This window comes from Rahnella inusitata (assembly GCF_003263515.1).
Classification (GTDB): domain Bacteria; phylum Pseudomonadota; class Gammaproteobacteria; order Enterobacterales; family Enterobacteriaceae; genus Rahnella; species Rahnella inusitata.
In genome coordinates, this window is the sequence record NZ_JYDE01000006.1 from 114708 (window position 1) to 172378 (window position 57671).

Here is a 57671-nt window from a genome sequence, read left to right on the forward strand (position 1 = left end):
ATTATTCAGAAGCAACTGGCGCTGGAGGATTCCGCCCGTTCCCATGCGGTGATGATGGATGCGTTCTGGTTAAACGGCCAGCCACGTTAATTGACTGATAAGCCTGGGCTCGTTGCCCGGGCTTTTTTTTGCAAGGAATCTGATTTCATGTTGCCACTTTCTCCTGTTTTGCAAAGCCACGCCCAAAGTTTGCTTGAGCAATGGCGTGAACATCCTGAACCGCTGCCGCTTCCCGACGAGGATCAGCTGGCGGTGCTGGCGAGCAGTCAGTTTGTAACGGACAGCCTGCTGGCATTTCCGCAGTGGTGGCATGAAATCGTAGAAAATCCGCCACAGGCGCAGGAATGGCAATTTTACCGCCAGTGGCTCGAAGCTGCGCTGGAAAGCGTGACCGATGAGAACGGGCTCATGAAGGCGCTGCGCCTGTTCCGACGCCGTACGCTGACTCGCATTGCGTGGTCACAGTCGGCGCAAACCAGCGAAGCCCAGGATACGTTACAGCAGCTGAGCGAACTGGCGGAATTGCTGATCGTCAGCGCCCGTGACTGGCTGTATGAGGCCTGCTGCCGCGAGTTCGGTACGCCGGTCAATGAAGCCGGTGAACCGCAACGCATGTTGATCCTCGGAATGGGTAAACTTGGCGGCGGCGAACTGAATTTCTCCTCTGATATCGACCTGATTTTTGCTTATCCGGAAAACGGCCAGACCCGGGGGGGCCGCCGTGAACTGGAGAATTCACAGTTTTTCCTGCGTCTGGGGCAAAGGTTGATCAAAGCGCTGGATCAGCCGACGCTGGACGGCTTTGTATACCGCGTCGATATGCGGCTGCGGCCTTTCGGCGACAGCGGTCCGCTGGTCATGAGTTTCCCGGCGCTGGAAGATTATTATCAGGAGCAGGGGCGCGACTGGGAACGCTACGCGATGGTGAAAGCGCGGCTGATGGGCGGCGCGGAAGACATCAGCAGTCAGGAACTGCGCAAGATGCTGAAGCCTTTTGTGTTCCGCCGTTACATCGATTTCAGCGTGATCCAGTCCCTGCGCAATATGAAAGGGATGATCGCCCGTGAAGTCCGCCGCCGGGGACTGAAAGACAATATCAAGCTGGGGGCGGGCGGGATCCGCGAAATTGAATTTATCGTGCAGGTTTTCCAGTTGATCCGCGGCGGGCGCGAGCCTGCGCTGCAACAACGCGCTTTGCTGCCGACCTTGCAGGCGCTGGAAAAACTCGGGCTGCTGCCTGTCGAACAAGTGATGCAACTGCGCGCCAGCTATCTGTTCCTGCGTCGTCTTGAAAATCTGCTGCAGGCCATCGGTGACGAACAGACGCAAACCCTGCCTGCGGACCCGCTGAATCAGGCGCGTCTGGCGTGGGGGATGAATTTCAATGACTGGCCGCAGCTTCTCGACGCAGTGAATGCTCACATGCAAGCCGTGCGCGCCGTGTTTAACGATCTGATCGGTGATGACACGCCGGACACCGAGGACGATCAGCAGCAGTCTTCCTTCAGCAGTTTGTGGAGTGATTCACTGGAGCAGTCCGAGTTAGCGCCGTGGGTGCCGCAGCTCGACGAAAATGCGCAGCGCCACATCCTGCAGCAGATCGCCGAATTCCGGCGTGACGTCGATAAGCGCACCATCGGGCCGCGCGGTCGCGATCAGCTGGATTTGCTGATGCCCCGCCTGCTGGCGCAGGTTTGCACCTATAAAAATGCCGATGTGACTTTGCAACGTCTGATGCAGTTGTTGCTGAACATCGTCACGCGGACAACCTATATTGAGCTGCTGGTCGAATATCCGGGCGCGCTCAAACAACTTATCCGCCTGTGCGCCGCCTCACCAATGGTCGCGTCGCAGCTGGCGCGCCATCCGTTATTGCTCGATGAACTGCTCGATTCACGCACGCTTTACCATCCGATTGAACCGGGCGCGTACCGCGATGAACTGCGCCAGTATCTGATGCGCGTGCCGACGGAAGACGAAGAACAGCAGCTGGAAGCCGTCCGTCAGTTCAAACAAGCGCAACACCTGCGCATTGCCGCCGGCGATATTTCCGGTGCGCTGCCGGTGATGAAGGTCAGCGATCATTTAACCTATCTGGCCGAAGCGATTTTGGACGTGGTAGTGCAGCAGGCGTGGGATCAGATGGTGGTGCGCTACGGCCAGCCGATGCACCTGACGCAGCGAGAAGGGCGCGGGTTTGCCGTGGTCGGCTACGGCAAACTGGGCGGTTGGGAACTGGGGTACAGTTCCGATTTGGATCTGGTCTTCCTGCTCGACTGCGCACCTGAGGTGATGACCGACGGCGAGCGCAGCATCGACGGGCGACAATTTTATCTGCGACTGGCGCAGCGCATCATGCATTTATTCAGCACCCGTACGGCATCCGGCATTCTGTATGAGGTCGATCCGCGCCTGCGTCCTTCCGGCGCGTCCGGTATGCTGGTCAGCACTATCGAAGCCTTCGCTGACTATCAGGCCAATGAGGCCTGGACCTGGGAACATCAGGCGCTGGTGCGTGCGCGCGTCGTATACGGCGATCCGCAGCTGGCACAGCAGTTTAACGCCACGCGCCACGACATTCTCTGCCGCGAGCGTGAGGGCGAAGGGCTGCGCAAAGAAGTCCGCGAGATGCGCGAAAAAATGTACGCGCATCTCGGCAGCAAAAAATCTGCCGAGTTTGATCTGAAAGCCGATCCGGGCGGCATCACCGATATTGAATTCATTGCACAATATCTGGTCCTGCGGTTTGCGCACGAGAAGCCGAAACTGACGCGATGGTCGGATAACGTGCGAATTTTCGAACTGATGGCGCAAAACGGCATCATGCCGGAGGAGGAAGCGCGGGATCTGACTCACGCTTATGTCACGCTGCGCGATGAAATCCATCACCTCGCATTGCAGGAACACAGCGGCAAAGTAGCCGCAGGCAGTTTTGCCACAGAACGTGAGCAAATCCGCGCCAGCTGGGCGAAGTGGCTCGGCTAAGGGTTTTTATTCGGGGTGTGATATTATCCGCCGCACTATTTTTATGTCTGGTTTTACCTGTTTTGGAGTCTTGGGATGAAAGTGACTTTGCCTGATTTTCACCGTGCCGGTGTGCTGGTGGTCGGTGATGTAATGTTAGACCGCTACTGGTATGGCCCGACCAACCGAATTTCACCGGAAGCGCCGGTACCGGTCGTTAAGGTCAATACCATCGAAGAACGTCCTGGCGGCGCGGCTAACGTGGCGATGAATATTTCGTCCCTCGGTGCTTCTTCCCGTCTGATCGGTCTGACCGGTGTGGACGATGCGGCGCGCGCATTGGGCGAGCGTCTGGCGGAAGTGAAGGTTCACTGCGATTTCGTCGCGTTGCCGACGCACCCGACCATCACCAAACTGCGTATTTTGTCGCGTAACCAGCAACTGATCCGCCTCGACTTCGAAGAAGGTTTTGAAGGCGTCGATCTGCAACCCATGCTGACCAAAATTGAGCAGGCGCTGCCGGAAAGCGGTGCTCTGGTGCTGTCTGATTACGCCAAAGGCGCGTTGACTGAAGTGCAGAAAATGATCCAGCTGGCACGTAAAGCGGGCGTTCCTGTTCTGGTCGATCCAAAAGGCTCTGACTTTGAGCGTTATCGCGGTGCGACCCTGCTGACGCCTAACCTGTCAGAATTCGAAGCCGTGGTCGGCCGCTGTAAGAATGAAGACGAACTGGTCGCGCGCGGCATGCAGCTGATTGCTGATTTTGAGCTGTCGGCGCTGCTGGTGACCCGTTCAGAACACGGTATGACGCTGTTGCAGCCGGGAAAAGAGCCGCTGCATCTGCCGACGCAGGCGCAGGAAGTGTATGACGTGACCGGTGCCGGTGACACGGTGATCGGCACGCTGGCGGCTGCGCTCGCGGCGGGGAATACGCTGGAAGAATCCTGCTTCCTGGCCAACGCCGCCGCAGGCGTGGTGGTCGGTAAGCTCGGCACCTCCACCGTATCTCCGGTGGAACTGGAAAACGCCATCGGTGGCCGTTCGGACGTCGGTTTCGGCGTCATGACGGAAGAGCAGTTAAAAGCGGCTGTGGCGATGGCGCGTCAGCGCGGCGAGAAAGTGGTGATGACCAACGGCATCTTCGACATTCTGCACGCCGGGCACGTTTCCTATCTGGCGAACGCCCGTAAACTCGGCGATCGTCTGATCGTCGCGGTGAACAGCGATGCGTCCACCAAACGTCTGAAAGGCGAAACCCGTCCGGTCAATGCGCTGCAAAACCGCATGATCGTGCTGGGTGCATTAGGCGCCGTGGACTGGGTGGTGTCATTTGAAGAAGATACCCCGCAGCGCCTGATCGCCGGGATCTTGCCAGATCTGCTGGTCAAAGGCGGCGACTACAAACCGGAGCAAATCGCCGGTTGTGATGAAGTCTGGGCCAACGGCGGCGAAGTGCGCGTGCTGAACTTTGAAGACGGATTATCTACCACCAAGATCATCAACCAGATCAAAGCGCAGGACTGATCCAGTCCTCCACGCACTGACCGAAGGGCTTATCTGATAAGCCCTTTTTCTTTATCTGAATTTCAATTCAGAAACCAAAACGGAAGTGACTCTGTTGTGAGCGGATTAAAACAGGAACTCAGTCTGGCGCAGGGCGTCGGTTTGCTTTCTACCTCATTGCTCGGTACCGGTGTATTCGCGGTGCCCGCGCTGGCGGCGCAGCTGGCGCAAAACGACAGTCTGTGGGCGTGGCCGGTGCTTATCCTGCTGGTATTCCCGATTGCCATCGGCTTCGCCGCACTCGGGCGACATTTTCCCAGTGCGGGCGGGGCGGCGCATTTCGTGGGCAAAGCTTTCGGGCCGCACATGGCGCGTGTGACCGGCTGGTTGTTTTTATCGGTGATCCCGGTCGGTTTGCCTGCCGCGTTACATATCGCCGCCGGTTTCTGGCAGGCGGCATTTGGCTGGAGCAGCGAAAATCTGCTGCTGGTTCAGCTTGGTACGCTTTTCGTGATTTGGTTCCTTGGTACGCGCAGCGCGGGGTCGAGCGCCAATATTCAGACGCTGATTGCGGCGCTGGTGATTGCTCTGGTCATCGCCATCTGGTGGAAAGGCGATATTACGCTGCCGGAAATTCCGTTGCCCGCCGTTCGCGATATCTCGCCATCAAACCTGTTTGATGCGCTGGCGGTGATGTTCTGGTGCTTCGTCGGGCTGGAGGCTTTTGCGCATCTGGCGACAGAATTTCGTAACCCGGAACGGGATTTTCCGCGTGCTTTACTCATCGGTATGCTGGTTGCCGGCGCCGTGTACTGGGGTTGTACCGTGGCGGTATTGAAATTCCATGCGTGGGGAGAAGGGAAGGAAGCGGGGGCGTCACTGCCGGGTATCGTGGTGCAGCTGTTCGGGCAAAAAGCACTGTGGGTGGCGTGCATTATTGGCTATCTGGCGTGCTTTGCCAGCGTGAATATTTACACCCAAAGCTTCGCACGGCTGGTGTGGTCGCAGGCGCAGCTCAAGCCGGAAAGTAAACTGGCGCAGCTCTCTGCGCAGCGCGTTCCGGTTGCCGCATTGAATCTGGTGGTCGGCTGCTGCGTGCTGTTCACGCTGCTGATTTACTGGCTGCATCTGCCGCTCGGCGCGCTGATCACTTATGCTAACGGGATTTTCATTCTGATTTATCTGCTGTGTATGCTTGCCGGGGCAAGGATCCTGAAAGGCCGCTCGACGTGGATGGCGATGCTCGGCGCGGTATTGTGCTGCGGATTGCTGGCGATGGTGGGCTGGAAAGCGGCGTATGCGCTGATAGTGTTTGCCGCGCTCTGGCTGCTTTTACCGCGCGCTAAAACGGTGATTCACACGCGATAGAGTGTCTGAAAGTGAGACATAAAAAGACCTGCTGAGCAGGCCTTTATCGTTTCTGACGAGCGGGGAAATCAGACCGGGTCTTGCGGTTTTTCGGCGTCGGTCAGTTTACCTTCCAGGGCGGCCAGACGTTGTTCCAGCACGGCCAGTTTTTCGCGGGTGCGCAGCAAAACTTGGGTCTGCACATCAAACTCTTCGCGATTGACTAAATCCATGCGGCTGAACTGTGCCTGCAATACCTGACGGATTTTCTTCTCGGCATCTTCACCAAATTCGCGGATCCCTTTCGGCATAGACTCGTGAACCTGGCGGGCAATTTGTTCAATTTTTTTCGGGTCAATCATGTTATTTCCTTTTCTCGAAGGAGGTGCTTTTGCTTAGTGTAATCGCTGATGACGTTTCTATAAACCTTCCGGGGCACTAATTGGCCAAACCGCAGGATTGCTCTGGTCATTTATTGGCGTTATAGTTGATTTGCTTATTCTCAGGGCGGGGTGAAAGTCCCCACCGGCGGTAAACCACAGAATATCGGAAGGATCATAATCCCTTCCACGTGGAAGCCCGCGAGCGCTCAATCCTTCGGGATTAGAGGTCAGCAGATCCGGTGTAATTCCGGGGCCGACGGTTAAAGTCCGGATGGGAGAGAGTAACGATTCAAGCCGGGCAAAATTTGTCCGCTGCGTTATTTTTTATAACTGTAGCACGCCATCAGGCCGCTGCAGCTAGCCTCCTCAAGACGCCCTGATTCTGGTAATCCACATACAGAACATGAGGTTATTTTTACCATGAATCAGACCCTACTTTCCGAATTCGGTACACCTGCTGAACGTGTTGAGCGCGCTATTGACGCCATTCGTAACGGCGTAGGTGTGATGGTGCTGGATGACGAAGATCGTGAAAACGAAGGCGATTTAATCTTTGCCGCCGAAAACATGACAGTTGCACAAATGGCGCTGACTATTCGCCATGGCAGCGGCATCGTGTGTCTCACCATGAACGAAGACAGCCGTAAAAAGCTCGATCTGCCGATGATGGTGGAGAACAACTCCAGCCAGTTCCAGACGCCTTTCACCGTGACCATTGAAGCGGCTGAAGGCGTCACCACCGGCGTTTCTGCCGCTGACCGTATCACCACCATCCGCACCGCGATTAAAGACGGCGCGAAACCTTCTGACCTGAGCCGTCCGGGGCACATCTTCCCGCTGCGCGCACAGGCGGGCGGCGTGCTGACCCGTGGTGGTCATACCGAAGCCTCGATCGATCTGGTGACGCTCGCTGGTCTCAAACCCTTCGGTGTGCTGTGTGAACTGACCAACGATGACGGCAGCATGGCACATGCGCCAGAAGCCATCGTCTTTGCGAAACAACACAATATGCCAGTGGTGACCATTGCCGATCTGGTGGAATATCGCCAGGCGCAGACCCGTCAGGCAAGTTAACTGTCTGGCGGTATGATATAGAAAAGGTCGCTTATGCGGCCTTTTTGCTTTTTATAGCTGATTTTTGTCTGAACGGACGTTGTTAATAAAATACTGCCCCGCCGCCTTTGATTTTTCCCTTCAAATTTATTGAACATCTCCTTCATGGTTATCCGGCTGTAACCCGCACTGAAAAAGAGTACCGTATTTTCATTACGCGGCAGCCCGCTGATGAGCGCCGCTCTCTTTTATTTTGCGGTAAGGAATTCATGATGACGACTCAACGTATGCCCGCACTTTTCTTAGGCCACGGCAGCCCGATGAACGTGCTGGAAGACAACACTTACACCCGTGCCTGGCATACGCTGGGCGAAACATTACCCCGGCCAAAAGCGATTCTGGCAGTGTCAGCCCACTGGTTTACCCGTGGCACGGCGGTGACGGCGATGGAAAACCCGCGCACCATTCATGACTTCGGCGGTTTCCCGCAGGCGTTGTTCGATAAACGCTATCCGGCGCCGGGTTCTCCCGCCCTGGCAAAACGAGTACAGGAGCTGCTCAGCCCGGTAAATGTGCTGGCGGATACCAGTGAATGGGGCTTTGACCACGGGACCTGGGGTGTGTTGATAAAGATGTATCCCGACGCCGATATCCCGGTCATTCAGCTGAGCATCGACGGCACACAGCCGCCGGAATATCACTTTGAGCTCGGCAGAAAACTGGCCGCGCTGCGTGATGAAGGCGTGATGATTGTCGCCAGCGGCAACGTGGTGCATAACCTGCGGATGGTGAAATGGGACGGCAACGGCGAACCTTATCCGTGGGCGATCGCATTCGAGAAATATGTGAAAGATAACCTGAGCTGGAAGGGCGCCACGAAGGATCATCCGCTGGTGAACTTTATGGATCACGAAGGCGGTGCGCTTTCTAATCCGTCACCCGATCATTACCTTCCGCTTTTGTATGTGCTGGGTGCGTGGGACGGCGTTGAGCCGGTGACTCAGCCGACCGACGGACTGGTAATGGGATCGCTTTCGATGCTTTCAGTGCAGGTGGGTTAACTCGGAAAATAAAAAGGATAATGATTTTTCATTATCCTTTTTATGCGCTTTAGCCGACGATGGTGTGCGGATAGAAACGTGACAGATCCTGCGTGATCAGCGCTTTGTCTTCGCGGATGCCAATGCCGCAAGGTTGATCGTTCACCAGCCAGCTGCCGATCAATACGTAGCTGCCGTCAAAGACAGGAAGCGGATGAAACTGCTGCACGATCATGCCTTCTGCACCGTACGGACCTTCCACGCTCGCAACTTCCTGACCTTTCTCGATGACCTTAATGTTTGCGCCTTCGCGGGAAAACAGCGGTTTGACCACATAATGATCCAGTTCCGGATGCGCATCATCTGCGAAGTATGCCGGTAACAGATTCGGGTGATCCGGGAACATTTCCCACAGCAACGGCAGCAGGGCTTTGTTCGAGAGAATGGCTTTCCACGCCGGTTCCAGCCAGCGTACACCTGCATCTTCCAGCTTGGTGGCGAAGATCTCGCGGAACATAAACTCCCACGGATACAACTTGAACAGGTTGGAAATCACCTGATCCTGAGGATCGGTAAACTGGCCGCGTTCGCCCAGGCCGATCTCTTCGATATACAGAAACTCGCTGGCCAGTTCCGCTTCCAGCGCGCAGTCCTGCAAATATTGCACAGTGCCGCGATCTTCTTCTGTGTCCTGACAACAGGCGATGTGCAACAGCGAAAAGCCGTGCTGGTTTTTCAGTTCGGCAAAACGCTCAATGAGCTTTTCCTGCAAACTGTTGTACTGATCGGCATCCTGCGGCAGGTTACCGGACGCGATTTGGTCTTCAAGCCACAGCCATTGGAAGAACGCCGCTTCGTACAATGACGTCGGCGTATCGGCGTTATTTTCCAAAAGCTTAGGCGGATTGACACCGTCGTAGGCCAGGTCCAGCCGCGAATACAGCGAAGGCTGCTGCGTACGCCACGAACTGCGGACAAATTCCCAGACATGTTTTGGGATCTGGAATTTGGCCATCAGCGCATCGTCACCCACCACGCGTTCGACCACTTTTAAACACATCTGGTGGATGTCGGCGGTAGCGTCCTCGATCTCTTCGATCTGCGCCAACGTGAACTGATAATAAGCATCTTCACACCAGTAAGGTTCGCCATACATGGTGTGAAAATTGAAGCCAAACTCCGTGGCTTTTTCGCGCCAGTCCGGGCGCTCGGTAATCGGTAAACGTTTCATGTGCGTCTTAGCCACCCATGCTGCGGCCAGCACTGCGCGGAGCGGCAGTGGAACTGCGCTGCATAGACGTTTGTTTTGCTACGCTTTCGCCAAAGCCGCCACGGGTGATGGTTTTGGTGACAGCAGGTTTCGGTGCCATCGCTGTTTTCGGCACGTTCATGGTACGCCCGCCCGCGGTTGCCGGGCCGTAGTTCTTACCTGTCGCATCGACGAATTTGCCGTTGGCCGGGCTGGCCGGGTTTTTAGAGCTGAAAAGTGGCTGCTGTGCGTAAGCACCGCCGCTCATCATACGTCCCATCATGTAACCCGCCATCAGCGGCATCCACATGCTGCCGCTGCTCTGGCCTTCGGCGGAAGCCACACCGGATTGCGCTGGCGTCTGCGTACACTGACCTTCGCCGAATTCGGCAATACAGTCTTCACGAGAGGCGTATTTCGGCGCGGTTTTTTCGGCGTCTTTTTTGGCAGCATCATAGGCTGCGACGCATTGTGCGCTGCTGGACGGATTCGCTTTAGAGCAGTCGTCCGCGTTCTGATACAACGACACCGTTTCATCGGTTTTCTCACAGCCTGACAGCATGAATACAGCGCCGACAGCCAGTGCGACAGGAGTGATTCGAGCGCTACGCCATGATTTACGGAAGGTAGCGAGGTTGACGTGTTGTGTCCGTTTCATCGTTCTTATCCCATATGCAGGGCTTTTTCGCCCTTTCCCAGTAGGGCTTAAGGATAGGGGAAACAGGGTGATTGTTAAAGCAGCGCACGCCAATTGTTACCAGACTTTACAGAAGGACGTGACAGAGGCAAAAAAAAGCAGCCTTTTCAGGCTGCCTCAGGATTTATGCTCAACAAAAAAGGCGACTTTTCAGGATCAGTTCTGGAAAGGATTACCGCTTTTTTTGGTGGTATTGGTGGTGGTCGTTGCGCTGGCTCTTTCAGTGCGTGGCGCAGCTGCCTGCGTACCGTCACTGTTATAACCGTCAGCCGCAGCATCCTGGTTTGGCGTTTCAGGCGCTACCTGATCCGGTGCCGTAGGAACCGGTTTACCCAGCGCACCATTGAGTGCCAGAAGATCACTTTCGTTCAGTGTTCCCAGCGCTGATTTAATGTTCAGCTGGTTAATCAGATAGGTATAACGCGCGCTCGAAAGCTGTTGCTTGGCGTTGTACAGCGTTGTGGTCGCGTCCAGCACATCAACGATAGTACGGGTACCGACCTGGTAACCGGCTTCCATCGCATCCAACGAACTTTGCGCAGAGACAACGGCTTGTTTATAGGCGTTGATACTGCTGATGGAGGCAGAGATATTGTTGAAGGATGAACGAACAGTTTGCACTACGCTGCGGTGCGCGCTTTCCAGCTGCTCGCTGGCGCCCACAAAGTTGTACTGAGCCTGTTTCACCTGAGAGGTGACAGAACCGCCGCTGTAAAGTGGCAGGGAGAAGCTCAGGCCAATTTTGTTCTGGCCGGCATCGGCATCCTGATAGCTGGATCCGCCGCCGGTTTTGTCGCCGTTGTACTTGGTGTTGCTGATGCCGGTAGAGGCAGTCAGATCCACGGTCGGCATGTGGCCGGTTTCAGCATAACGGATTTGTTCGCGGGCTAAATCTTGTGACAGACGCGCAGACAGCAAGCTCAGGTTGCGGCTTTCTGCTTCTTTCAACAGCGTGGCGACCGGCTGCGGACGCGTCGTGTTGAAGTTGTCGACGTTCAGGGAAGACAGCTGCGGATAATAAGTACCGGTCACCTGACGCAGGGATTCCAGTGCGTTATCCAGGTTATTACGCGCAGTGACTTCATTCGCCAACACGGTATCGTATTGTGAACGGGCGTTCTGCACGTCAGTGATGGCCACCAGACCCACGTTAAAACGCTGAGTGGTTTGATCTAACTGACGGTAAATAGCTTGTTTCTGCGCTTCGGTATAGGAGAGTGAATCGATTGCACTCAATACGTTAAAATAAGCTGTTGCAGAATTAAGGATCAAAGACTGTTGATCAGTCTGATAAGACACGTCCTGAATACCTGCGGTTTTTTCCTGCAGGGTCAGCGCGCGCCATTTTGACATATCAAAAAGGGTCTGCGTTAATTGCAGGCTGGCGCTGCCAACATTGCTGTTTACGCCATTTGCATCGCGGTAGCCATTGGTATAACCATAATCCGCACCCAATCCAAGTTGCGGTAATAAAGGACTGCGGCTTTCGTTAATTTTTTCGAATGCGGCATCCCGGTCAGCAGCTGATTTACGCAGGTCCGGGTTACTCGTCCTGGCTTGCTGATAGACCTGCATCAGGTTTTCGGCCTGGCTTATCGTACTAAAGCCGCCCAGGCTGAGTCCGATGAGAAGGGGGAGCAGTTTCTTCATTTGCATTCCTTGTTGTGCAGCAATGTTGTTATGTATGGTGACGCAGTCAAATACTCGAATAGACGCGGATTCTAGCAGAGTCAGGCTAAAGGGGCGGTTGGCTTAACGTGCCTTCCCAACTGAATGAGCCTAAATCTATCACAAACAACCTTGATTATTATTAACGCATTTTCATCAAATTGACCTCAAAAGGGGATAATTTACCTTTGTGAGGTATTAAAGGAGAACGCTCCATGTCTTCATTCAACAATTCACCGGTAAGTTTCGGCAAAGATGATGTAGAAATTATTGCACGTGAGTCACGATATAAAGGTTTTTTTTCTATTATTGCATATCGGTTTCGCCATCGTTTGTTTAATGGAGAAATGAGCGGCGAGGTGGTGCGTGAAGTTTTTGAACGCGGGCATGCGGCCGTGTTATTACCTTATGATCCTGAGCGGGATGAAGTGGTGTTGATCGAACAGATCCGCATCCCATGCATTGATTCCAGTGATACCCCATGGCTTCTGGAGATGGTCGCCGGTATCATTGAAGAGGGCGAAACGGTAGAAGAAGTCGCCCGCCGTGAAGCGCTGGAAGAAGCGAACATTGTGGTGAAACGTTGTAAACCGGTGCTGAATTATCTTGCGAGCCCCGGTGGTACAAGCGAACGTCTCTCCATCATGGTCGGTGAAGTCGACGCCACCACGGCAGAAGGAATTCACGGTCTGGAAGCAGAGAATGAAGACATCCGGGTACACGTTGTGAGCCGCGAACAGGCTTACCGCTGGGTGGAAGAAGGAGCGATAGACAATGCGGCGTCAGTGATTGCTCTGCAATGGCTGCAACTGCACTATGAATCCCTGAGAAAAGAGTGGGCCAACGAATGATTAAGCGCTATACCCCTGATTTCCCTGAAATGATGAGATTGTGCGAAACCAATTTCGCGCAATTGCGCCGTTTAATGCCGCGCACAGATGAGCCTGGCGAAACAGTGACATATCAGGTGAGTAGCGCCACGTATTGCCTGACGATCCTTGAATCGACGCGCTATACGTCCCTGGTAGAAATAAAACAGACTGCGCCTGCGGTCAGCTACTGGAGTTTGCCGTCGCTGACGGTCAGGCTCTATCACGATGCGATGGTGGCGGAAGTGTGTGCAAGTCAGCAGATCTTTCGCTTCAAAGCACGCTATGATTATCCTAATAAAAAGTTGCATCAGCGTGATGAAAAGCATCAAATTAACCAGTTCCTTGCGGACTGGCTGCGTTATTGCCTTGCGCACGGAGCCATGGCAATTCCGGTTTGTTAGACAGACTTCAATAACAAAGGAAACGATTTGGAAAGCCTGTTTAAACTGCCTTTGGTAAATGGGGCCAAAGTCAGAGTTCTACAGATTACCGATACCCATCTTTTTGCCGGTGAAGATGAAACGTTGTTGGGCGTGAATACGTTTAACAGCTATCGCGCTGTGCTGGACGCTATCAAGGCGCAGCAGCGCGAAGTCGATATCATCGCCGCGACAGGGGATTTGGCTCAGGATCAGTCGGTGGCGGCATACCATCAGTTTTGCCGTGGCATCAGCGAACTGCCCGCGCCCTGTGTCTGGCTTCCCGGAAACCATGATTTCCAGCCGGCGATGTTTGAAACCCTGCACGACGCCGGGATCAACCCGTCGAAGCACGTGCTGCTCGGCGATCACTGGCAAATCATTCTGCTCGATACGCAGGTCTTTGGCGTGCCGCACGGTGAGCTGAGCGAATATCAGCTGGAGTGGATGGAGCGCTGCCTGAAAGCCTATCCGGATCGCTACACTTTGCTGATGTTGCATCACCATCCGCTGCCATCTGGCTGTACGTGGCTCGATCAGCACAGCCTGCGCAACGCGCACATGCTGGCGAATACGCTGGTGAACTACCCGAAAGTGAATACGCTGCTGTGCGGCCATATTCATCAGGAACTTGATCTCGACTGGTATGGACGTCGTCTGTATGCCACGCCGTCGACCTGCGTTCAGTTCAAACCGCACTGCACCAATTTCACCATTGATACCGTTGCGCCGGGCTGGCGTTATCTGGATTTATATCCGGATGGCCGCGTGGAAACGCAGGTATTTCGTCTAGAATCCACCGAGTTTCACCCGGATACGGAATCGGACGGATACGAATGAACACCCTATTGTACCTGCATGGGTTCAACAGCTCCCCAAACTCGGCTAAAGCGACGTTGCTGAAAAACTGGCTGGCGGAACATCATCCGCGTATTGATATGGTGACGCCGCAGTTGCCGCCGTATCCGTCCGAGGCCGCCGAGTTACTGGAAACGCTGGTGATACAAAATGCCGGTAAGAAACTGGGCATTGTTGGCTCCTCGCTCGGCGGGTATTACGCCACGTGGTTATCGCAGTGTTTTGCCCTACCGGCGGTGGTGGTGAACCCGGCAGTCAAGCCTTATGAGCTGCTGATCGACTTTCTCGGGCAAAACGAGAACCCCTACACGGGCCAGCAATATGTGTTAGAGTCACGCCACGTTTACGATCTGAAAGTGATGCAGATCGAACCGCTGGAGTCGCCGGATTTACTCTGGTTATTACAGCAAACGGGCGATGAAATTCTCGATTACCGTCAGGCTGTGGCATATTACACCACCTGTCGTCAGACGGTTGAACCCGAGGGAAATCATGCATTTGTCGGCTTTGAGCGTTATTTTTCGCCGATTGTCGATTTCCTCGAACTGGCCGCAGACTAACATCGCAGGGTGACGTTCTCCCCGGATGTTGAGCGTCTGCGTGCTGCCAGTGCTTTTCCTCCCGCCCACATACTGTATCGTTAGCCCACAAACCTATGAGCCACGAATAATCAACGATGAGCCAATCTACTTATAACGCGGATTCCATAGAGGTCCTCAGCGGACTTGAACCGGTGCGCCGCCGTCCGGGCATGTATACCGATACCACCCGGCCAAACCACCTCGGCCAGGAAGTGATTGATAACAGCGTGGATGAGGCATTAGCCGGCCACGCCAAACGTATCGAAGTCATTCTGCACGAAGACCAGTCTCTTGAAGTCATCGATGATGGCCGTGGTATGCCGGTGGATATCCACGCAGAAGAGGGCGTGCCCGCCGTCGAACTGATTTTCTGCCGTCTGCACGCGGGCGGTAAATTCTCTAACAAAAACTACCAGTTCTCCGGCGGCCTGCATGGCGTGGGGATTTCGGTGGTCAACGCCTTATCTAAGCGCGTCGAAGTGGCGGTAAAACGCGGCGGCGAAGTGTATGAGATGGCATTTGAAAATGGCGATAAAGTTGAAGATCTGCATGTCACCGGCACCTGCGGTAAACGCAATACCGGCACCAGCGTTCACTTCTGGCCAGACGTCAGCTTCTTCGACAGCCCGCGTTTTTCGGTCAGCCGCCTCAGCCATTTGCTGAAAGCCAAGGCCGTACTGTGTCCGGGTGCTGAGATCATTTTCAAAGACAAGGTGAATAACACCGAGCAACGCTGGTGTTATGAAGACGGGCTGACCGACTACCTGATGGAAGCGGTCAACGGCCTCATCACTTTGCCGGAAAAAGCCTTTGTCGGTGCATTTGCCGGTGATATCGAAGCGGTAGACTGGGCGCTGCTGTGGCTGCCGGAAGGCGGCGAACTGCTGACCGAAAGCTACGTCAACCTGATCCCAACCATGCAGGGCGGTACGCACGTCAACGGTCTGCGTCAGGGGCTGCTCGATGCGATGCGCGAGTTCTGCGAATTCCGCAATATTCTGCCGCGCGGCGTCAAGCTTTCTGCGGAAGATATCTGGGAACGCTGCGCGTATGTGCTTTCGGTAAAAATGCAGGATCCGCAATTTGCCGGTCAGACCAAAGAGCGTCTCTCTTCCCGTCAGTGCGCTGCGTTTGTTTCCGGCGTGGTGAAAGATGCCTTCAGCCTGTGGCTGAACCAGAATGTCCATGCGGCAGAACAGCTGGCAGAACTGTGCATTTCCAGCGCTCAGCGCCGTTTGCGCGCCGCCAAAAAAGTGGTGCGTAAGAAGCTGACCAGCGGCCCTGCGCTGCCGGGTAAACTGGCGGACTGTACGTCGCAGGATCTGAACATGACCGAACTGTTCCTGGTGGAAGGGGATTCCGCAGGCGGCTCGGCTAAACAGGCGCGCGACCGTGAATATCAGGCGATCATGCCGCTTAAAGGTAAGATCCTAAATACGTGGGAAGTCTCTTCCGATGAAGTCCTGGCGTCACAGGAAGTGCACGATATTTCCGTGGCCATTGGTATCGATCCGGACAGCGAAGACCTGACACAGCTGCGTTACGGTAAAGTCTGTATTCTTGCGGATGCGGACTCCGACGGCTTACACATCGCCACGCTGCTGTGCGCGCTGTTTGTCCGTCACTTCCGATCTCTGGTGCGCGGCGGCCACGTGTATGTTGCGATGCCGCCTCTTTACCGTATCGATCTGGGCAAAGAAGTGTTCTATGCGCTGGATGAGCAGGAAAAAGAAGGCGTGCTGGATCAGCTGAAACGTAAGAAAGGTAAGCCGAACGTCCAGCGCTTTAAAGGGCTGGGTGAGATGAACCCGTTGCAGCTGCGCGAAACCACGCTCGATCCGAATACCCGTCGTCTGGTTCAGCTGACCATCGATGAGAACGATATCGATCAGACGCTGCGCATGATGGATATGCTGCTGGCGAAAAAACGGTCTGAAGATCGCCGTAACTGGTTGCAGGAAAAGGGCGATACCGCCGAACTGGACGTTTAATCCCCTCAGACTGCGCCATAAAAAAATGCCGGACGCTTTGCAGCGCCGGCATTTTTGTTTTAAACAAAGTCAGATTTTAGGATCAGGCTTTTTCGATAATATGGATCACCACATCCAGCACGTCGGCTTTGATGTTTTCACGGTGCTTGTCCATGTGCGGTGCCTGCTGGTGCGCTTCGAGGTGCGCCAGGCTTTCCCAATCTTCCAGCATGAAAATGGAATCAGGAACGGTTTTACGCCATGGGATCTGGCCGTTGAAATCAATGTAAGGCTCATAGCGGTGGCAACCTTTCTCTTCGAGAACACTTGGCAGCAGCGCGGTAATTTTATCCATGACCGCATCGCGGCGGCCCGCTTTTACTTTGATTTCGGCGATAACAGTGATCATAACTACCTCATTACACGAATGACTTTTTACCTTAGGCCTGACCGAACACATTTTCAAGGTGCGCGCGGTAACGGGCGAAATCACCTTCGATATCAGGCTGCTTGATCACGTCGTTACACATGAAGGTCGGCAGGGTGTCCAGACCGATGAACTGGTTGGCTTTATGCTGTGCCAGATAGACACCGTCAACGCCCACGCCGTGGAAGAATTGTTCTTTATCGTCGAATGCTTCCAGCGGCGCATTCCAGGTCACGGAAAGCATGTAGCATTTGCCCTGCAACAGGCCGCCGGAACCGTATTTTTTCGCACCGTCTGAACGGGTACGGCCATCACTGGCGTAGAGTTTGCCGTGGCCTTCGGTGAAGATTTCATCGATGTATTTTTTCAGCGTCCACGGCATGCCCATCCACCAGCCTGGTTGCTGATAAATGATGGCATCGGCCCACAGGTAGCTGTCGATTTCGGTCTGAACGTCGTAACCCTCTTCAAGCACGGTCACGCGTACGTCATGCCCCGCGTCACGCAGGAAGCTGGACGCGACGTCGGTCAGGCTGTTGTTCAGTGCACCTTTGGAGTGGGCAAAAGTTTTGCCGGCGTTAATAATCAGGATGTTGCTCATGGGATTTCCTTAAATGAATTCTGGCTGTCAGGCTGTTGTCACGTAGTGTACTGAACTCTGCATCGCGAAAAAATGTGATATTGCGCACAAGACTATTGACCCAGATGCAATAATCGCCCGATTTACCCGACGTATTCGCCAGTGCGGTTGGCTAAAACGGGTTAAAAACAACGCATAAATACAGCAACTGTGACAGGAATACGGCAGATGATGTACTATCGCGGACATCATTGCCTCGCGGCTTGTGCCTTTGCGCGCCTGCGAGTGCAAGCTTCCTTAATTTCCAAAACGATAACGCCACGGGTCTGAGGATTAAACATCAATGAGCGAAATGACTCATGACGGAACAGAGCGTTTAGCACTGCATACGTTTACTGAGAACGCCTATCTCAACTATTCCATGTACGTCATCATGGACCGCGCGCTGCCGTTTATCGGTGACGGCCTGAAGCCGGTACAACGCCGTATTATTTATGCGATGTCCGAACTCGGCCTGAGTAATAACGCCAAATTCAAGAAATCCGCGCGTACCGTCGGTGACGTGCTGGGTAAATACCATCCGCACGGCGACAGCGCCTGCTACGAAGCCATGGTGCTGATGGCGCAGCCATTCTCTTACCGCTATCCGCTGGTTGACGGGCAGGGGAACTGGGGTGCACCGGATGACCCGAAATCCTTCGCCGCGATGCGTTATACGGAATCGCGCCTGTCCAAATATGCCGAAGTGCTGCTGCGCGAGCTCGGTCAGGGTACCGTGGATTATGTCCCGAACTTTGACGGCACCATGCAGGAGCCGAAAATGCTGCCTGCGCGCCTGCCCAACATTCTGCTGAACGGCACCACCGGCATCGCCGTGGGTATGGCGACGGATATTCCGCCGCATAACATCCGTGAAGTTGCCGCTGCTGCCGTCGCGCTGCTGGAAAAACCGGGCAGTTCACTCGATGACCTGCTGGAATTCGTGCAGGGGCCTGACTTCCCGACCGAAGCGGAAATCATCACGCCGCGCAGCGAAATCCGCAAAATGTACGAATCGGGCAAAGGCTCGGTGCGCATGCGTGCGGTCTGGCATAAAGAAGATGGCAGTGCGGTGATCACCGCATTGCCGCATCAGGTCTCCGGTGCGAAAGTGCTGGAGCAAATCGCCAGCCAGATGCGTGCCAAAAAGCTGCCGATGGTCGAAGATCTTCGTGACGAATCCGACCACGAAAACCCGACCCGTCTGGTGGTGGTGCCGCGATCCAACCGTATCGATCTCGATCAGGTCATGAATCACCTGTTTGTAACCACCGATCTGGAACGCAGCTACCGCATCAACATGAACATGATCGGGCTGGATCACCGTCCGCAGGTCAAAGGGCTGGTGGAAATCCTCACCGAATGGCTGGCCTACCGTCGCGATACCGTGCGCCGCCGCCTGAATTTCCGCCTCGATAAAGTTCTGAAACGCCTGCATATTCTCGAAGGTTTACTGATAGCCTTCCTGAACATTGATGAAGTGATCCACATCATCCGTACCGAGGACGAGCCAAAGCCGGTGCTGATGCAGCGTTTTGAGCTGTCTGATACGCAGGCCGAAGCGATCCTCGAGTTGAAATTACGCCATTTGGCAAAACTCGAAGAAACGAAAATTCGCGGTGAGCAGGATGAGCTGGCGAAAGAACGCGATCAGTTGCAGGCATTGCTGGGCTCAGAACGTAAACTCAGCACGCTTATCCGCAAAGAAATTCAGGCCGATGCTGAATCCTTTGGCGACGATCGCCGCTCACCAATCATTGAGCGTGAAGAAGCGAAAGCGATGAGCGAGCACGACTTCGTGCCGTCCGAGCCAGTGACTATCGTGCTGTCTGAATCTGGCTGGGTGCGCAGCGCCAAAGGCCATGACATTGATGCTTCCGGTTTAAGCTATAAAGCCGGTGACAGCTTCCGTGCCGCCGCTAAAGGTAAGAGCAATCAGCCGGTGGTCTTTATCGATTCCACAGGCCGCAGCTACGCGCTGGATCCGATGACGTTGCCTTCCGCGCGCGGGCAGGGCGAGCCGCTGACCGGCAAACTGACGCCACCGCCGGGTGCGACGATTGAACATGTGATCATGGCACAGGACGACCAGAAACTGCTGATGGCCTCCGATGCCGGTTACGGTTTCGTGTGTACCTTCAACGATTTAGTGGCGCGTAACCGTGCCGGTAAAGCGATGATTACCTTGCCGGAAAACGCCAAAGCCTTTGCCCCCGTTGAGCTTAATGGCGCGGATGATATGCTGCTGTCCGTGACTGCCGCTGGCCGCATGCTGTTGTTCCCGGTGGCAGATTTGCCGCAACTGTCGAAAGGCAAGGGTAACAAAATCGTATCAATTCCTTCTGCGCAGGCCGCTTCCGGTGAAGATAAACTCGCCTGGTTGCTGGTTCTGCCGCCGCAGACGTCGATCACCCTGCACGTTGGTAAGCGCAAACTGCTGTTGCGTCCTGAAGATTTGCAGAAATTCCGCGCGGAACGCGGGCGCAAGGGAACCCTTCTGCCACGCGGCCTGCAACGGATCGATCGCGTCGAAGTGGATGCGCCTGCCCGCAGTAAAGGCGGCGACAGCGAAGAATAACGCGCTGGATCATCGGCACGGACAGGGCACATTTGTGCCCTGTCTACGTTGTGGCGTTCAGCTATTGTTTGGGACTGTTGTGCAGTGCAAAGATTTTACATTTGTATAAACAAAACCGTTGTATAGCGTCGAATCAGGCTTGAGAATAGTTCGGCGCACAGGGATCTAAACTGCACAGGTTTCTTACCGGCTTCGGCTGTAGTTTTAAGAGGATGTTATGTTATTTATTTTACGACTGATAATCGTGGTGATTTACTCGATTCTGGTAAGTTTTTTTGGCTGTATCTATTGTCTGTCTAGCCCGCGTAATCCGAAACATGTGGCGACATTCGGAAAGTTATTTGGAAATCTGGCGCCGGTATTTGGCCTGACCGTTGAAAAGCGTATTCCCGCGGAGGCGCCGAACAACGGTAAATGCATTTATATCGCCAACCATCAGAACAATTACGATATGGTGACCGCCTCGTCGGTTGTCATGCCCGGTACCGTCACCGTCGGTAAAAAAAGTCTGGTCTGGATCCCGTTTTTTGGTCAGCTGTACTGGCTCACCGGCAACCTGCTGATTGACCGTAATAACCGCGCGAAAGCCCACGGTACTATTTCGCAGGTTGTGAACCAGATTAAGAAAAAGAACCTGTCTATCTGGATGTTCCCTGAAGGAACGCGCAGCCGCGGTCGTGGCCTGATGCCGTTTAAAACGGGCGCTTTCCACGCAGCGATTTCAGCCGGAGTGCCGATCGTGCCAATTTGCGTATCGAACACCAATGGCAAAGTGAAGCTCAACCGCTGGTCCAACGGCCACGTCATTGTTGAGATGCTGCCGCCTGTAGATACAACCGGCTACACGAAAGACCGTTTGCGCGAATTATCTGAACACTGTCATAAGCTGATGGCGGATAAAATTGCTGAGCTTGATGCCGAAGTGGCGCTGCGCGAAGCCGCAGAAAAAAAATAAAAGTCATTAAATATCACATTAAAACCCGCTGCCATTGATGGCGACGGGGCCTACTTTTGTTTTCATGGAGAAGATATGTCACTCAGTCGTCGCTCGTTCCTGCAAGCCTCCGGCGTGGCTCTTGCCGCAGGTGCTCTGCCATTGAAAGCAGAAGCGAGTGGTTCGCAACCGGCCTTGCCTGTTCCGCCGCTGCTAGAATCGCGTCGCGGACAACCCCTGTTCCTTACGTTGCAATCCGCCCACTGGTCGTTCCTCGGCGGTGCCAAAGCGCCTGTCTGGGGCATCAACGGCATGTATCTCGGGCCGACAGTGAAAGTGCACAGCGGGGATGACGTGAAGCTGATTTACAGCAATCGTCTGGCTGAACCGGTGTCGATGACCATCAGTGGTCTGCTGGAACCGGGCACACTGACCGGCGGTGGTGCGCGCATGATGTCACCGGGCGTGGACTGGTCGCCGGTCTTGCCTATCCGTCAGCCAGCGGCGACGTGCTGGTATCACGCCAATACGCCAAACCGCATGGGACCGCACGTCTATAACGGGCTGGCGGGAATGTGGATTGTCGAGGATGAAATCAGCAAAAATCTGCCGTTGCCGAATCATTACGGCGTCGATGATTTCCCGCTGATCATTCAGGACAAACGTCTGGACGGTTTTGGTGTGCCGCAATACGACACACCCGCATCGGGCGGCTTCTTCGGCGATACCATGCTGGTGAATGGCGTGCAGAGCCCGTTCGTCGAAGTCTCACGCGGCTGGGTACGTTTGCGTTTACTGAATGCGTCCAATGCGCGTCGTTACGAACTGAGCATGAGTGACGGTCGCCCGTTCCACGTCGTGGCCTCGGATCTCGGTTTCCTGCCTGCGCCAATGACCGTGCAGCGTTTATCCCTTGCACCCGGCGAGCGCCGCGAAGTGCTGGTGGATATGTCGCAAGGTGAAGAAGTCTCGATTACCGCCGGTGAAGCGGCGGGCGTGATGGAGCGTTTGCGCGGGTTGTTTGAGCCATCGAGTATTCTGGTATCCACGCTGGTGCTGACGCTAAAACCGACCGGCCTGCTGCCTTTGGTAACGGATAATCTGCCGATGCGTTTACTGGCCGATCAAATTCTCTCCGGCAACGTGATCCGCACCCGTGACCTGCGCCTCGGCGACAGCCAGCCGGGCGTTAACGGCGCCATGTGGGACATCAACCGTATTGACCTCACCGCCCAGCAGGGGACGTGGGAGCGCTGGACAATACACGCGGACATGCCGCAATCATTCCATGTCGAGGGTGTATCCTTCCTGGTGAAAAGCGTCAACGGTGCTGCGCCGCTGGTGGAAGATGCCGGATTCAAAGATACGGTCTGGGTCGATGGCGATGTGGAGTTACTGGTGTATTTCAACCAGCCGTCATACGAGCATTTCCCGTTTGTGTATCGCAGCGGCGCGCTGGAACTGGCGGATCGTGGTTCAGCAGGCAATATGCTGGTTCAGCCGTCGATGTAACGATTTCGATGCCAAAAAAAACCCGCCAAGGCGGGTTTTTTAGTTTTCAGAACACTGCAGGATTACAGCCCCTTTTCAGGATCTGGCCCCAGACGGTGCTCTTTATCCAGTTTGGTCACTTCCGCCAGCTCTTCTTTCTCCAGTTTAAAATCAAACACGTCGAAGTTTTCGCGGATGCGTTTTGGTGTGACAGATTTCGGGATAACGATCAGCCCGTTATCCAGATGCCAGCGGATCACAATCTGCGCCGGGGTTTTATCGTATTTATCTGCCAGTTTCTGAATCAGCGGCTGATCGAAAACGCCTTCGCCGCCTTGTGCCAGAGGGCTCCAGGATTCGGTGGCGATATTGTGCGTGGCGTTCCAGGAATGCAGCTGACGCTGTTGCATCAGTGGGTGCAGCTCAATCTGGTTCACCACCGGGAAAATCCCGGTTTCATCTTTCAGTTTCTGCAAATGGGCGAGCGGGAAGTTACACACGCCGACGCTTTTCGCCAGACCCTCTTCTTTCAGCTTCAGCAGTGCTTTCCATGCTTCAACATAGTTGCCCTGTTGCGGCTGCGGCCAGTGGATCAGGTACAGATCGACATAATCGGTTTGCAGTTTTTTAAGGCTGGTTTCCAGCGCTTGTGGCGCATTCAGCTGATCGTCATTCCACAGTTTGGTGGTGATGAACAACTCTTCACGAGGAACGAGATTAGCGGCGATCGCTTCGCCAACGCCTTCCTCATTCTTGTAAATGGCGGCGGTATCGATATGACGATAACCGGTTTCAATGGCGGTTTTTACCGCCGCAGTAGCATCCTGATTACTGGCTTTCCATACGCCAAGTCCTAACTGAGGCATCAGGTTGCCATCGTGAAGTTTTATGATGGGTTGAGCTGCCATGAGTTTCTCCTTATGGGCGGACCGTAATTGACATCGTGCCCGCTGAAATACGCGGGCACAGACAGAAATGGGGCTTTAGCCTGAGACTAAGTCTAGTTAACGAAACGGCATCTTGCTGAGCAAGCTACTGATTTTATTTTCAACTCACCGATCGTTTGACGGTTTTTACTGTACGTCCAAACTGCCGCAGGGAAGATGCTCAATCCTGCTTAAGGCTTGCCTGTTTCTGCTTGTCTCTGTAGAAATGATGGCGGATATGGCACTATTAGTGATGGTTTATCGGAAACGGGATGAAGTTAATATGGAAAACGTGGACAGCTTATGTGCCCGCATGGCGGCACGTGTCGCGCAGCTGAGCGGTGACAAAATACTCAGTAAATCGGCGGTGCCGCAGGTCACGTTGATGTATACCACGCAGTACCATGCGCGCCAGCCGGTGCTCTATAATCCCGGCGTGGTGATCCTGTTTCAGGGGAGTAAAGTGGGCTATCTTGGCAAAAAAACGTTCTCCTACGATCCGCACAATTACCTGATGCTGACGGTGCCGTTGCCGTTCGAATGCGAAACTTTCGGCAGCCCGGAACAACCGATGGCCGGTATTCAGATCAGTATCGATAATCTGATGTTGCAGGATTTACTGATGGATATGGGCGATGAGGCGATGGCGCATCAGCGCGAGTCTTCCACCGGTATCAATTCCGGCATTTTGGATGACGACATTCTGTGCGCCACTGAACGTCTGCTGGATGTGATGGATAAACCGCTGCACGCCCGTGTACTGGGCCCGAAAATCATCCGCGAGATTTTGTTCTTTATTCTGACCAGCGAAAACGGCGGGGCGTTGCAGGCGCTGGTCAACCGCCATACGCACTTCAGCCAGATAACCAAATCCTTGCGCCGCATTGAAGCTCAGTATGCCGATAATCTCAGCGTCGAAATTCTGGCGAGTGAAGTGAACATGAGCGTCTCGGCGTTTCATCACAACTTCAAAGCCGTGACCAGCACGTCGCCGTTGCAATACCTGAAAACGTATCGGCTGCATAAAGCACGCATGATGATGATTTACGACGGATTAAAAGCCAGTTCGGCGGCATTGCAGGTGGGTTACGAAAGCGCGTCGCAGTTCAGCCGCGAGTTTAAGCGTTACTTTGGCGTGACCCCAAGCGACGAAATTGCGCGCCTGAGGGAAGGGCATTTTGGCGCAGTGGCTGTCGCCGATGCATCATTTAAAGCGGTATTCTAGCTGGCGAGAATAGCGAAAAGACTGGCCTCAGGCGTGGGCTTTGCGGTTTTTCCACAGCACCACGAGACCGCCCGCAAGGCCAATCACCAGCAGCAGCACCGGTAAAATCATCAGCCCGGCCATGACCTGATCTTCATGACGTTTCACCAGCGGAATGTGGCTCATGGCAAATCCCAGCGTAATGACTACACCCACCCACAGAATGGCGCTCAGCCAGTTAAAGAACTGGAAACGTGCATTATTAAGGCCGGAGATCCCGGCCATGGTCGGCAGCAGGGTGCGCACAAACGCCAGAAAACGGCCCGCCAGCAGCGCCATCAAACCGTGCTCAATGAACATCCGGTGTGCGCGCTGATGATAATGCGCCGGTAGCTGCAACAGCCAGCCTTTCACCACGCGGGTATGCCCGAGCCATCGCCCCTGTATATAGCTCAGCCAGCAGCCAAGGCTGGCAGCGATCACCAGAATAATCAGCGTCGGGAAAAAGCTCATTACACCTTTGGCGATGAGCGCACCGGTCAGCAGCAGCAGGCTGTCGCCGGGCAGGAAAGAGGCGGGAAGCAATCCGTTTTCAAGGAACAGCGTGGTGAACAGGACAGCATAAATAACCCAAAGCAAATTGGGGTCGGCGAGCATAGTAAAATCATGCCGCCAGAGTGCATGAAAAATGTCGCAAATAACTGCCATATTCTGTCCTGTTGCTGTTCGTGTGCTGTTCGTGTGCTGTTCGTGACAACTTTTGTCGATTCTAAGTGTACCGTAATTCGCGTTTTGAGATGTTGATCTGGGAACGCTCTGTTCGAAATGTAACCTCCGGGAATTATTACCAGAGGTTATGGGTAGAGCTTACAGAGTATTCTCATTCTACGAATGGAAATCCGACAGATACCTTAACGATCTGAGCAGTCTGTCGCAATCCCTGTGTCTCAGACCGTGGCAATCCGTTCAAACGCCGCGCTCAGATCGGCGATCAAATCATCACAATGCTCCAGGCCGATATGAAGACGCACCAGCGTGCCGGTGAAATCGATGGTTTCTGCCGGACGGATTGCCTGAATTTCTTCCGGCTGATTGGCCAGAACCAGCGATTCAAAACCGCCCCAGGAATACGCCATGCTGAAATGCTCGAAGTGATCAAGATAGTCTGAAAGCTGTTGCTTGCTCAGCCGCTGCTTCAGCACAAACGAAAAAAGGCCACAGCTACCGGTGAAATCGCGTTTCCAGAACTCATGGCCTTTGCTGCCCGGCAATGCCGGATGATTCACCACCGCCACTTCAGGGCGCGTTGCCAGCCACTGCGCGATATGCAGGCTGCTTTCTGCGTGCTGTTTCAGGCGGATGCCCATGGTGCGTAAACCGCGGCTGGCGACGTAGGCCGTATCGGCGTCAACCATTTGCCCCATCAGATAGGAATGCTCGCGCAGCTGCTCCCAGCATCGTGCATTGGAAACGGCGGTGCCGATCATTGCATCGGAATGCCCGACGATATATTTGGTTCCCGCCTGAATCGAAATATCGATATCAAACTCCAGCGCCTTAAACAGAATACCCGCCGCCCAGGTATTATCGATCATGATGACGACGTCCGGGGACACCGCTCGTACCGCTTTCACCATCGCCGGAATATCCGGTACTTCCATGGTGATTGAACCCGGTGATTCGAGGAACACCACTTTGGTGTTCGGTTGCATCAGCGCTCCCAAACCGCCACCCATGTCTGATGGGAAATAGGTGGTAGAAACTCCCAGTTTCTTCAGCACTTTTTCACAGAAATCCTGCGTTGGTTCGTAAGAAGAACCGGCCACCAGAATGTGGTCACCGGCACTGACAAACGACAGCACCGCATTGCTGACCGCCGCCGCGCCGCACGGATAGAGCGCACAGCCCGCGCCACCTTCCAGTTCGACCATCGCTTCCTGCAATGAGAAATGCGTCAGGGTGCCGCGGCGGCCATAGAACAGCTCGCCGTTAGCGCGGTTGGCAGTGGCGTGTTTTTTTTCGGCTACCGTTTCAAATACCAGTGATGACGCGCGCTGGATAACCGCATTCACTGAACCCTGCGTGAATTTCTTGTCCCGTCCGGCACTGACCAGCGCGGTTTCAATTTTCTTAGACGACATAATCCGTATTTCACCCTGATTGATTTGGAGATCGGCGCGCTGTCGCGTCCGCTGACATGTCTTTAACTTAACATGAGGAATTTCAGGGATCTGTCTTTTGCCGGGTGAATGAAAAAATTTCAGTCAAAAAAAAGCCCGTTCGCAGAACGGGCAGAGGAGAAACCAGACACAAAGGAAAAATTAACCCGTATAGACCCCAAACAGTTTGGGCAGGAATAGCGAGATTGACGGGATGTAGGTCACCAGCATCAGCACCACAAACAGCACGCAGTAGAACGGCAACATGGCTTTGACGACTTTCTCGATGCTCTGTTTACTCACCGCACTGGCGACGAACAGCACCGAACCGACCGGCGGTGTGATAAGCCCGATCCCCAGATTGACCAGCATGATCATCCCGAAATGCACCGGATCGATGCCGAGCGATAACACCACCGGCAGCAGCACTGGCGTCAGGATCAGGATGATCGGCGCCATGTCCATCAGCGTACCGATCAGCAGCAGCATGATGTTGATCCACATGAGGATCACGTACTTGTTGTCAGAGATCGAGGTAAAGAACTCGGTGATCCGCATCGGCAGCTGCATGTAGGTCATCACTGCGCCAAAGCTGGCGGCGAAGCCAATCAGGATCATCACGATACTGACCGTTTTGACCGTGCGATACATCAGTTTTGGTAGCTCACTCCACTTGTAATCGCGGTAGATAAACATGGTGACGAAGAACGACCACAGGCAGGCGATGGCGGCGGATTCCGTCGCGGTGAAAATCCCGCTGAGGATCCCACCCATGATGATGACCACTGTCATCAGGCCCCACAGCGTGTCGATGAAAATCTTCAGCGCCTGGCGGAACGGCACGCGCTCACCTTTCGGATAACCGCGCTGATGAGCAAACACCACGCACATCACCATCAGCGTCAGGCTGAGCAGCAAACCGGGCAGAATACCGGCGATGAACAGCGCGGCGATCGATACCGTACCGCCAGTCGCCAGCGAGTAAATCACTGAGTTATGGCTCGGTGGTGTCAGGATCGCCTGCACCGAACCGCTGGCGGTGACCGCAGCGGCGAAATCGCGCGGATACCCTTTTTTCTCCATTTCCGGGATCATCACCGAACCGATCGACGCGGTATCCGCCACCGACGAGCCAGAGATCGCACCGAAAAACGTCGAGGCGACAATGTTTACCAGCGACAGTCCGCCGCGGATAAATCCGACAAAGATGTAGGCAAAACTCACCAGCCTGCGGGCTATGCCACCTTCGGCCATGATTGCCCCCGCCAGAATAAAGAACGGGATCGCCAGCAATGAAAACTTGTTTACGCCGTTGGTCAACTGAATCATCAGCGCCTCAAACGGCAGGTCGATCCACCAGGCACCGGCCAGCGCGCTGAGCCCGACGGCGTACGCCACCGGCACGCCGATCGCCAGCATCACCCCCAGCGTTAACAGTAAAATAAGTGCGTCCATAAACGTCTCCGGGTCAGGCGTCGGAATTGCCCAGCATCACCACCGGGCGCTGATGCTGCGGTCCGGCGATGATCTGCTCAATGATGAATAAAATCGTCAGGGCGGATCCTATCGGTAGCGGCAAATAGGTTTCACCGGCGGTCAGCAGTGGGAACTCGGCTACCGGTTGTGTCCAGAGTTCGCTGCACAGATGCAGGCTGTACCAGAAAATGAAAATGCTGATGGCCAGCATCATCAGATCTGACAGCAGCGCCGAGAACTTTTTTAGCGCAGGGGGCAGGCGGTCGGTGACCATCGCCACCACGATATGAGAACCGGCGCGGTAGCTGACGGCAGCGCCGATAAAGGTGAATGTCACCATGCACATAATGGCGACCGGTTCAGGCCACGACAGCGCGCTGTTCATGACGTAACGGGCGAAGATCCCGATGGGGATCACTGCCACCATCAGCAATAACGCAATCCCGGCGAGCCACATTGCGGCGCGGTAAAGGATGTCCATCAGGGTGTGATATCCGGAAATCATAAGGCTTCCCCCGGTGAGTGTCGGAAAAGGGCAGCGGTCGCTGCCCTGCAGAGACAAGGTTTACTGAACGTCGGCGATTTGCTGCATCAGTGCTTTATGGTCTTTGCCGAACTCATCGCGCACGGACTGTGTGGCTTGCACATAAGTCGCCGGATCGATTTCGTAGAATTTCACGCCACCGGCTTTCATCGTAGCGAGGGCTTTCTCGTTATAGGCTTTCCACAGCTCACGCTGCTCGTCCTGCGCTTCTTTCGACAGTTTGAGGATCAGCTGCTGGTCTTCGGGTTTCAGTTTGTCCCACTTCACTTTCGAGTACAGGAACAGCTCAGGGATAATGAAGTGACGGCTGTAGGTGTAGTTCTTCACCACCGGCAGATAGTTGTGCGCGACGAAGGTCGGCGGATTGTTTTCGGTACCGTCGATCACGCCAGTTTGCATTCCGCTGAACACTTCACTGACGCCCATCGCCACCGGATTCGCGCCCATGGCTTTCAGCGTGGCCAGCGCAATTGGGCTGCCCTGAACACGGATTTTCATTCCTTTCAGGTCTTCAGGTTTAACCACGGCTTCTTTGGTGATCAGGTTTCGCGTGCCGCCGTCCATCCAGCCGAGGAACACCAGGCGTGAATTCGGGTTGTTAGTGATCTTATCGCCGATCTCCTTACCAATCTGACCGTCGAGTACTTTGTGCATGTGGTCTTCATCACGGAATATGTAGGGCAGGGTGAAGACGTTGATTTCCGGCAAAATAGAGGCGACAGGCGTCATCGACACGCGAATGATGTCCAGCGCACCGAGCTGTGCCTGTTCAATTTCCTGCTTTTCATCGCCCAGCACACCGCCGGGGAAGGTTTTGATTTCAAGACGCCCGTCAGTTTGCTTGTGCAGCTTTTCGCCCATGTGCTGGACGGCAACGACGTTCGGGTAGCCTTGCGGATGCACATCGGCGGCTTTCAACGTCTGCGCTGACGCGGCGGAGGTAAATAACAGGGTGGCGGAACTCAGGCAAAGGCTGAGAAGTGCTTTTTGCAATTTCATCAGTTTGTCTCCAGGGGTATTCGGTATGAAAAAAGTTACAGCGAAAATGAACCGGCCGGCGCACCGCGCGCTGTCAGATCTGCATGAGAGTATTGAAAATAATGATGTAAATGAAACGGATACAGGACATGCCAGTGTGTGGTCTTTGCCCGTGCTAAGCACCTTACCCTATTTATAACTGTTGGGTATTTGAGCGTTATCACAAACTCGCAACAAATGTAAAATACTGTTACTTAATATTTAAAACGTTGTTTTGTCTTTGGTAATTGCTGGCAGGTGATTGATTTAGCATAGGATTATTTGCAAAAGTGTGACGCAGATTAAACTGTCGATCTATTAACCAAAGGGTCAAAACCTTGTCATCCGTCAAGGACACTGGCGGCGTCAGGCGCGACAATGTAAATAATAATGAGAACGACTATCAATTAGGTCTTTTTATTTGATATAATTCGGCGTTATTTAACCCATATACACTGATTCTGGCTGGAGGCGACGCGTGAAAACGGCTCGCAATAAGATGAAAAAAACGACCTCTGTATTGATGTCGTTAATGTTGGTCGCTGGTTTAAGCGGCAACGCAATGGCTGCGCCTGCGACGCCGGCGGCGAATGCCGTCACTTCTGAAACCAGGCAACCAGCACCTGCTGCGACTGACGCTACGCCAGCGCCTGTCATGCAATCTTCGCAGACTGAAGCTCCCGTCATTCCAACCGATTTGTCCGTATTAGGCATGTACCACCATGCTGACGTGGTGGTGAAAACCGTCATGATTGGCCTGCTGCTGGCGTCAGTGGTTACCTGGGCATTGCTGTTCAGCAAAGGCTCTGAAGTGTTTACCGCCAAACGCCGTATGCGCCGCGAATTTGACGCACTGTCTTCCGTGCGTACGCTGGATGAAGCCGCTGAGCAGGCTGAAAGCTTCGCCGCCAGCAGCACCAGCGCGCAGATGATCCGCGATGCACAGAATGAGCTCGAGCTGTCTGCCGGTTCTACCGACAACAACGGCATTAAAGAACGTACCAGCTTCCGCCTTGAGCGCCGTGTCGGCGCTGCTGGCCGTCACATGGGCCGCGGCAATGGTATTCTGGCCACTATCGGCGCGATATCGCCGTTCGTCGGCCTGTTCGGTACTGTCTGGGGCATCATGAACAGCTTCATCGGTATCGCGCAAACCCAGACCACTAACCTGGCCGTGGTTGCGCCGGGTATCGCAGAAGCACTGCTGGCAACAGCTGTGGGTCTGGTGGCCGCAATTCCTGCCGTGGTTATCTATAACATTTTCGCCCGTACCATCACGTCTTACCGCCATCAGGTAGGCGACGTGGCGGCGCAGATTATCCTGTTACAGGGCCGTGATTTGGATTTGGCTGCCAGCGAAGGCGATGCGCCGCGCGGTCAGACAGGTCAGTTACGCGTAGGATAAGAACAGATTATGGCTATTCGGTTAAACGACGATATCGACGAAAGCGGTGAAATGCATGACATCAACGTCACGCCTTTTATCGACGTCATGCTGGTACTGCTGATCATCTTCATGGTTGCCGCGCCGCTGGCCACCGTAGATGTCCGGGTAGATTTACCGGCTTCGACGGCCAAAGCGCAGCCCCGTCCGGAAAAACCCATCTTCCTGACGGTGAAATCAGACAAGCAATTGTTCCTTGGCGACATCGCGGTCAACAGCGACAACCTGACGGCCATGCTGGATCAGCGTACTCAGGGCAACAAACAGAGTACGATTTTCTTCCGTGCAGATAAGACGGTGGATTATGAAACGCTGATGAACGTCATGGATAACCTGCGTAAAGCCGGTTACCTGAAAGTCGGGCTGGTCGGCGCTGAACAAACCGGCGCAGCCGCCGCGAAGTAAGCGTCCATTTGTTCAGAAGTCCCTAAAGAAAAGGCCAGCGTTTGCTGGCCTTTTTTGCGTTGTGGGAGACTGATAATCAGGTCACCGGTGCCGGGTTAAACACTGCCAGCGCATTGTGAATGCCCCAGGTGTCTGACCAGGTTTTCTTGCGGCCACTGGCGATATCGAGGATGAAGTGGAACAGCTCCCAGCCGACGTCTTCGATAGTTGCATCGCCCGTTGCAATGGTACCGGCGTTGATGTCCATCAGGTCATGCCAGCGGTTAGCCAGTGTGGTGCGGGTCGCCATTTTGATTACCGGTACGGCCAGCAGGCCATAAGGCGTACCGCGTCCGGTGGTAAAGACCTGAACGGTGATACCTGAAGCCAGTTGCTGCGTGCCGCAGACAAAATCACTGGCGGGCGTTGCGGCGAAGATCAGCCCCTTTTTGGTCGGACGCTGTCCCGGTGACAACACTTCAGAAATCGCGCTGGTGCCGGATTTCGCAATCGATCCAAGCGCTTTTTCGACCACGTTCGCCAGTCCGCCTTTCTTGTTGCCAGGAGACGGGTTGGCGCTGCGGTCGGTTTGCCCGAGCGACAGATAATTATCATACCAGGCCATCTCTTCCAGCAGGCGTTTGCCGACGCTGACATCCGCAGCACGCGGGGTGAGCAGATGGATTGCGTCGCGTACTTCGGTCACTTCGGAGAACATCACCGTGCCACCGCAGCGCACCAGCAGATCCGAGGCGAAGCCGACCGCCGGGTTGGCGGTCACGCCGGAGAAAGCATCGCTGCCGCCACACTGCATACCGACCACCAGATCTGACGCTGGACAGGTTTCACGCTGACGGCGGTTCAGGCGCTCGAGATGGAACTGTGCCACGGTGAGAATATCGTCCACCATCGACTGGAAACCGACGTGCTGTTCATCCTGCAAACGGACGATGTGAGTGTCGTCGAGCGAAATGGCCTGCACGTCGGGTGTGCCTTCCAGCAGACGTTCCGGCTGTAGTTTCTCGCAGCCCAAACCGACCACCATGACTTCACCGCCAAAGTTCGGGTTGAGCGCCAGATTGTGGATGGTGCGGATTGGCACGACCGCTGCCGGTGCGTTGATAGCCACTCCGCAGCCGTACAAATGGTTCAGCGCGACGACGCCATCCACGTTGGGAAATTTCGGCAGTAAATCACGCTCGATAATTTTCACCACGTAATCAACCACGCCCGCTACACAATGCACGCTGGTGGTAATGCCGAGCAGGTTTTTGGTGCCCACGCTGCCGTCTTCGTTGCGATAGCCTTCAAACGTGTAGCCCTCAAGCTTCGGTAAGGCCGGGGGAACGCGTGTCGCCAGCGGCAGGCTGGCGAGCTCCGGTGCAACGGGCAATTCGACCAGCGATTCGTCAATCCAGCTGCCTTGCGGGATTTCCCTCACGGCATAACCGATCACTTCGCCATAACGAATGATATCGCCGCCTTTGGCAATCGGTTCTAAAGCCACTTTATGACCTTGCGGAATATGCTCAATTAATTCCAGACCATTTGAAAATCGGGTGCCGGCTTTTAAACCGTTATCGTTCACAATAATGGCAACGTTATCGCTTTCATGAACTTTAATGAAAAGTGCGTCTGTTGCATGCTCTTTATCTTTATTACGTGACATAACTGTCTCCGCGTTTATTAAACATCCCGAAAAAAGATCCTTCGGTTAATTCTCTGAAGTGGTCGCGTACAAATGTTAACGTTTTGTCTTTCCGGCATTACAGGGTATGCCCCCATTATAAAGCAGCTGTCCGGGAACCTCATTGTGCAACTGACCAGCTTTTCGCCCGCGGAACGTCATTCTGTGTGGCAGGTGACAGAATGGATGTGACGGATATCACCCTTTGTTTTGCAGGCCTTCAGAACCCGTGTGAACTGTGATTATCCTCCCACCACGATGTGTGGATGCAAAAGAATAGTCGTCATCGTACGGCGTATTCTTGGGCGAATGCACAGTGTTATTTCCGCCCTCATTTTTTATACTGTGTTTGCCCTCTGAAGGTCGCGTTGAAAGCAATACAGGTAAATTTCAGGCATGGATAAATCACGACGAAATGCCTGTCTCATATAAAGGAAGCCAGCAGGCGAAGCGAAAAAAGTTATTTCGATAACCGTTATTTCCCTGCGAATTATTCCGTACTAGTAAAATGAGGGTCACCATGAGCGTTCATTCCCAGTCCCGAGTACTGGCGCAAAGTAAGACGCGAACACATATTCGCTATTATATTTTGCTGATTATCTTTCTTATCACGGCGGTAAATTATGCCGACCGTGCAACGCTTTCCATTGCCGGTACCGAGGTCGCGCGTGAGCTGGGCCTGGATGCCGCTGATATGGGGCAAATCTTCGCCGCGTTCGGCTGGGCTTATCTCATCATGCAACTGCCAGGTGGCTGGCTGCTGGACCGTTTCGGTTCCAAAAAAGTCTACTCCTACAGCCTGTTTTTCTGGTCACTGTTCACGCTGTTGCAGGGGTTTGTCGGCTGGTTCCCGCTGGCATACGGAGCGCTTACGCTGTTCATTCTGCGTTTTATGTTGGGTTTCTCTGAAGCACCTTCCTTCCCGGCCAACGCCCGCATCGTGGCCGCCTGGTTCCCGACCAAAGAGCGCGGCACCGCCTCGGCGATTTTTAACTCTGCACAATATTTCTCGCTCGCGTTGTTCTCACCGCTGCTCGGCTGGCTGACCTACGCCTGGGGCTGGGAACATGTCTTCATCGTGATGGGTGTGCTCGGTTTTGTGCTAACGCTGGTGTGGATCAAGTTCATCCACAACCCGCCGGAACATCCGGGAATTTCTAAAAGCGAGCTGGAATTTCTGAAAGACGGCGGCGCTGTAGTCGATATTGACCACAAGAAAACCGACGGCACGCAAGGTGGCCCAAAATGGAGTTACGTCCGCCAGATGCTGAGCAACCGCATGATGTTGGGGATCTTCTTCGGTCAGTACTTCATTAATAGTATTACGTGGTTCTTCCTGACCTGGTTCCCAATTTATCTGGTTCAGGAAAAGGGGATGTCTATTCTTAAAGTCGGGATGATTGCAGCAATTCCCGCGCTGTGCGGCTTTGCCGGTGGCGTGCTGGGCGGCGTGTTCTCCGATTATCTGCTCAAACGCGGTTTCTCACTGACCGTGGCGCGCAAAATTCCCATTGTCCTGGGCATGCTCTTAGCCACCAGCATCATTTTATGTAATTACACGGATAACAACGCACTGGTGGTGACCCTGATGGCACTTGCGTTCTTCGGTAAAGGCTTTGGTGCGCTGGGCTGGCCGGTGATTGCCGATACCGCGCCGAAAGAAGTCATCGGGCTGTGCGGCGGCATCTTCAACGTCTTTGGCAACGTGGCTTCTATCGTCACGCCGCTGGTAATCGGTTACATCGTCAAAGGTCTGCATTCTTTCAATATGGCCCTGATTTTCGTCGGTTGCTCTGCGCTGATGGCGATGCTGTGTTACCTGCTGGTTGTCGGTGAGATCAAACGTCTCGAACTTAAGAAAAGCTAATTTACGATGGCGGGCTGACGGAAATTCCGCGCCCGCCCTATAACGAGGTCATCTATGAGTAATCCAATGATTCCAAACCGGTTCCGTCAGGATTTATTGCAAGGTAAAACGCTGATCGGCTGTTGGGCCGCCTTGTGCAACCCGATTGCCACGGAAGTCCTGGGGGTCGCAGGTTTTGACTGGCTGCTGCTTGACGGCGAACACGCACCGAATGACATCAGCACCTTTGTGCCGCAGCTGATGGCGCTGAAAGGCAGCAAAAGCGCGCCGGTTGTACGTCCGCCTTTCAATGAGCCGGTGGTGATTAAACGTCTGCTGGATATTGGTTTTTACAACTTCCTCATTCCTTTCGTGGAAACGCAGGAGCAGGCCGAGCGCGCCGTGGCGTCTACTCGTTATCCGCCAGCAGGGATCCGTGGCGTATCCGTTTCCCATCGCAGCAATATGTTTGGCACCGTGGCGGATTACTTCACCAGCATCAACGACAACATCACGGTGATGGTGCAAATCGAGAGCCAGCAGGGCGTCGATAACCTTGATGCGATTGCCGCCACCGACGGCATCGACGGCATTTTTGTCGGCCCAAGCGATCTGGCCGCAGGCATGGGACATCTCGGCAACGCCGGACACCCGCAAGTGCAGGCGGCCATCCGCCACATCTTCGACCGTGCAAAAGCGCACGGAAAATCCAGCGGCATTCTGGCACCGGTTGAAGCCGATGCACGCCGTTATATGGAATGGGGCGCGACCTTTGTGGCCGTTGGTAGTGATTTAGGCATTTATCGCGCAGGTACGCAGGCGCTGTGTGATCGCTTCACCAAGTGATCTCATCACATCAATACTCTGAGGATATCCGAATGAAAATTGGCTTTATTGGTTTAGGCATCATGGGCAAGCCTATGAGCAAAAACCTGCTCAAAGCAGGCTATGAACTGGTGGTCATGGACCGCAATCTCGACACCGTGGGCGAAATTGTCGCGCTGGGCGCCACCGCTGCCGACACGCCGAAAGCAGTCGCTGAACAGTCTGATGTAATCATTACCATGCTGCCTAACTCACCGCAGGTCAAAGACGTGGCGTTGGGTGAAAATGGCCTGATTGAAGGCGCGCGCCCCGGCACAATCTTTATCGACATGAGTTCTATCGCACCGTTGGCCAGCCGCGAAATCAGCGAAGCGCTGGCGGCGAAGCAGATCGCCATGCTCGATGCGCCGGTCTCCGGTGGGGAGCCGAAAGCCATCGACGGCACCATGTCAGTGATGGTCGGCGGCGAGAAAGCCGTATTTGATAAATGCTATGAAATCATGAAGTCGATGGCCGGTTCCGTGGTGCATACCGGCGATATCGGCGCGGGCAACGTCACCAAGCTGGCCAATCAGGTCATTGTGGCGCTGAACATTGCGGCGATGTCGGAAGCGCTGGTGCTGGCAACCAAAGCAGGCGTAGATCCTAATCTTGTTTTCCAGGCGATCCGTGGCGGGCTGGCAGGCAGTACCGTGCTGGAAGCCAAAGCGCCGATGGTGATGGATCGCAACTTCAAACCTGGATTCCGTATTGATTTGCATATCAAAGATTTAGCCAATGCACTCGACACTTCCCACGGCGTGGGTGCGCAACTGCCTCTGACCTCGCTGGTCATGGAAATGATGCAGGCATTGAAAGCGGATGGTCACGGGCAATCTGACCACAGCGCCATTGCACGCTATTATGAAAACTTAGCGAAGGTTGAAGTTACCCGTTAGTCAGGGGGATCGCGCGGCCCGATGAGCAGTAAATCGCGTCGCGTAGCCCTTTTGGCAGAATGCAAAACTGACAGGACGCTTTTCCACAACGGCGCGTGCAGTTTATGAAGGTAATGACTTTATGAAAATAGTGATCGCACCGGATTCATACAAAGAAAGTTTGTCTGCATTGGATGTGGCGAAGGCCATCGAAAGCGGATTTCGTGAGATTTTCCCTGACGCGGAGTATATCAAACTGCCGGTGGCCGACGGCGGCGAAGGCACAGTGGAAGCGATGGTGGCCGCCACCGGCGGGCGCGTGGTGAAAGTCAAGGTTACCGGGCCGCTGGGCACCCCGCTCGAAGCCTTCTTCGGTCTTTCCGGCGATGAGAAAATCGCGTTCATCGAAATGGCTGCCGCTAGCGGACTGGAAAGTGTGCCAGCGGCCCAGCGTAATCCGCTGAAAACCACCTCTTACGGCACGGGCGAGCTGATCCACTCCGCGCTCGACCACGGCGTGAAACACTGCATCATCGGCATCGGCGGCAGTGCGACGAATGACGGCGGGGCTGGCATGATGCAGGCGCTGGGCGCGAAGCTGCTGACCAAAGAAGGCCAGTCCATCGGCCAGGGCGGCGGCGAGCTTGAGAAGCTGCATCGCATTGATATCAGCGGGCTGGATCCGCGAGTCAAAACATGCCGCTTCGAAGTGGCCTGCGACGTGACTAATCCGCTGACCGGAAAAGACGGCGCTTCCGCCATCTTCGGCCCGCAGAAAGGCGCCACGCCGGAGATGATTGAGCAGCTGGACGGCTATCTGCATCATTACGCGAAAGTGATTAAACAGGATCTGGGCATCGACGTTGAGCATGTTCCTGGCGCAGGAGCCGCAGGGGGGATGGGCGCGGCGTTATACGGATTCTGCGGCGCGGAACTGCGTCAGGGCATCGAAATTGTCACCGATGCACTGGGGCTGGATGCGCTGGTCAAAGACGCGACGCTGGTGATCACCGGAGAAGGGCGTATCGACAGTCAGAGCATCAACGGCAAAGTACCGATCGGCGTGGCGCGGGTCGCCAAGCGTTATAACAAACCGGTGATCGGTATTGCGGGCAGCCTGACTAAAGATGTCGATGTGGTTTACGCTCACGGGCTGGATGCCGTTTTCAGCGTGCTCTACAGCGTATGTACGTTGGACGATGCCCTGAAAAATGCCGCAGATAATCTGCGTAAGTCAGCACGGAATATTGCCGCGACCATTAAGTTATCGCAAAAGCTCTGAGAACGTATTAACGGAAAGAATCAGCAACAATACGTCATTAAAAAACCGGTGTTCAGCCCCAGCCTGCACCGGTTTTTGTATTTTATTCCCGGCGATTTTACGTTAGTTTTTAGAATCAAATCGCAACGGGAACCTCGCCATGTCAGAGATTGATTTTTCGCAGCAGCCGGTCAATACACAAACCAAGGGATTAGGGCCAGTCAGCGCAGATGCGCGCATGGGTGATATCCGTCAGCAGGCCTGGAATATCCTGCGCGAGGACGTCAGCCTGCCGGTGGCGGTACTGCTTGAGGAGCGAATCGAACACAATCTTGCGTGGATGCGCGAATTTATTCAGCGCTATCGGCTGAAACTCGCGCCGCATGGCAAAACGACCATGAGCCCGGAGTTGTACCAGATGCAGCTGGAGTTCGGCGCGTGGGGCATCACACTCGCGACCGCGCCGCAGGTCAATGTGGCGTTCCAGCACGGCGTGCGCAAAGTGATTATGGCGAACCAGCTGATCGGCAAAGGCAGCATGGCGATTATCGCCGGATTATTGCGTGAGGATCCTGATTTTGAATTTTCCTGCATTGTCGATTCCGCCGATAACGTTGATTCGCTCGGCCACTATTTTGCCAGCCAGCAACTGACACTGCGCGTCATGTTCGAATACGGCATTCAGGGCGGTCGCACCGGTATCCGCACCGGCGAGCAGGAGGCGGAAGTGCTGGCGGCCGTGAAGCGCTGGCCGCAGTCGCTGGCGCTGGTGGGTATTGAGCTCTATGAGGGCGTCAGTAATGACGAAGCGGCGATCCGCGCCTTCCTGCGTCACGTTGTTGCGCGTACCGAAGCGCTGGCGCAGGCAGGTGAATTCTCTGAACCGCAGGTGATGCTGACCGGCGCAGGGTCTGCGTGGTTTGACGTGGTGGCCGAAGAGCTGACGCGTGAAGATCCCCATCTCGACAACGAAAAACGTTACCAGCTGGACGTTATTCTGCGCTCCGGCTGCTACGTTACGCACGATGTGGGTGCGTATCAGGCCGCGCTGGAGAGGATGCAAACCAGTAATCCGGTAGCGCGCGAAATGAACAGCAGCTTACAGCCCGCGCTGCAGGTCTGGGCGGCAGTGCAGTCCTTGCCCGAACCGGGGAGGGCGATCATTGCTTTCGGCAAGCGTGACGCCGGTTACGATGCCGGATACCCGAAAGCCGCCGGTCATTTCCGCCCGCGGAGTGCCACGCAGGCCGGCTATACCACGGTCGTCCCTGCCCCCGATGACTGGAAAGTTTATGCGATGATGGATCAGCATGCATTTATGTCAGTCCCGGAAAATGCCGATCTGAAAGTCGGTGACATGCTGGTGTTTGATATCTGCCATCCGTGTCTGACATTTGATAAATGGCGTCAGCTGCTGTTGGTGAACGAGCAATGGGATGTGACCGGAGCTGTCACGACCTGGTTTTAACCGGCGTTCAACGCATAAAAACGCCCGGAATTAGCCGGGCGTTATGTTTTTACCTGAAACTCCTCACCCCGGCTCTTTTTACCTCGGTAAATATGCCACCGCAGCTCGCTTCACATTTTCAATCTCATCAAGCAGTTCGAGCCATTCCGGCTCCAGCGTTTCCACGCTCACGCCCTGACGCAGTTGCTGTTCGATGTAATAGCAAAGCTGTTTCAGACGCGGGACGCCACTGTAGCTGCAACTGCCGTGCAGTTTGTGGATAAGCGCCAGAATGTCGTTATCGGTTTCACCGCGCGCAACGGCATCGACGCGTTCGGCAACCTGCGGCAGGAATTCCACCAGCATTTGCAACAGATCCTGCGCCAGTGCGACTTTATTGGCGGACTGACTCAGTGCCAGCTGCCAGTCGAGCGTGCTGTTCGGCGCGAGATCTTCCTGAGTTTGCAGCGGGGAATCTAACTGATTCTGATGCGAGTAATGGCGCGACAGCACATTTTTCAGCATGGATTCGTCGATCGGTTTCGCCAGATAATCGTCCATACCGAGTTTCAGCAGCTGTTCACGTTCGCCGCTCAGCGAATGGGCAGTGACGGCCACCACCGGTGTACTGGTGTGGCGCGCCATCTGATGAATGATTTCGCTGGCGCGGATGCCGTCGATATCCGGCATCTGAATATCCATCAAAATGATGTCCAGATCGGTGTGGCGGGCGACTTCAATCGCTTCTTCACCGCTGTGGCACAGCACGGTGGTTTCCACCAGTTCTTCGAGCAGCGCGCCAATCAGTTTGAGGTTCGCCGGATTATCATCCACGGCCATCGCGGTCAGCGGCAGGCGCGAGGTTTTAGTTTCCTCTGAACCGAGGATCCGAACCACCGGCTGTTGCTCTTTTAACAGCAATGGCAGCAGACGGATGCTGGACATAGGTTTGATGAGACAGGCCTGTACGCCGCGCCGTTTTAGCTCTTCGGCATCAACCTGGAACTGGCTTGGCAGCGCCAGCAGAAGATGACGCGTCATGCCCAGCACCCGTTTTAATCTGTCGTCATAATCGGCCAGCGTCTGATCCTGTTTGACCGGAATACTGCACAACATCATGTCGTAATAGTTTTCTGGCAATGCGGCCAGCGACGTGCGGTGGGTCACTTCCAGCGGCGTTGCCTGCAAAATTTCCATAGTGGCTTTCGCCGCCGCCGGGTTGGCTTCGACGTAGGCCAGACGTTTACCTTCAAGCGAGCTCATGGAAACCGGCGTCACATGGCGGTTTTCATTGAGCTCCAGCGTGACGTGGAACCAGAAAGTCGAACCGCGATTGATCTGGCTGTAGAAGCTGATATCGCCGCCCATTTCCTTCACCAGCCGCTGAGTGATCACCAGTCCCAAGCCGGTGCCGCCGTGACGGCGAGAAATACTGGCATCGGCCTGACGGAAAGCCTGAAACAGCTGCGACTGCTGCCGCTCGGAAATACCGATGCCGGTGTCGTGGATCTGCACTTCCAGTTCGACCTGCAAATTATTCTGCGAACGCAGCTCAACATTGATATCAATATTGCCGTTTTCGGTGAACTTAATCGCATTTCCCAGCAGGCTAGTGACCACTTGCTGCATACGCATCGGATCACCGAGAACATTTTCCGGCACGTTATTGTGAACGTTGAGCGTCAGTTCCAACCCTTTGTCATGTGCGGTGTGTGCCAGCAGGATAACCACTTCATCAAGCATTTCATGCAGTGAGAACGGAATGTGCTCCAGCACCAGTTTGCCCGCTTCCAGCTTCGAAAAGTCCAGCACGTCATTAATGATGGTCAGCAGATTATTGGCTGAGCGCTCAATAGTTTGCAGGTAATCTGCCTGCGTGGGGGACAGTGGCGTTTTAAGGGTCTGGCGCGTGAAACCAATGACGCCGTTAAGCGGTGTACGCAGTTCGTGTGACATGTTGGCGAGGAATTCGGATTTGATACGCGCCGCTTCCTGCGCGCGTTTTTTCGCCAGATCCAGCTCGACGTTCTGGATTTCCATCTGTTCCAACGTCTCGCGCAAATCTGACGTGGCCTGATCGATATTTTGCTGTACTTCTTCGTGGTACGCCGTCAGCGACATCGCCATCGAGTTGATGCCGTTTTTCAGCATGCTCAGTTCGCCGGGCATCGTGCCTTCGACGCGGCTGTCGAGCTGCCCGCGACGGATGCGGTCAACGGTGTTCACCATATTGCGGATAGGCCCTGTGACGTCGCGCATCAGCCGATAGGCGAACAGGGTGGCGATGCCCAGACACAGCAGTAACAACATGGTGGAAACGAACGCTTCCTGATATTGCGCCAGCCGCACCGAGCTGATATCCAGCTCAATAGCGATATAGCCGAGATTGTGTTCGGGAGAGGTTCTGAAAGAGGCGTCATCGGCCTCCGTGTGATTCTCTGCCTGAACCGGTGTGCGCAAAATCAGGGAGTCGCCGAGGCGCATCTGCGTCAGTTCGCGGGGAATGTCTTTAACGCTTCGAACCTGTAAAGGAGTGTATTCGCGCAGGGAGTTCGAACTGGCAAACAGTTTATTGTCGCCATCAAACACGCTGATGCTGCGGACAATGTTGGAATGATTGCGATGCAGTCGGCTGATGAGACGTATCACCGGTTCGCGTTCGCGGAACGTCATCCCGTATTCGCTCGCGACGGCCAGTGGCTCGATAATGCTGGCTCCGGCGTCGATCAACTGATTCTGTAACTCGTTATATCGGTGCACCACAAAGAAGGTGCTGAGCAGCAAACCGATCATTAATGTCGGTGCCAGAATCAGGATCATCATCCGTGCGCGAAGGCTATATTTGGTCATGAGGTTCCAATGTGGGAGAATTACCTAAAGTAAGCTTAATAAACCAGCGTGCAATCGACAATAATGGCTCAATTCTACTCTCCGAACCGCCGTGTGACGACCCGGCAAACGATAACTGTGACTGCCACCGACCTTGATGCTTTCGGGCAGGGTGTTGCACGTCATAACGGCAAAGCCGTGTTTGTCAGTGGCTTATTGCCCGGCGAGCAGGCGGAAGTGATCTTAACAGAAGATAAAAGTAAGTACGCCAAAGGGCGGCTGAAACGTTTGCTGACCACCAGCGCCGATCGCGTCAAACCGGCCTGTCCGCACTATTCCACCTGCGGCGGTTGCCAGCAACAGCACGCCAGTGAGGCGTTGCAGCAGCGCAGTAAATCGGCGTCCCTGCTGCGGCTGATTTCCCGTGAAACCGGCATTCAGGCTGATGAACAACCTGTGATTGCCGGTCCGCAATACGGTTATCGCCGCCGTGCGCGTCTTGGATTGCAAATTGCCGGCGCTAAGCCGGGGCGTAAACCCGGCAACGGGCCGCTGGTGATGGGATTCCGTCAGGAAGGTTCGAACGATCTGGTGGCTGTCACCCGCTGTCCGGTGTTGCGCCCTGAGCTCGAGCAACTGCTGGTGCCGGTGCAGGAATGTCTGGCCTCGCTGACGGCGGCTAAACGCCTTGGGCATCTGGAAATGGTGCTGGCGGACAGCGGTGCCCTGCTGGTTTTGCGCCATCTGGATCCGCTCAGCGAAGCCGATCGCACCCGCCTGACGGCGTTTGCGCAAAAGCATCAGTTAACGATTTTTCTGGCACCCGACAGCGATACGCTGGAGCGTTTGTGTGGCGACGTCCCTTTTTATCAGATTGATGGCCTGGCGCTGAATTTCGGTCCGCGTGATTTTATTCAGGTTAACGATGCCGTAAACCAGCAAATGGTGGCGCAGGCGCTCGAATGGCTGGCGCTGACGCCGGAAGACCGCGTGCTGGATTTATTCTGCGGAATGGGAAATTTCACCCTTCCACTGGCAAAAAGAGCTAAGCGGGTTGTCGGAGTTGAAGGTGTTGCTACACTGGTGGCGAATGGGCAAGATAATGCCCGGATTAACGGATTAGAAAATGCGTCATTCTTCCACGAAAATCTGGAGGACGACGTCAGTCAGCAACCCTGGGCAGCGCAAGGCTTCAATAAAGTTTTGCTCGATCCTGCGCGGGGCGGTGCGGCCGGCGTGATGGCGCATATTGTTAAGCTTGCCCCGCAGCGCGTGGTGTATGTGTCCTGCAATCCCACGACATTGGCTCGGGACAGTAAAATTTTGTTGGAGGCGGGTTATCGGTTGGCTCAGGTTCGTATGCTGGATATGTTTCCGCACACCGGGCACCTTGAATCGATGGCTCTGTTTATCAACCCATCTGACACCGGGGTTGTGTCAGACACGTAGGGAGAGGGTATGGTTGCGGTAAGAAGTGCACATCTGAACACGGCTGGCGAGTTTGCGCTCGACGACTGGATTAACAGTTTAGGGCTGTCCAGCCAGCAGTCATGTGACCGTTTAGCCGAAACCTGGCGCTACTGCGAGCAACAAACGCAGGGCCATCAGGACGCGTCGCTTTTACTGTGGCGCGGTCTTGAGATGGTTGAAATCCTCTCGACCCTCAGTATGGATAACGACAGTATGCGCGCCGCGCTGCTGTTCCCGCTGGTCGATGACGGCATCATCGATGAAGACACGCTGACCGAGCAGTTTGGTAAAGGTATTACTGATCTGGTGCACGGCGTGCGCGATATGGATGCCATCCGCCAGCTGAAGGCCACGCACAATGATTCCATGGCGCCGGAGCAGGTGGACAACGTCCGCCGGATGCTGCTGGCGATGGTGGAAGATTTCCGCTGCGTGGTGCTCAAACTCGCCGAACGTATCGCGCATCTGCGTGAAGTGAAGGACGCGCCGGAAGAAGAGCGCGTTTTGGCGGCGAAGGAATGTACCAATATTTATGCTCCGCTGGCGAACCGCCTCGGTATCGGCCAGCTCAAATGGGAGCTGGAAGATTTCTGCTTCCGTTATCTGCATCCTGATGAATATAAACGCATTGCGAAACTGTTGCATGAGCGTCGTATCGACCGTGAACAGTACATCGATGATTTTGTTTCTACTGTCAAAAATGCGATGGGCGAAGAGGGCATTAAAGTCGATGTCTATGGCCGTCCGAAACATATTTACAGCATCTGGCGCAAGATGCAGAAAAAATCCCTCTCCTTCGACGAACTGTTCGACGTGCGCGCCGTGCGTATCGTGGTGGAGCGTCTGCAGGATTGCTACGCGGCGTTAGGGATTGTGCATACTCATTTCCGCCATCTGCCGGATGAGTTCGACGATTACGTCGCCAACCCGAAACCGAACGGCTATCAGTCGATCCACACCGTGGTGCTCGGGCCGCGCGGTAAAACGCTGGAAGTCCAGATCCGTACCCGCCAGATGCACGAAGATGCAGAGCTTGGCGTCGCGGCGCACTGGAAATACAAAGAAGGTACCGCCGTGGTCGGTGGCCGCAGCGGTGGCTACGAAGGTCGCATCGCGTGGCTGCGTAAACTTATCGCGTGGCAGGAAGAAATGGCCGATTCGGGCGAAATGCTCGACGAAGTGCGCAGTCAGGTCTTCGACGACCGCGTTTACGTGTTTACGCCAAAAGGCGACGTTATCGATTTGCCAACCGGCTCGACGCCGCTCGACTTCGCTTACCACATCCACAGCGATGTCGGTCACCGCTGTATCGGGGCGAAAATCGGCGGGCGCATTGTGCCGTTTACCTATCAGCTGCAAATGGGCGATCAGATTGAGATCATCACCCAGAAGCACGCAAACCCAAGCCGTGACTGGCTGAACCCGAGTCTCGGGTATGTCACCACCAGCCGCGGGCGCTCGAAGATCCAGAACTGGTTCCGTAAACAGGATCGCGACAAAAATATTATCGCCGGTAAGCAGATCCTCGACGACGAACTCGATCGAATGGATATCAGCATCAAGGATGCCGAAAAACTGCTGCTGCCGCGCTACAACGTCAATTCGCTCGACGAAGTGTTGGCTGCGATTGGTAACGGCGACATCCGCATCAACCAGATGGTCAACTTCCTGCAATCGCAGCTTAAAAAGCCGAGTGCGGAAGAGCTGGATAAAGAGGCGATGCGTCAGCTGACGCAGAAAACCACGCCAGCACCGCAACGCAATGGCAGTAAAGACAATGGCCGCGTGGTGGTTGAAGGCGTGGGCAATCTGATGCACCACATCGCGCGCTGTTGCCAGCCGATACCGGGTGATGAAATCGTCGGTTACATCACGCAGGGCCGGGGGATTTCTATCCACCGGGCTGATTGCGATCAGCTGGAAGATTTACGCCTGAATGCGCCAGAGCGTGTGGTAGACGCCGTATGGGGTGAAAGCTACTCCAGCGGGTATTCGCTGGTGGTGCGTGTGGTCGCCAACGACCGCAGCGGCCTGCTGCGCGATATCACCACCATCCTCGCCAACGAGAAGGTCAACGTGCTGGGCGTTGCCAGCCGCAGCGATACCAAGCAGCAACTGGCGACCATCGATATGGATATCGAAATTTACAACCCGCAGGTGCTGGGGCGCGTGATCGCCAAGCTGAACCAGCTGCCGGACGTCATTGACGCCAAACGCCTGCACGGCAACTGATTTTGTGATGGGTTTTTTAGTGAGGGGGAGCCCCCTCACTAAAAATTATTTCAATAATCAGACCTCTGTGAGGTCATAGGCGATTAAGTTATAGAGCTGACTATATCTTTCCACATCATTATCAGTACCGGAATACTTAATTTCGATATCAATGCTTAATATAGTATCAGGCATAATGATATGCGTACCTTCTTGTGGTGCTTCAAGCACGACAGTGCCTTCAGTACCATTTGCCAAAACTGTCACCCATAATGTTTGTGGATTAACTATTTCTGAACCGGCGGGTAAATTATCAAATGCTACCAGCCAGTTGGAAATATTTGTTTTTGCTGAGGTTAAATTAATACGGTAGCTATATATCCACTGTTGTGTTTCCCAGTCCTGCCAGGAACCTCTTTTTTCATAACTTACAGTGATTGGCTTTATCTCTGCACCAGTATTAATCAGTAAAGGACATGATGAACCTGGAACATTTTCAGAGCTATAATAAGTTAAACTCCCGCCAGACAGTACCGTGTTGTCCGGAGCATCTGCATCAACTGACAGTGTGATGCTTCTGTTTGCATTCCACCCACCCCCATTTGTATTAATGATGTTTGACGATAATCCGTCCTCTGCGATGACAACTTTAGAAGGAGAATATACAGACATTGCTAATATATGGCAGTGCTTGGGTGCTATAGCATGAATTCTTGAGCCTGGGCTGTCTATTCCTGTGGAAACAAAGGTGAAGGGAACAATTACCGTATCGCCAGGGGAAACAATAGGCGTCCCATTTTGGTAAAGGTTGATATCTTGAAATGACATAATAACTTCCTCATGTTTAGGTTGTTGCCAACAAATAATTAGTGGTTCCTTGAAATAATATCAATTAAAAAAATCACTTTGATTTTTTTATGATGTCATTATGAATTTTTTATAGTGAATGTTTTAATTTTTATTTCGGATTATTATCTGTTATATAGAGTAAATACTTTAATGATAAAAGTGAGATGTGCTTTTGTATGAACAATAATCTGGATCGGCTTCTGGCTATTATGAAAACCCTGCGTGATCCGCAAGCCGGTTGTCCGTGGGATAAAGAACAAACCTTCGAGACCATCGCGCCGTACACGCTGGAAGAAACCTATGAAGTGCTGGATGCCATTGCGCGTAAAGATTACGACGACGTGCGCGATGAGCTGGGCGATCTGCTCTTTCAGGTGGTGTTTTACGCGCAAATGGGCAGCGAGCAGGGGCTGTTTGGCTTCGACGATATCTGCAATGCGATTTCGGATAAGCTTGAACGTCGCCATCCGCAAATTTTCGGCGATGAAGCGGCGTGGTCAAAAGACGCCAGTAGCAAAGACGTGCTGGTGAAATGGGAAGCGCGCAAGGCGCAGGAGCGGGCGGAGAAATCCCTGCATTCGGCGCTCGATGACATCCCCTCCGCACTGCCTGCGCTGATGAAAGCGCACAAAATTCAGAAGCGTTGCTCAAACGTCGGTTTCGACTGGACTACGCTCGGGCCGGTGCTCGATAAAGTCTATGAAGAGATCGATGAAGTGATGTTTGAAGCGCGTCAGGCGGTGATTGACGAAGAAAAGCTCGGCGAAGAAATTGGCGATCTGCTGTTCGCGACGGTCAATCTTTCCCGTCATCTGGGGCACAAAGCAGAAGATGCACTGCAGGCCGCGAACCGTAAATTCGAGCGCCGTTTCCGTCATGTGGAAAGCATTATCCGTGAGCAGGGGCTGAGTATGGAAGACGCCACCCTGGATCAGATGGAAGCCGCGTGGCAGCAGGTAAAGAAGAGCGAGAAGCCGTAAAACCGGTGCCCGGACTTTGATCGGCGACAAGATCTGCATTTGCTGAAACGGTTAAGCTCAGTATCAGTCAGCCGCTAAAAGCCTGATCTGAGCGTGGTAAAGTCCAAGAAATTGATATCTAAGATGTTTCAATGAGTCATGCGAACAGTTGCGTCATTTTCATCCGCTAACTGATTGTTTTTGAAAGAATGAGAGAAAAAGTCTGGAAAGGTTAACTTTTCTGAACTGACGCTGAGGAAAACGATGATGGGCAGCAAAACGTTTATTTGTGGCGCACACAAGGTTCCGGTATACTGTTTTCCCGTCTTGGTTACTCCATCATCTTTAAACCTAACCTCTCAGGTTCAGCATGACAACTAATTATATTTTTGTGACCGGCGGGGTCGTATCCTCTCTGGGTAAAGGCATTGCCGCAGCCTCTCTGGCGGCTATTCTCGAAGCCCGTGGCCTTAACGTGACCATGATGAAACTGGACCCGTATATCAACGTGGATCCCGGCACCATGAGTCCGACCCAACACGGTGAAGTCTTCGTAACCGAAGATGGCGCTGAAACGGATCTGGACCTCGGTCACTACGAGCGCTTCATTCGCACCAAAATGACCCGTCGTAACAACTTCACCACTGGCCGTATTTACTCTGACGTGCTGCGCAAAGAGCGCCGCGGCGACTATCTCGGCGCAACCATTCAGGTTATCCCGCACATCACCAATAACATCAAAGAACGCATCATCGAAGGCGGCGAAGGCCACGACGTTGTGCTGGTGGAAATTGGCGGTACTGTGGGTGATATCGAATCCCTGCCGTTCCTGGAAGCGATTCGCCAGATGGCCGTAGACGTGGGCCGTGAGCACACGCTGTATATGCACCTGACGCTGGTGCCTTACATGGCCGCTGCCGGTGAAGTGAAAACCAAACCGACTCAGCACTCCGTGAAAGAGCTGCTGTCTATCGGTATTCAGCCAGACGTGCTGATCTGCCGTTCCGATCGCGCAGTGCCTGCGAATGAACGCGCCAAAATCGCGCTGTTCTGTAACGTGCCAGAAAAAGCGGTGATTTCTCTTAAAGATGTTGATTCCATTTATAAAATCCCGGCCCTCTTGAAATCTCAGGGTCTGGACGACTATATTTGTAAGCGCTTTAACCTGAGTGCGCCGGAAGCGAATCTTTCCGAGTGGGAACAGGTTGTCTACGAAGAAGCCAATCCGGGTGGTGAAGTCACCATCGGTATGGTCGGTAAGTACATTGAGCTGCCAGATGCTTATAAATCTGTGATTGAAGCGCTCAAACACGGCGGCCTGAAAAATCGTCTGACCGTGAACATTAAACTTATCGACTCTCAGGATGTCGAAACCCGTGGTGTTGAAGTGCTCAAAGGTCTGGACGCGATCCTTATCCCTGGTGGCTTCGGTTACCGTGGTGTGGAAGGCAAAGTCGCAACCGCTCGTTATGCACGTGAAAATAACATTCCTTACCTGGGCATTTGTCTGGGTATGCAGGTGGCACTCATGGAGTTCGCCCGCAATGTAGTGGGTATGGAAAATGCCAACTCCACCGAATTTGTGCCAGACTGTAAATTCCCTGTGGTGGCGCTGATCACCGAATGGCGAGATGAAGACGGTAACGTTGAAGTACGTACCGAAGACAGTGATTTAGGCGGTACCATGCGCGTCGGCGGGCAGCAATGTCATCTGAGCGACGGTAGCCTGGTTCGTGAGATGTACGGCGAACCGACAATAGTTGAACGCCATCGTCACCGTTACGAAGTGAACAATATGCTGCTGAAACAAATCGAAGCCGCAGGTTTACGCGTAGCCGGTCGCTCTGGCGATAAGCAACTGGTGGAAATCATCGAGCTGCCAAATCATCCGTGGTTTGTGGCTTGCCAGTTCCATCCAGAATTTACGTCTACGCCGCGTGATGGTCACCCGTTGTTTGCAGGCTTTGTGAAGGCTGCCGGTGAATATCAGAAGCGTCAGGTAAAATAAAATACCGGGGAAGTGGTTCGGGACAGACTGTCTGGAATCGCTTTTCCGAAGCTTTAGTTAACTTGTACTGAGGAAATCTTAATGTCTAAAATCGTTAAAGTTATCGGCCGTGAAATCATCGACTCCCGTGGTAACCCGACTGTAGAAGCTGAAGTTCATCTGGAAGGCGGTTTCGTTGGTTTGGCAGCTGCACCATCAGGTGCTTCTACAGGTTCCCGCGAAGCGCTGGAACTGCGTGACGGTGACAAATCCCGTTTCCTGGGCAAAGGCGTTCTGAAAGCCGTTGCTGCTGTAAACGGTCCTATCGCTGAGGCTGTAACTGGCAAAGACGCGAAAGACCAGGCTAATATCGACAAGATCATGATCGAACTTGACGGTACCGAAAACAAATCTAACTTCGGCGCTAACGCGATTCTGGCTGTTTCCCTGGCTGCTGCTAAAGCGGCTGCTGCTTCTAAAGGTCTGCCACTGTACGCTCACATCGCAGAACTGAACGGCACCCCAGGCAAATACTCTATGCCACTGCCTATGATGAACATCATCAACGGCGGCGAACACGCTGATAACAACGTTGATATTCAAGAGTTCATGATTCAGCCTGTTGGCGCGAAAACTCTGAAAGAAGCCATCCGTATGGGTTCTGAAGTGTTCCACACCCTGGCTAAAGTTCTGAAATCTAAAGGCATGGGTACTGCTGTTGGTGACGAAGGTGGCTACGCGCCAAACCTGGGTTCTAACGCAGAAGCTCTGTCTGTTATCGCTGAAGCGGTAAAAGCAGCAGGTTATGAGCTGGGTAAAGACATTACTCTGGCGATGGACTGTGCAGCATCAGAATTCTACAAAGACGGTAAATACGTTCTGGCCGGCGAAGGCAACAAAGCTTTCACTTCTGAAGAGTTCACTCACTTCCTGGAAGACCTGACCAACCAATACCCAATCGTTTCGATCGAAGACGGTCTGGACGAATCTGACTGGGAAGGTTTCGCATACCAGACTAAAGTACTGGGCGACAAAATCCAGCTGGTTGGCGACGATCTGTTCGTCACCAACACCAAGATCCTGAAAGAAGGTATCGATAAAGGCATCGTTAACTCCATCCTGATCAAATTCAACCAGATCGGTTCACTGACCGAAACTCTGGCTGCGATCAAAATGGCGAAAGACGCTGGCTACACTGCCGTTATCTCTCACCGTTCAGGCGAAACTGAAGATGCTACCATTGCCGATCTGGCAGTGGGTACCGCTGCAGGCCAGATCAAAACCGGTTCTATGAGCCGTTCTGACCGTGTTGCTAAATACAACCAGCTGATTCGTATCGAAGAAGCGCTGGCTGCACAAGGTACACCTGCACCGTTCAACGGTCTGAAAGAAGTTAAAGGTCAGTAATTACTGCCCCGCAACACTTTCTTGAAAAACCCGCTTCGGCGGGTTTTTTTATGTCTGCAAATTATGGAAATGTGCGGAAAACCTTCGGGTTACAGCAACAGAGAAAGCGTGGCGCTCGCACTATGTTCGCTGGCCTGCAGATAATCAGGGGAAAGCGTTAACAGCTGATTGATCAGTAATTCTACCAGTAACATCCCACCGACTTTTGACGTCAGTAATCCCGCTGTCAGCGGGCCTTCCGGTTTGGCGGCGACCAGTAAAATATCCGCCAGTGAAGAAAGCGGGCTGCGCAGCGTATTACTGATGCCGATGACAGTGGTGCCCTGACGCTTCGCCAGTTCTGCCGCGTGCAGCACATCTTTGGTGGAGCCTGAGCTGGAAATCACCACCACAATATCCCGGCTGTCCAGACTCACAGCGTTCATTGCCCCACGATGCATATCGGCAAAACATTGCGACGCTTTGCCCAGACGCAGCAGCTTGTAGCCCAGGTAATCGGCCACAATGGCGCTGGCGGCGACGCCATAGACCTGCACGGAACGCGCGTTATGAATGTGCAAGGCCGCATCTGCCAGCACCTGACGATCGAGCAGTTTACCGGTATCGCGCAGGGAGGCGATGCTGTCTTCGATCAGCGTCTGAACGTCGTCATTCCCTTCGGCGGCCTGATGTGCCGGGTTCTGACGCGTCTCAAGCGCGAGCCCCATTTTGAACTCGGTAAAACCTTTGCAACCCAGCTGGCGGCAAAGCCGCGTGACGCTGGCCTCGCTGGTGTCACTTTCACGCGCCAGTTCAGTGATGGTCAGGTAAAGCACGCGCTGCGGCTGTTCCAGCACAAAACTGCCCAGCTTATGCAGCGTCGGGCTGTAATTCTCCAGCCCCTGACGCATTCGCAGTAATAGCGTGCCTGTTTCCTTGGTCTGACTCACTCGGCTCTCCTAAGAATAATTGACCTCCCTAGTTTGGCTGATGTGACGCAGTTAACGCCAGAAGAATTCCGTATGGATAACGCGGTGCAATTGGTAGTAATTATTATTTTATTTATATAGTGTGGTAAAAATAATTATCACAACAACACAACGCGGAGTCATCTCATGTCAATATTCAATGGTTCAGGGGGCGGGGCGTGGTTCGAAAGAGCCCAAAAATTCGGCAAGTCTTTCATGTTGCCTATCGCAATTTTGCCCGCAGCCGGATTGCTGTTGGGGATTGGCGGGGCACTCTCCAACCCAAACACGTTAGCCGCGTATCCATTTCTGAATATCCCGGCCTTGCAGGCGATTTTCACCGTCATGGCCAGTGCCGGCTCGATTGTCTTTGCCAACCTGGCGGTGCTGTTTGCCGTCGGAGTTGCGGTCGGGCTCGCGCGCAGTGACAAAGGAACGGCAGGATTATCCGCGCTGCTGGGGTATCTGGTGATGAACGCGACCATCAACGCTATTTTGATCCTCAAAGGTCAGCTCGCCACGACCAATCTCAGCGCCGCCGGGCAGGGAATGGCACTCGGTATCCAGACGCTGGAAACCGGCGTTTTTGGCGGCGTGGTGATTGGGCTTGTGACGTGGTGGCTGCATAACCGTTATAACAAAATCGAGTTGCCGCAGTTTCTGGGGTTTTTCGGCGGTTCGCGTTTTGTGCCGATCATCTCCTCTGTCGCGGCAATCGTCGTCGGGGCGGTGATGTTCTTCATCTGGCCACATTTTCAGAAAGTAATTTTTGGAATGGGCGGGCTGGTGGATGCCACCGGGTACCTCGGCACCTTCATTTACGGTTTTGTGCTGCGCATGCTCGGCCCGTTCGGCCTGCATCATATTTTCTATCTGCCTTTCTGGACTACCGCACTCGGCGGCAGTGAAGTGGTGAATGGGCATCTGGTGGAAGGCACGCAGCGGATCTTCTTCGCCCAGCTGGCCGACCCGAATACGCAGCAGTTTTATATCGGCACCTCCAGGTTTATGTCCGGGCGCTTCATTACCATGATGTTTGGTCTGGTGGGGGCGTGTCTGGCGATGTACCACACGGCGCGGCCTGAGAATAAAAAGCGCGTCGCAGGGCTGCTGCTCTCGGCGGCACTGACCTCCTTTCTGACCGGCATCACTGAACCGATTGAGTTCTCGTTCCTGTTTGTCGCACCGATGCTGTATGTCCTGCACGCGGTGTTCGACGGACTGGCATTTATGATCGCTCATATATTGCAGATCACCATCGGGCAGACTTTCTCCGGCGGCTTTATCGATTTCATCCTGTTTGGCGTTTTACAGGGCGAAAGCAAAACCCACTGGATGTACGTCCCGCTGGTCGGTGTGCCGTGGTTCGCGCTCTATTACTTCTCCTTCCGCTATCTGATCAGGCGCTTCAACCTGAAAACGCCGGGGCGTGATGAGGCTGAAATTCAGCAGGATAACGTCGTGACCGACCGCGCAGGAATGATTATTGAAGCGCTGGGCGGGGCGGCCAATATCGCGGAGCTGGATTGCTGTGCAACGCGTTTGCGGATCAGCGTCCTTCAGGCCGCTGACGTGGATGAAAGCAAGCTTAAGTCCAGCGGAGCAAGGGCTGTTCTTATCCGCGGGAACGGAATTCAGGTCATTTACGGGCCGCACGTTACGATCATTAAAAATGAAATCGAGGAGATGCTGGGAGTATGAATCAGTCAATGTTAACGACCATCAGGGGAAAACTGGTGGTGTCCTGTCAGGCGCTGGACAACGAACCGCTGCACAGCGATTTTATTATGAGCCGCATGGCGCTGGCCGCGATGCAGGGCGGCGCGGCGGGGATCCGCGCCAACAGCGTTGCGGATGTGAAAGCCATTCGCGCCACCGTGCCATTACCGGTCATCGGGATCATCAAGCGTGATTATCCCGCCAGCGATGTGTACATCACGGCAACAATGAAGGAAGTGCGCGAGCTGATGGCCGTTGCGCCGGACATGATCGCGCTGGATGCCACTGCCCATCAGCGCCCTGGCGAATTACAGCTCGCCGAACTGGTGCAACGCATTCGTAAAGAGTTCCCGGCTTTATTGCTGATGGCAGACATCGCGACCTTAGAAGAAGCGCAGAACGCGCAGACGTTGGGGTTTGATTGTATCGGCACGACATTGCACGGCTATACTCAGGAGACGCAGGGCAGCAAACTCTGGCATGACGATTTTGCCTTCCTGCGACAGGTGCTGGCGCACTGCGATACGCCGGTCATAGCCGAGGGGAATGTCGATACCCCGGAAATGGCGGCGCGATGCCTGACGCTCGGCGCGCATTCTGTCGTGGTCGGTGGTGCCATCACCCGGCCTCAGCAGATTACGCAACGTTTTACCGACGCCATTCGCTCTGCGGGCTGACAGACATTTTTGCAGACATTTCCGCTGCGCCCCGTGTTTGGCGCAGCGCCTGCGATCTGCGATAATGCACGCTGACTTTTTAGAGATGACTGAGAAAACGATGCAGTACCCGATTAATGAGATGTTCGAAACCCTGCAAGGGGAAGGTTATTTTACCGGCGTGCCGGCGATTTTTGTACGCTTGCAAGGTTGTCCGGTAGGGTGCAGCTGGTGCGACACCAAACACACCTGGGATAAAATTGCCGATCGGGAAGTCGATATGCAGCGCATTCTGGTCAAAACCGAAGAAAGTGATGCCTGGGGCAATTCGACTTCCGAACAGTTGCTCGACATCATCGCGCAGCAGGGTTACACCGCGCGCCATATCGTGATAACCGGCGGTGAGCCGTGTATTTACGATCTGATGCCGCTGACCATGCTGCTGGAAAAGAACGGGTTCAGCTGCCAGATTGAGACCAGCGGAACGCATGAAGTGCGCTGCTCGGTGAATACCTGGGTAACCGTATCGCCAAAAGTAAATATGCGCGGTGGCTACGACATTTTGCCGCAGGCGCTGAAACGTGCTGATGAAGTGAAACATCCGGTCGCGCGTCAGCGTGATATCGACGCACTGGATGCTTTGCTGGAAACGCTGACCGACAGCAAAGCGCGCATTATCGCCCTGCAACCGATCAGTCAAAAAGAAGAAGCCACCAAACTTTGCATTGCGACCTGCATTGCAAGGAACTGGCGGCTTTCAATGCAGACACACAAATATCTGAACATTGCCTGACGGGCAATATTGTTACCCGCGGTAAATATTGTTAGCCGCGGTAGATGCAACCCGCTGTGCAGGTTTCTTTCACGCGCACGGCGGAAAGCAGAGGTAACGTCGGCTTCATCTCATTCCAGATCCACTCGGCCAGCACTTCGCTGGTCGGGTTTTCTAATCCGGGAATATCGTTCAGATTATAGTGATCGAGACGATCCAACGTCGGATTGAACGCAGCTTTCAGATCGGCGAAATCCATCACCCAGCCGGTATGCGGATCCACTTCACCGGTGATTTCTAAACGCACGGTGAAAGAGTGGCCGTGTAACCGTCCGCATTTATGACCAGCGGGCACATGCGGTAAATGGTGGGCGGCTTCGAACTGAAAATCTTTAAATAATGTGGTGGTCATGAGGCGCTCTCGTTGCTCGAAAAAACGCGGCATAGTACCGGAATACCGGCCTGCGTGCCATGACTTCACTGCGCTTTTCTTCACCAAATCCTGACTTTTACCGCCTTTACACTGCCTGCATTGCTGGCATACAGTGAGCCGGTACAAACTAACCTGTTGAGATAGTGAATGATTACTGTGCTGCGTTGCGCCGTTCTGGCGCTGATCTTCTCCGCTGGCGCGTATGCTGAAACCGCACCGACGGCTCAGGCACCCGCGTCCGCCGTAGCGAAAACGGTTCATCCTGAGGCAAAATCGCCGGTGGCCGCGAAGGTGTCCGTGACTTTCCCGCCGGGTGCCGGTGTGATGCATATTCCGATCGCGCAGGGCAAAAAGACGCTGGATGTTTTCACCTATCAGCCCGCCGATGCTGATGACACCACGCCTGTGGTGATGGTCATGACCGGTGTCGACCGCAATGCGGCGACCTACCGTAACGACTGGATGACCGTCGCCGATCAGTATCATTTACGCGTTCTGGTGCCGCATTTCAGCGAGCAGGATTTCCCCGGCGCCGCGGGCTACAACCTTGGCAATCTGGTGGATCCTAAAACTCACCATCACCAGCCGAAATCCCAGTGGGCGTTCACCCTTGTCGATAGCATTTTTACCACGCTGCAAAAGCAGGGCGTGACCACTCAGAAACAATATTATCTGTTTGGGAACAGCGCGGGCTGCCAGTTCGTCCACCGTATGCTGACGCTGTTGCCACAGCCGAATGTGAAAGCGGCGGTGTGCGCAGCAGCAGGGTGGTGGACGTTGCCGGACACCGATCAGCGCTGGCCTTACGGTCTTCGTGAAGCGCCCGTCGCCGTCAGTCAACAGCAGTTGAATGATTACTTTGCCAAGCCGGTGCTGATTGCCGTCGGTGCGGAAGATGATGATCCGGAAAACCATTTACTGCGTAAATCCAAGCAGGCGATGGCGCAGGGCACCAACCGTCTGGATCGCGCCGAAAGCTATTTCGCCACGTCGCAGCAGCGCGCCGAGCAGAACAACACGCCGTTTAACTGGCATTTTATCGATCTCTCGGACGTCGGTCACAGTGGCAGTAAAATGTCGGTGTTTGCTGCCGGACAATTTGCCTGGTTTGAGCAACACAACGCGTTCCATCTCTGAAGTGCGTGAGTGAGAAAATTTCATTACCCCGCTGCGGCGGGGTTTTTCTTTATCTATCCGGCACTTTGCGTTCACCTCAGGAAGTGCAGGGGAAATTTTTTAGCGATTTCAGTGCGATAAAAATCTCTCCTTACCAGTTTTTCCGGTAAATCTTACCTCTAAATCCTCTTAGTTCTTTTGGTTATTTATTATTTCCATCACTTCTTTAATTGTTATCATCGGCCTCGTTAACCTTACAAACAATAAAGGTCTTTCCTGCGCGCTCGTTTAACCGCAAAGGGCGCAAAAATGCGCAAAAGGCCGGATTGATGACTGGCTTCTGCATAAGGGAATTCGTACCGCGATGACGACTCAGGCTCCTCCAATTTCACTGCTCCCGCTGACCCCCGAGCAAATGGCCCGCCTTCAATCGGCGATTGGTGATTACTCACCGACTCAGATGGCCTGGCTCTCCGGATATTTTTGGGGAATGGTTAATCAGCAACCGGGCGCTGTTGCCGCTCCG

50 protein-coding genes and 1 riboswitch (2 of these 51 cut by a window edge) are annotated in these 57671 nt (G+C 54.1%); of the genes, 33 read left to right on the top strand and 17 right to left on the bottom strand.

What is annotated here, in order from left to right; translation table 11 throughout:
* The 4 genes from TU92_RS03905 to yjeH form a co-directional block, all read left to right on the top strand.
* Positions 1-90, top strand: the 3' portion of a protein-coding gene (locus TU92_RS03905) for a CYTH domain-containing protein (protein ID WP_112164648.1). It extends 1218 nt beyond the left edge of the window; the window shows 90 of its 1308 coding nt (coding positions 1219-1308); its start codon lies off the left edge, out of view; the stop codon is at positions 88-90.
* Between the two features lie 57 nt (positions 91-147).
* A complete protein-coding gene (glnE, locus tag TU92_RS03910) occupies positions 148-2985 on the top strand; it encodes a bifunctional [glutamate--ammonia ligase]-adenylyl-L-tyrosine phosphorylase/[glutamate--ammonia-ligase] adenylyltransferase (protein ID WP_112164649.1) in 2838 nt (945 codons plus the stop codon).
* A 75-nt stretch (positions 2986-3060) separates the two neighbouring features.
* Positions 3061-4488 (top strand): bifunctional D-glycero-beta-D-manno-heptose-7-phosphate kinase/D-glycero-beta-D-manno-heptose 1-phosphate adenylyltransferase HldE, encoded by a 1428-nt coding sequence (gene hldE, locus TU92_RS03915; protein WP_112164650.1) that lies wholly within the window; start codon positions 3061-3063, stop codon positions 4486-4488.
* A 96-nt stretch (positions 4489-4584) separates the two neighbouring features.
* Positions 4585-5835, top strand: a complete 1251-nt coding sequence (yjeH, locus tag TU92_RS03920; protein ID WP_112164651.1) for an L-methionine/branched-chain amino acid transporter — start codon at positions 4585-4587, stop codon at positions 5833-5835.
* A gap of 68 nt (positions 5836-5903) precedes the next feature.
* Here the strand turns inward: yjeH and ubiK are convergent, their stop codons facing one another.
* Positions 5904-6176 carry a ubiquinone biosynthesis accessory factor UbiK gene (gene ubiK / locus TU92_RS03925; RefSeq protein WP_112164652.1) on the bottom strand — a complete coding sequence of 91 codons (273 nt, stop codon included), beginning with the start codon at positions 6174-6176 and terminating at the stop codon, positions 5904-5906.
* Positions 6177-6308: 132 nt separating this feature from the next.
* Positions 6309-6484, top strand: a riboswitch (FMN riboswitch).
* Between the two features lie 133 nt (positions 6485-6617).
* On the opposite strand from ubiK, the gene ribB reads away from it, so the two are divergent.
* Both ribB and ygiD read left to right on the top strand, forming a co-directional pair.
* A complete protein-coding gene (ribB, locus tag TU92_RS03930; RefSeq protein ID WP_056772983.1) occupies positions 6618-7271 on the top strand; it encodes a 3,4-dihydroxy-2-butanone-4-phosphate synthase in 654 nt (217 codons plus the stop codon).
* Positions 7272-7522: 251 nt separating this feature from the next.
* On the top strand, positions 7523-8311 hold the full coding sequence (gene ygiD / locus TU92_RS03940) for a 4,5-DOPA-extradiol-dioxygenase (protein WP_112164653.1): 789 nt from the start codon (positions 7523-7525) through the stop codon (positions 8309-8311).
* A 49-nt stretch (positions 8312-8360) separates the two neighbouring features.
* Here ygiD and TU92_RS03945 read toward each other — a convergent pair whose 3' ends face one another.
* The 3 genes from TU92_RS03945 to tolC form a co-directional block, all read right to left on the bottom strand.
* Positions 8361-9521, bottom strand: coding sequence for a glutathionylspermidine synthase family protein (locus TU92_RS03945; protein WP_112164654.1), 1161 nt, complete (start codon positions 9519-9521; stop codon positions 8361-8363).
* A gap of 7 nt (positions 9522-9528) precedes the next feature.
* The gene (locus tag TU92_RS03950; RefSeq protein WP_112164655.1) at positions 9529-10197 is read right to left on the bottom strand and encodes a DUF1190 family protein; all 669 of its coding nucleotides are present in this window, start codon (positions 10195-10197) and stop codon (positions 9529-9531) included.
* 195 nt (positions 10198-10392) lie between these two features.
* Positions 10393-11886 carry an outer membrane channel protein TolC gene (gene tolC / locus TU92_RS03955; RefSeq protein WP_112164656.1) on the bottom strand — a complete coding sequence of 498 codons (1494 nt, stop codon included), beginning with the start codon at positions 11884-11886 and terminating at the stop codon, positions 10393-10395.
* A gap of 233 nt (positions 11887-12119) precedes the next feature.
* On the opposite strand from tolC, the gene nudF reads away from it, so the two are divergent.
* The 5 genes from nudF (at position 12120) to parE (ending at position 16625) form a co-directional block, all read left to right on the top strand.
* A complete protein-coding gene (gene nudF / locus TU92_RS03960) occupies positions 12120-12755 on the top strand; it encodes an ADP-ribose diphosphatase (RefSeq protein ID WP_112164657.1) in 636 nt (211 codons plus the stop codon).
* Positions 12752-13177: a DUF1249 family protein gene (locus tag TU92_RS03965; protein WP_095923552.1), complete on the top strand. Its 426-nt coding sequence runs from the start codon at positions 12752-12754 to the stop codon at positions 13175-13177. The genes nudF and TU92_RS03965 overlap by 4 nt, the downstream gene beginning before the upstream one ends.
* Before the next feature lie 27 nt (positions 13178-13204).
* Positions 13205-14035, top strand: a complete 831-nt coding sequence (gene cpdA, locus TU92_RS03970) for a 3',5'-cyclic-AMP phosphodiesterase (RefSeq protein WP_112164658.1) — start codon at positions 13205-13207, stop codon at positions 14033-14035.
* The gene (gene yqiA, locus TU92_RS03975) at positions 14032-14613 is read left to right on the top strand and encodes an esterase YqiA (RefSeq protein ID WP_112164659.1); all 582 of its coding nucleotides are present in this window, start codon (positions 14032-14034) and stop codon (positions 14611-14613) included. The genes cpdA and yqiA overlap by 4 nt, the downstream gene beginning before the upstream one ends.
* Before the next feature lie 116 nt (positions 14614-14729).
* Positions 14730-16625 (top strand): DNA topoisomerase IV subunit B, encoded by a 1896-nt coding sequence (gene parE / locus TU92_RS03980; RefSeq protein ID WP_112164660.1) that lies wholly within the window; start codon positions 14730-14732, stop codon positions 16623-16625.
* Between the two features lie 82 nt (positions 16626-16707).
* On the opposite strand, the gene TU92_RS03985 is transcribed toward parE, so the two are convergent.
* Both TU92_RS03985 and TU92_RS03990 read right to left on the bottom strand, forming a co-directional pair.
* Positions 16708-17013, bottom strand: a complete 306-nt coding sequence (locus TU92_RS03985; RefSeq protein WP_112164661.1) for a putative quinol monooxygenase — start codon at positions 17011-17013, stop codon at positions 16708-16710.
* A 31-nt stretch (positions 17014-17044) separates the two neighbouring features.
* Positions 17045-17632, bottom strand: coding sequence for an NAD(P)H-dependent oxidoreductase (locus tag TU92_RS03990; RefSeq protein ID WP_112164662.1), 588 nt, complete (start codon positions 17630-17632; stop codon positions 17045-17047).
* 322 nt (positions 17633-17954) lie between these two features.
* Here TU92_RS03990 and parC point away from each other — a divergent pair, with 322 nt between their 5' ends.
* The 3 genes from parC to ftsP all read left to right on the top strand — a co-directional run bounded on the left by parC (position 17955) and on the right by ftsP (position 22674).
* Positions 17955-20228 carry a DNA topoisomerase IV subunit A gene (gene parC, locus TU92_RS03995; RefSeq protein WP_112164663.1) on the top strand — a complete coding sequence of 758 codons (2274 nt, stop codon included), beginning with the start codon at positions 17955-17957 and terminating at the stop codon, positions 20226-20228.
* Between the two features lie 217 nt (positions 20229-20445).
* A complete protein-coding gene (locus tag TU92_RS04000; protein ID WP_112164664.1) occupies positions 20446-21183 on the top strand; it encodes a 1-acylglycerol-3-phosphate O-acyltransferase in 738 nt (245 codons plus the stop codon).
* 75 nt (positions 21184-21258) lie between these two features.
* Positions 21259-22674, top strand: a complete 1416-nt coding sequence (ftsP, locus tag TU92_RS04005) for a cell division protein FtsP (protein ID WP_112164665.1) — start codon at positions 21259-21261, stop codon at positions 22672-22674.
* Positions 22675-22736: 62 nt separating this feature from the next.
* Here the strand turns inward: ftsP and dkgA are convergent, their stop codons facing one another.
* Positions 22737-23561: a 2,5-didehydrogluconate reductase DkgA gene (gene dkgA / locus TU92_RS04010; protein WP_112164666.1), complete on the bottom strand. Its 825-nt coding sequence runs from the start codon at positions 23559-23561 to the stop codon at positions 22737-22739.
* Between the two features lie 301 nt (positions 23562-23862).
* Here dkgA and TU92_RS04015 point away from each other — a divergent pair, with 301 nt between their 5' ends.
* Complete coding sequence (locus TU92_RS04015; protein WP_112164667.1) at positions 23863-24804, top strand: AraC family transcriptional regulator; 942 nt, start codon at positions 23863-23865, stop codon at positions 24802-24804.
* Positions 24805-24831: 27 nt separating this feature from the next.
* On the opposite strand, the gene TU92_RS04020 is transcribed toward TU92_RS04015, so the two are convergent.
* The 5 genes from TU92_RS04020 to TU92_RS04040 all read right to left on the bottom strand — a co-directional run bounded on the left by TU92_RS04020 (position 24832) and on the right by TU92_RS04040 (position 29961).
* Positions 24832-25491 carry a DedA family protein gene (locus TU92_RS04020; RefSeq protein ID WP_112164668.1) on the bottom strand — a complete coding sequence of 220 codons (660 nt, stop codon included), beginning with the start codon at positions 25489-25491 and terminating at the stop codon, positions 24832-24834.
* 239 nt (positions 25492-25730) lie between these two features.
* Complete coding sequence (metC, locus tag TU92_RS04025; protein ID WP_112164669.1) at positions 25731-26924, bottom strand: cystathionine beta-lyase; 1194 nt, start codon at positions 26922-26924, stop codon at positions 25731-25733.
* Positions 26925-27104: 180 nt separating this feature from the next.
* Positions 27105-28397 (bottom strand): TRAP transporter large permease, encoded by a 1293-nt coding sequence (locus TU92_RS04030; protein WP_112164670.1) that lies wholly within the window; start codon positions 28395-28397, stop codon positions 27105-27107.
* A gap of 13 nt (positions 28398-28410) precedes the next feature.
* On the bottom strand, positions 28411-28923 hold the full coding sequence (locus TU92_RS04035; RefSeq protein ID WP_112164671.1) for a TRAP transporter small permease: 513 nt from the start codon (positions 28921-28923) through the stop codon (positions 28411-28413).
* A 60-nt stretch (positions 28924-28983) separates the two neighbouring features.
* Complete coding sequence (locus TU92_RS04040) at positions 28984-29961, bottom strand: TRAP transporter substrate-binding protein (protein WP_112164672.1); 978 nt, start codon at positions 29959-29961, stop codon at positions 28984-28986.
* A 25-nt stretch (positions 29962-29986) separates the two neighbouring features.
* Between TU92_RS04040 and TU92_RS22275 the strand changes: the two genes are divergently transcribed.
* The 3 genes from TU92_RS22275 (at position 29987) to exbD (ending at position 31828) form a co-directional block, all read left to right on the top strand.
* Positions 29987-30139 carry a hypothetical protein gene (locus TU92_RS22275; protein ID WP_167457507.1) on the top strand — a complete coding sequence of 51 codons (153 nt, stop codon included), beginning with the start codon at positions 29987-29989 and terminating at the stop codon, positions 30137-30139.
* A gap of 339 nt (positions 30140-30478) precedes the next feature.
* Positions 30479-31384 (top strand): tol-pal system-associated acyl-CoA thioesterase, encoded by a 906-nt coding sequence (exbB, locus tag TU92_RS04045; protein WP_244207801.1) that lies wholly within the window; start codon positions 30479-30481, stop codon positions 31382-31384.
* Between the two features lie 9 nt (positions 31385-31393).
* Positions 31394-31828 (top strand): TonB system transport protein ExbD, encoded by a 435-nt coding sequence (gene exbD, locus TU92_RS04050; protein WP_112164674.1) that lies wholly within the window; start codon positions 31394-31396, stop codon positions 31826-31828.
* A gap of 76 nt (positions 31829-31904) precedes the next feature.
* On the opposite strand, the gene garD is transcribed toward exbD, so the two are convergent.
* Positions 31905-33476 (bottom strand): galactarate dehydratase, encoded by a 1572-nt coding sequence (gene garD / locus TU92_RS04055; protein ID WP_112164675.1) that lies wholly within the window; start codon positions 33474-33476, stop codon positions 31905-31907.
* 538 nt (positions 33477-34014) lie between these two features.
* Here garD and TU92_RS04060 point away from each other — a divergent pair.
* The 5 genes from TU92_RS04060 to TU92_RS04080 all read left to right on the top strand — a co-directional run bounded on the left by TU92_RS04060 (position 34015) and on the right by TU92_RS04080 (position 39811).
* Positions 34015-35361 (top strand): MFS transporter, encoded by a 1347-nt coding sequence (locus TU92_RS04060; protein ID WP_112164676.1) that lies wholly within the window; start codon positions 34015-34017, stop codon positions 35359-35361.
* Between the two features lie 54 nt (positions 35362-35415).
* Positions 35416-36186, top strand: coding sequence for a 2-dehydro-3-deoxyglucarate aldolase (gene garL / locus TU92_RS04065; RefSeq protein ID WP_112164677.1), 771 nt, complete (start codon positions 35416-35418; stop codon positions 36184-36186).
* A gap of 26 nt (positions 36187-36212) precedes the next feature.
* Positions 36213-37103: a 2-hydroxy-3-oxopropionate reductase gene (gene garR, locus TU92_RS04070; protein ID WP_208640472.1), complete on the top strand. Its 891-nt coding sequence runs from the start codon at positions 36213-36215 to the stop codon at positions 37101-37103.
* Between the two features lie 121 nt (positions 37104-37224).
* Positions 37225-38364 (top strand): glycerate kinase, encoded by a 1140-nt coding sequence (locus tag TU92_RS04075; protein ID WP_112164679.1) that lies wholly within the window; start codon positions 37225-37227, stop codon positions 38362-38364.
* 139 nt (positions 38365-38503) lie between these two features.
* Entirely contained in the window at positions 38504-39811 is a 1308-nt protein-coding gene (locus tag TU92_RS04080; RefSeq protein WP_112164680.1) for an amino acid deaminase, read from the top strand.
* A gap of 78 nt (positions 39812-39889) precedes the next feature.
* On the opposite strand, the gene barA is transcribed toward TU92_RS04080, so the two are convergent.
* Positions 39890-42640 carry a two-component sensor histidine kinase BarA gene (gene barA / locus TU92_RS04085; RefSeq protein WP_112164681.1) on the bottom strand — a complete coding sequence of 917 codons (2751 nt, stop codon included), beginning with the start codon at positions 42638-42640 and terminating at the stop codon, positions 39890-39892.
* Between the two features lie 63 nt (positions 42641-42703).
* Here barA and rlmD point away from each other — a divergent pair, with 63 nt between their 5' ends.
* Together rlmD and relA are read left to right on the top strand one after the other, a co-directional pair.
* A complete protein-coding gene (gene rlmD, locus TU92_RS04090; RefSeq protein WP_112164682.1) occupies positions 42704-44068 on the top strand; it encodes a 23S rRNA (uracil(1939)-C(5))-methyltransferase RlmD in 1365 nt (454 codons plus the stop codon).
* A gap of 9 nt (positions 44069-44077) precedes the next feature.
* On the top strand, positions 44078-46321 hold the full coding sequence (gene relA, locus TU92_RS04095) for a GTP diphosphokinase (RefSeq protein ID WP_112164683.1): 2244 nt from the start codon (positions 44078-44080) through the stop codon (positions 46319-46321).
* A 57-nt stretch (positions 46322-46378) separates the two neighbouring features.
* Here the strand turns inward: relA and TU92_RS04100 are convergent, their stop codons facing one another.
* A complete protein-coding gene (locus TU92_RS04100; protein WP_112164684.1) occupies positions 46379-47128 on the bottom strand; it encodes a hypothetical protein in 750 nt (249 codons plus the stop codon).
* Between the two features lie 197 nt (positions 47129-47325).
* On the opposite strand from TU92_RS04100, the gene mazG reads away from it, so the two are divergent.
* The 3 genes from mazG (at position 47326) to eno (ending at position 51502) form a co-directional block, all read left to right on the top strand.
* On the top strand, positions 47326-48129 hold the full coding sequence (gene mazG / locus TU92_RS04105; RefSeq protein WP_167457508.1) for a nucleoside triphosphate pyrophosphohydrolase: 804 nt from the start codon (positions 47326-47328) through the stop codon (positions 48127-48129).
* Positions 48130-48478: 349 nt separating this feature from the next.
* Entirely contained in the window at positions 48479-50116 is a 1638-nt protein-coding gene (pyrG, locus tag TU92_RS04110) for a glutamine hydrolyzing CTP synthase (RefSeq protein WP_112164686.1), read from the top strand.
* An 81-nt stretch (positions 50117-50197) separates the two neighbouring features.
* Positions 50198-51502, top strand: coding sequence for a phosphopyruvate hydratase (eno, locus tag TU92_RS04115; protein WP_112164687.1), 1305 nt, complete (start codon positions 50198-50200; stop codon positions 51500-51502).
* An 89-nt stretch (positions 51503-51591) separates the two neighbouring features.
* On the opposite strand, the gene TU92_RS04120 is transcribed toward eno, so the two are convergent.
* Positions 51592-52392, bottom strand: a complete 801-nt coding sequence (locus TU92_RS04120) for a MurR/RpiR family transcriptional regulator (protein ID WP_208640473.1) — start codon at positions 52390-52392, stop codon at positions 51592-51594.
* A 204-nt stretch (positions 52393-52596) separates the two neighbouring features.
* On the opposite strand from TU92_RS04120, the gene TU92_RS04125 reads away from it, so the two are divergent.
* From TU92_RS04125 to queE, 3 genes are all read left to right on the top strand, one after another.
* Positions 52597-54150, top strand: a complete 1554-nt coding sequence (locus TU92_RS04125) for a maltose/glucose-specific PTS transporter subunit IIC (protein ID WP_112164689.1) — start codon at positions 52597-52599, stop codon at positions 54148-54150.
* Positions 54147-54845: an N-acetylmannosamine-6-phosphate 2-epimerase gene (locus TU92_RS04130; protein ID WP_112164690.1), complete on the top strand. Its 699-nt coding sequence runs from the start codon at positions 54147-54149 to the stop codon at positions 54843-54845. The genes TU92_RS04125 and TU92_RS04130 overlap by 4 nt, the downstream gene beginning before the upstream one ends.
* 100 nt (positions 54846-54945) lie before the next feature.
* Entirely contained in the window at positions 54946-55617 is a 672-nt protein-coding gene (gene queE, locus TU92_RS04135) for a 7-carboxy-7-deazaguanine synthase QueE (RefSeq protein ID WP_112164691.1), read from the top strand.
* A 31-nt stretch (positions 55618-55648) separates the two neighbouring features.
* Here the strand turns inward: queE and queD are convergent, their stop codons facing one another.
* On the bottom strand, positions 55649-56008 hold the full coding sequence (gene queD / locus TU92_RS04140; RefSeq protein WP_112164692.1) for a 6-carboxytetrahydropterin synthase QueD: 360 nt from the start codon (positions 56006-56008) through the stop codon (positions 55649-55651).
* A 168-nt stretch (positions 56009-56176) separates the two neighbouring features.
* Here queD and TU92_RS04145 point away from each other — a divergent pair, with 168 nt between their 5' ends.
* Complete coding sequence (locus TU92_RS04145) at positions 56177-57166, top strand: hypothetical protein (protein ID WP_112164693.1); 990 nt, start codon at positions 56177-56179, stop codon at positions 57164-57166.
* A gap of 343 nt (positions 57167-57509) precedes the next feature.
* Positions 57510-57671 carry the 5' portion of an NADPH-dependent assimilatory sulfite reductase flavoprotein subunit gene (gene cysJ, locus TU92_RS04150; protein ID WP_112164694.1) on the top strand. The gene runs 1641 nt beyond the window's last position, so 162 of the gene's 1803 nt are visible here — the first part of the coding sequence; the start codon lies at positions 57510-57512; the stop codon falls past the right edge of the window.

Excerpts from the sequence above, each read along its gene's own strand:
- glnE (WP_112164649.1), top strand. The coding sequence starts at position 148 with ATGTTGCCACTTTCTCCTGTTTTGCAAAGCCACGCCCAAAGTTTGCTT.
- hldE (WP_112164650.1), top strand. The coding sequence starts at position 3,061 with ATGAAAGTGACTTTGCCTGATTTTCACCGTGCCGGTGTGCTGGTGGTC.
- ubiK (WP_112164652.1), bottom strand. The coding sequence starts at position 6,176 with ATGATTGACCCGAAAAAAATTGAACAAATTGCCCGCCAGGTTCACGAG.
- ribB (WP_056772983.1), top strand. The coding sequence starts at position 6,618 with ATGAATCAGACCCTACTTTCCGAATTCGGTACACCTGCTGAACGTGTT.
- ygiD (WP_112164653.1), top strand. The coding sequence starts at position 7,523 with ATGACGACTCAACGTATGCCCGCACTTTTCTTAGGCCACGGCAGCCCG.
- TU92_RS03945 (WP_112164654.1), bottom strand. The coding sequence starts at position 9,521 with ATGAAACGTTTACCGATTACCGAGCGCCCGGACTGGCGCGAAAAAGCC.
- TU92_RS03950 (WP_112164655.1), bottom strand. The coding sequence starts at position 10,197 with ATGAAACGGACACAACACGTCAACCTCGCTACCTTCCGTAAATCATGG.
- tolC (WP_112164656.1), bottom strand. The coding sequence starts at position 11,886 with ATGAAGAAACTGCTCCCCCTTCTCATCGGACTCAGCCTGGGCGGCTTT.
- nudF (WP_112164657.1), top strand. The coding sequence starts at position 12,120 with ATGTCTTCATTCAACAATTCACCGGTAAGTTTCGGCAAAGATGATGTA.
- TU92_RS03965 (WP_095923552.1), top strand. The coding sequence starts at position 12,752 with ATGATTAAGCGCTATACCCCTGATTTCCCTGAAATGATGAGATTGTGC.
- yqiA (WP_112164659.1), top strand. The coding sequence starts at position 14,032 with ATGAACACCCTATTGTACCTGCATGGGTTCAACAGCTCCCCAAACTCG.
- parE (WP_112164660.1), top strand. The coding sequence starts at position 14,730 with ATGAGCCAATCTACTTATAACGCGGATTCCATAGAGGTCCTCAGCGGA.
- TU92_RS03985 (WP_112164661.1), bottom strand. The coding sequence starts at position 17,013 with ATGATCACTGTTATCGCCGAAATCAAAGTAAAAGCGGGCCGCCGCGAT.
- TU92_RS03990 (WP_112164662.1), bottom strand. The coding sequence starts at position 17,632 with ATGAGCAACATCCTGATTATTAACGCCGGCAAAACTTTTGCCCACTCC.
- parC (WP_112164663.1), top strand. The coding sequence starts at position 17,955 with ATGAGCGAAATGACTCATGACGGAACAGAGCGTTTAGCACTGCATACG.
- TU92_RS04000 (WP_112164664.1), top strand. The coding sequence starts at position 20,446 with ATGTTATTTATTTTACGACTGATAATCGTGGTGATTTACTCGATTCTG.
- ftsP (WP_112164665.1), top strand. The coding sequence starts at position 21,259 with ATGTCACTCAGTCGTCGCTCGTTCCTGCAAGCCTCCGGCGTGGCTCTT.
- dkgA (WP_112164666.1), bottom strand. The coding sequence starts at position 23,561 with ATGGCAGCTCAACCCATCATAAAACTTCACGATGGCAACCTGATGCCT.
- TU92_RS04015 (WP_112164667.1), top strand. The coding sequence starts at position 23,863 with ATGGAAAACGTGGACAGCTTATGTGCCCGCATGGCGGCACGTGTCGCG.
- TU92_RS04020 (WP_112164668.1), bottom strand. The coding sequence starts at position 25,491 with ATGGCAGTTATTTGCGACATTTTTCATGCACTCTGGCGGCATGATTTT.
- metC (WP_112164669.1), bottom strand. The coding sequence starts at position 26,924 with ATGTCGTCTAAGAAAATTGAAACCGCGCTGGTCAGTGCCGGACGGGAC.
- TU92_RS04030 (WP_112164670.1), bottom strand. The coding sequence starts at position 28,397 with ATGGACGCACTTATTTTACTGTTAACGCTGGGGGTGATGCTGGCGATC.
- TU92_RS04035 (WP_112164671.1), bottom strand. The coding sequence starts at position 28,923 with ATGATTTCCGGATATCACACCCTGATGGACATCCTTTACCGCGCCGCA.
- TU92_RS04040 (WP_112164672.1), bottom strand. The coding sequence starts at position 29,961 with ATGAAATTGCAAAAAGCACTTCTCAGCCTTTGCCTGAGTTCCGCCACC.
- TU92_RS22275 (WP_167457507.1), top strand. The coding sequence starts at position 29,987 with ATGAAAAAAGTTACAGCGAAAATGAACCGGCCGGCGCACCGCGCGCTG.
- exbB (WP_244207801.1), top strand. The coding sequence starts at position 30,479 with ATGAAAAAAACGACCTCTGTATTGATGTCGTTAATGTTGGTCGCTGGT.
- exbD (WP_112164674.1), top strand. The coding sequence starts at position 31,394 with ATGGCTATTCGGTTAAACGACGATATCGACGAAAGCGGTGAAATGCAT.
- garD (WP_112164675.1), bottom strand. The coding sequence starts at position 33,476 with ATGTCACGTAATAAAGATAAAGAGCATGCAACAGACGCACTTTTCATT.
- TU92_RS04060 (WP_112164676.1), top strand. The coding sequence starts at position 34,015 with ATGAGCGTTCATTCCCAGTCCCGAGTACTGGCGCAAAGTAAGACGCGA.
- garL (WP_112164677.1), top strand. The coding sequence starts at position 35,416 with ATGAGTAATCCAATGATTCCAAACCGGTTCCGTCAGGATTTATTGCAA.
- TU92_RS04075 (WP_112164679.1), top strand. The coding sequence starts at position 37,225 with ATGAAAATAGTGATCGCACCGGATTCATACAAAGAAAGTTTGTCTGCA.
- TU92_RS04080 (WP_112164680.1), top strand. The coding sequence starts at position 38,504 with ATGTCAGAGATTGATTTTTCGCAGCAGCCGGTCAATACACAAACCAAG.
- barA (WP_112164681.1), bottom strand. The coding sequence starts at position 42,640 with ATGACCAAATATAGCCTTCGCGCACGGATGATGATCCTGATTCTGGCA.
- rlmD (WP_112164682.1), top strand. The coding sequence starts at position 42,704 with ATGGCTCAATTCTACTCTCCGAACCGCCGTGTGACGACCCGGCAAACG.
- relA (WP_112164683.1), top strand. The coding sequence starts at position 44,078 with ATGGTTGCGGTAAGAAGTGCACATCTGAACACGGCTGGCGAGTTTGCG.
- TU92_RS04100 (WP_112164684.1), bottom strand. The coding sequence starts at position 47,128 with ATGTCATTTCAAGATATCAACCTTTACCAAAATGGGACGCCTATTGTT.
- mazG (WP_167457508.1), top strand. The coding sequence starts at position 47,326 with ATGAACAATAATCTGGATCGGCTTCTGGCTATTATGAAAACCCTGCGT.
- pyrG (WP_112164686.1), top strand. The coding sequence starts at position 48,479 with ATGACAACTAATTATATTTTTGTGACCGGCGGGGTCGTATCCTCTCTG.
- eno (WP_112164687.1), top strand. The coding sequence starts at position 50,198 with ATGTCTAAAATCGTTAAAGTTATCGGCCGTGAAATCATCGACTCCCGT.
- TU92_RS04120 (WP_208640473.1), bottom strand. The coding sequence starts at position 52,392 with ATGCGTCAGGGGCTGGAGAATTACAGCCCGACGCTGCATAAGCTGGGC.
- TU92_RS04125 (WP_112164689.1), top strand. The coding sequence starts at position 52,597 with ATGTCAATATTCAATGGTTCAGGGGGCGGGGCGTGGTTCGAAAGAGCC.
- TU92_RS04130 (WP_112164690.1), top strand. The coding sequence starts at position 54,147 with ATGAATCAGTCAATGTTAACGACCATCAGGGGAAAACTGGTGGTGTCC.
- queE (WP_112164691.1), top strand. The coding sequence starts at position 54,946 with ATGCAGTACCCGATTAATGAGATGTTCGAAACCCTGCAAGGGGAAGGT.
- queD (WP_112164692.1), bottom strand. The coding sequence starts at position 56,008 with ATGACCACCACATTATTTAAAGATTTTCAGTTCGAAGCCGCCCACCAT.
- TU92_RS04145 (WP_112164693.1), top strand. The coding sequence starts at position 56,177 with ATGATTACTGTGCTGCGTTGCGCCGTTCTGGCGCTGATCTTCTCCGCT.